The following is a 57,671-nucleotide window of genomic DNA, read 5'->3' as shown; positions in this document are numbered from 1 at the left end:
TTCTATCTAAATCAAATTGATCAACAGGATCTTCTTTATTTCATTTTAAATAAGTTTGTTTAAAACTGTCTTTTATAGTTTCTCTATTATTTACTCTTTTATAAAGTCTTCTACTTTCGTTTGTTGCTTCTAAGTTTTTATCTTGATATGTGTCTGTAAAATATAAAATTGCTCTAGCAACATCACCTTTAAATAAATCAGCTGGTTCTGTTACTAAACCATTATCTTCTTCACCATTACCCACTTTAGTTCCATTTTTTGAAACAAAGTTATCAGCCTTTACAATTCCATAAGGATAATTGCTGTGTTCTTTATTTACAAAAATATCTGTTGGTCAAACATGATGAGCGTCGTCTATCATTGGAGATTGTCTATCAAATCATGATTGAGGAATAATATGTTCACGGTTTATTCCATCGCCTTCGCCTTTTGCACTACTTCCTCTACTTTTTCAAGTATAAGTTTGAGGGTCTTTTCCTATTTTTTCAGAATAAATATCTAAAACTGAACCATCTTTTTCATAATATTTATCAACAAATGCATCTCTATAAGTAGTATATAAATAATTGTAATCAGGAATACTACCTGTAGAATTTTTTTGTAAAGTAAATAATTGATTTCTTAATTGATCTCCTTTTAGACCTTCTAAAGATGCATAATAAGAATCTTGATTATTGTAAACTAAATTTTCTGAAGAGCTTGCTTTAGGTAATAAATTAGTTGCTTCACTATTGTTTGCATCGGTTGTATTTGTAGAACCAGGGTTTGTTCCTTGTGTATTATTTGAATTATTATTTGTTTTTGTTGAGTCATTATTTTTATTGCATGACATTGCAATTGCAGCTGGTGCTATAACTGCTGAGGCTGATAAAAATAATGATGTTATTCATAGCTTATTTTTTTCATACTTTAAATTGTAGCACACTTTTATTTTAGAAAAATAAAAAGAAGCCTATGCTTCTTTGAATTATTTTGCTTCGCTAGCTGCTAATCTCGCTGCTCTTCTTTGAGCACGAGCTTTTTCTAAAGCTAACTTGTGAGCTCTTTTTTCCGCTTTAACTTTGTTAGCTAATCTTACGTCTTTTCTCATTATATTCTCCTTGAATTTCCAAATCTAGCAATATTTATTATATTATATCTATTTTTTTCTAATTTGTTTAACTTTTGTTAAAAGACCATCAATATCTAAATTATCTAAAGCCTCTAATTGCTTTTTAACGTCTTTTTCTTTAGCTTCTAAATCAACAAAATCTTCATCAAATAGTTGACCTTGTTCACCTTTATTATAATTATTTTCTTCTGCATTATCAAACTTAATTGGAGTTTGATAATATCTTTTCATTAAAGTTGTTTCCATTGTTAAATCAAGATTTTGTTCATTAGCTAATTTCTTTTCATATTCATCTTTAATTTCATTTTGTTTTTCAATAGAAGGATCAACTAATTCATCTATTTTTAAATGTTCAATTAATGATGAAGCATTTAAAAATTGATAGTTTAATTTAATTAATTTATCAATACTACTTTTATCTTTTAAAATTTCTGCTAAATCAAATTTTTGAATAGTATTATTTTGATCAGTATAAAACATTTCAAGACTTTGTGTTTTTATTTCTAAGCTTTGAGCTTGGTGATTTTGATTTTTTAAACTAATAAATAATTTAGAGCCTCTATTTGTTCTTGAAGTTGATGAAATATTTTGCATTTTTCAAGCTTTAGCATATCCGCCTTCTGTTATCATAATTGCAATATTTAATTTGTTAGTCATACAAAATGCTTTAACAAATATTTTTTCATTCACTTGCAATTTTGGTAATAATTTTATACCTTGTGCTTTTAAAGCTAATGGAGTTGAAAATACATTTTCATTAATTAAATAATACATTCCATTATTTAAAATAATAAACATGTCTTTTTCATTGTTTCCTATTCTTGCATCAATTAATTCATCGTCATCATTTTTAAATGAAATACAAATTCTTGTTTTAGCTAATGTTTTTGAATCAAATTCAGAAATTTTTACTTTTTTAGCATATCCCATTTTAGTTAATAAAATTACATCTACATAACTATTAAATGAAATAACTTCCATTACTCTTATAACTCTTTCATTTGTTTCTAAAGATGTATAAGAAGAAATATGAATTCCTAAATCTTTTCATTGACTATCTTTTAAATTATGAGCATCTAAAACAAAGAAATTTCCTAAATTAGTAAAGAACACTAATTTAGATAAAGAGTTTATTTTATCAAAATATAAAAGCCCATCATCCTCTTTGATTTTGTAACTGTTTCATTCATTTGACAAAAAGATTTTTGAAGAAATTTTTTTGTGTAACCTTGTTTTGAAACAATGAAATAAAAATCTTCATTTTTAGCTAATAATTTTTGATTTACTTCAGTTACTAGTTTTTCATCTGAAATAACAGTTTTTCTAGCTACGTCATACTCTTTTTTAATTTCTAAAAGTTGTTTAATTAAGTAATTATCAAATTCATAAGCATTGTTTAAAAGTTTATTGCATTGTGCAATATTTTTTTCTAATTCAACTTTTTCTGCTTGGAATTCAATTTGATCCATTCTTGAAAGTTTATATAATCTAAGTTCGGCTATAGCAGTTGCTTGAATTTCTGAAAAACCAAAATGTTGCATTAAGGCTAAAACAACACCTTTTTTAGAATTATCTGAGTTTTTAATTATTCTAATAACTTCATCTGATATTTCAGCTACTTTAATAAAACCTTTAACTATTTCTAATCTAAGTTCATATTTTTTTAAATCATATTCAATACCATTTCTATTAACTTCTTTTAAATGTTTAATATATGAATATAAAGCTGTTTGTAAATTTAAAAGTGTTGGCGCATTATTATCAATTGCTACCATATTATAGTTATATGAAATTCTTAAATCAGTTTTATTCATTAAATAAGTAATAATTGCTTCAGCATTAGCATTTTCTTCTAATTCAATATAAATAGAAATCCCGTTTCTATCTGATTCATCTCTTACTTCTTTAATACCACTTATTTCTTTATCAATGCAAATTGTGTCAATGTCGGCTACTAATTTTGATTTTATAACTCCAAAAGGAATTTCTTTTATTTCTATTGCAATAATTTTATTTGAATCTTTAGGACTATAAATAAATTCATATTTTGAAGCAATTGAAATTTTTCCTTGACCAGTTTCTAAAGCATCTTTTATTCCGCTTAAACCATAAACTATTCCACCTGTTGGAAAATCTGGTCCTTTTACTATTTTTAAAAGTTCTTCAAAAGATATTGCTGGATTATCTATAAAAGCAACAGTTGCATCAATTATTTCACCTAAATTATGTGGTGGAATTTCAGTTGCAAAACCAGCAGCGATACCTTTAGATCCATTTACTAATAAATTAGGAAATAAAGCAGGTAAAACAATTGGTTCATATTCTGAATCGTCAAAGTTAGGTGCCATTTTAACAACTCTTCTATCAAGGTCTTTTAGCATTAACTCTGTTATTTTTTCTAATCTTGATTCAGTATAACGCATAGCAGCAGCAGGGTCATCATCAATTGACCCTTTATTTCCATGCATTTCAATTAATGGAAAATTACTTTTTCATTCTTGACACATTCTAATTAAAGCTTCATAAATAGAAGAATCACCATGTGGATGGTATCTACCTATAACATCTCCAACTATTCTTGCAGATTTTTTAAAAGGTTCTTTATTTTTAAGTTTCAAATTTCACATTGAATATAAAATTCTTCTTTGAACAGGTTTTAAACCATCTCTTGAATCAGGAATTGCTCTTTGTTGAATAATGTATTTTGAATAACGTCCAAAACGATCTGACATTATTTCAACCATGTTTTTTTCAATAATATTTTCAGTAACTATATCAATTTCATCTCTTCTACTTTTTTTCATGTATACCTACTTTTTATTATCTATTTTAAAATCATCTTCATTTGAAAAGTCAACATGGCTATTTATTCATACTTTTCTAGCATTAACATCATCACTCATTAATGTAGAAACATTTCTTTCAGTTAATCCATCATCTTCACTGTGAACTTGAATAATTGATCTAGTCTCTGGATTCATTGTTGTTTCTCAAAGCTGATCTGCATTCATTTCTCCAAGTCCTTTATATCTTTGAATTTCATAATTTGTGTATTTTGAAGTTATGTCTTTTAATTCACCTTCATCTCATGCATAAAATTGTTTTGAATTAGAACCTTTAATTGAAATTTTATATAAAGGAGGTAAAGCAATATAAACCATACCTGCTTCAATAAGTTTTTTCATATATCTTCAGAAAAATGTTAATAGTAAAACTTGAATATGAGCTCCATCAGTATCGGCATCGGTCATAATTATAATTTTGTTATATTGAGCATTTTTTATATTAAAATCTTCACCGATTCCAGCACCTATTGTATTAATTATGGTTGCAATTTCTTCATTATTTAAAACATCAGTTAGTTTAGCTTTATCAGTATTTATAACTTTACCTCTTAAAGGCAAGATTGCTTGAGTAACTCTATTTCTTCCTAACTTAGCAGAACCACCAGCAGAATCACCTTCGACTAAAAATAATTCTTTAACTGCTGGATTTTTTGACTGTGCAGGTGTTAATTTACCTGATAAAATCTTTTTATTTTCTAATTTACTTTTAGCTTTTCTTATTTCACTTTTTGCATTTCTTGCAGCTATTTTTGCATCATACGCTTTTTTAATTTTTGAAATTATTTTTTCAGCTTCTTGTTTATTTTCATTTAAATAAAAATTAAACTTTTCAGAAAAGAAATTTTCAACTACTTCTCTTGCTTCAGGAGTCCCTAATTTATCTTTTGTTTGTCCCACAAACTCAAGAATTTTTTCAGGCACTTTTAAAGAAATAACTGCTATTATTCCTTCTCTTACATCAGATCCTTCAAAAGTTATTTTTTTTAATAAATTATTTTTAGTAACATATTCATTAATAGTTTTTGTTAAAGCTGTTTTAAAAGCAGTTTCATGAGTTCCACCATCTCTTGTTTTAACATTATTAACAAAACTGTAAATTGTTTCACTATAGTTATCAGTGTAAACTAGTGCTATATCAATATCTATATCATATCCGCCTGATCCGCTTACATAAAAAATATTACTTAACAATTTTTTATTTTCAGAAACAAATTTAATATATTCTTTAATTCCTTCTTGAGTTTCAAAAACTACATTGTCATTATTATTTTCATTAATAAAATGAATTTTTAAATTAGGAATTAAAAAACTTGATTCACGTAATTTTTCTTTAACAATTTCACCTGAAAATTTTGCTTTTTTAAAAAGTTCATAGTCAGGTCAAAATTGAACTCTTGTTCCTTTTTTTGTTGAAGGTCCTATTATTTTTGTTTTTTGAATTATTTCATCTTGTTTAAAAGCAGTGAAGTATTCTTTATTATCTCTTCATATTGTTACTTCTAGTTTTTCAGATAAAGCATTTACTACAGAAGATCCAACACCGTGAAGCCCACCACTTGTTTTATAAACACCTTCTGAAAACTTACCTCCAGCATGAAGTTCTGTAAAAACAAGCTCAACTCCACTTTTTCCTGATTCATGTTTATTAACTGGAATTCCTCTTCCGTTATCTTCAATTACTACTGAACCATCAACTTTTAAAACTACTTTAATTTGAGTTGCAAAGCCAGCTAAAGCTTCATCGATTGAATTATCTACTATTTCTCAAATTAAGTGATGTAGTCCATTACTATCAGTTGAACCAATATACATTCCAGGTCTTTTTCTAACTGCATCTAAACCTTTTAAGACTTTTAAGTCACTTGCATCATAATTATTTGTTGTACTCATATTAGTAATTATAATAAAAACATTGATATTTAAAAATAAAATGAATTTTAAAAAACAAAAAAATTAGGCATAAACCTAATTTAATCGTCTAATAAAACGTCATTAATAAATGTGATATTATCTTTTTCTTTTGGTTTAGAATCTGAAAATAAAACAGTTGGTAAAATAACTACATTTCTTCTTTTTGATTTATAAAAAAATGATTCTAATCTATCAATAATTAATTGTTTTAATTGAGGAACTGATCAATCATTATTATTTTTAATTGTATATAAAATTGCTCCGTGAACTAATCTTTTAGCTTCTTCAATTAATTTTAAAGAGTTTTTAACATAAAAAGCTCCACGTGAAACAATTCTAGGTTTTCCTAAAATTAAGTTTTTTGCTCTATTAATTGCAACAATAACGTGCATAAATCCGTTTTGAGCTAATTCCATTCTTTGTTTTAAAACTTCTGTATTTGATTTTGATAAAACAGTTCCATCAATAAATACAGGTCCAAAATAAACTCTTTCATCAGATAATCTAAGCTCATGATTTTCTAAATAATAAACTTCACCTAATTTAGCAATTACAACATTTTCTTTTTTAACACCTGCTTCAGTTGCTGTTCAACCATGAACAACACTCATTCTATATTCACCATGATATGGCATAAAATATTTAGGTTTAGTTAATTCAAAAATCTTTAAATGTTCATCTTTATAAGCATGACCTGAAGTATGTAAATATCCATCTACTCCATTTTCTCTTATTATAGCCCCTAGTTTATAAAGTCTATTAACTAAAAGTTCAATTTTAGATCTATTTCCAGGAATTGGACTTGAAGAAAAGATTATTGTGTCTTTGTGTTTAATTGTGATTTGAGGATGTTTTCCATAAGACATTTTAGCAAGACCTGCTAATTCTTCTCCTTGAGATCCTGTTGTTAAAATTAATAATTCATTATCATTAAATTTTGAAACACTTTTTTTATCAATAAAGACTTCATCAGGTACTTGAATATAGCCTAAACGACGACCTATATCAATATTATCAACCATTGATCTACCAAATGCTACAACTTTTTTATTCATTTCAGCAGCAAGTTCAATAATGGCTTTAATTCTAGTTAAATTAGATGCAAAAGCTGTTACTATAATTTTTTTCTCAGCTTGTTCCATATATTTTCTAATATCTTTTAAAATATCACTTTCAGATGGTGAATGGTTTGGACGCATTGCATTAGTTGAATCTGAAAAAAGAACATCAAGGCCTTCATCACCTATTTTTTTAAGTTTATTAAAATCAGTTAAATTTCCAATAGGAGTATAATCAAATCTAAAATCTCCAGTCATCATTAATGAACCATTTGGAGTCTTAATTCTAATTCCAAAAGCATCAGGTATTGAATGTTGTGCAGTTCAACAATCAACTTGACATTCTCCAAATTCTAAAAGCATGTCTTTATCAATTTCTATAAATTCTACTTTTCTTTTAATTTTTAAATCATTAAATTTAAGCTTTAAATATTGAATAGCAATTTTAGGAGCAATAATTTTTTTAACATTAACTTGACTTACTAAATATGTAACACCACCAATATGATCTTCATGTCCATGTGTTATAAAAAGACCTTCTATTTCATCTTGATGTTCTTGTAAATAACTAAAATCTGGAATAGATCCATTAATTCCAGTAACAAATGTATCAGCAAATTTAATACCTGTATCTATAATAAAAATACTTTTGTCATAATGAATTATTAAAGTACTTTTACCAATTTCTTGCATTCCACCTAAGCCAAAGATTTTCGTTGGTTTCATTTAGTTTTTCTCCTTATATATAATTATTAATAAAATAAATTTCAGGTTTTAATTATTATTATTTTACATAAAAATAATTAAATTTTTAAATAATCAACAAACTTAATTTTTATTTTATAATTAAGGTATGACACAAAAAGAATTAGACAAAAAAAGAAAGTATGTTAGAAATGCTTTTGATGAAGCTAAAAAAGTAGTTGCAAGAGGAAACATGTTTATGTTAGCTATTGGGCTATTATTAGGAGCTTCATTTGGAGCTTTAGTTTCTTCATTAGCAAACGACGTTATTATGTCAGCTATTACAAGAGCGATGAATTTAAAAGTAGACGATTTTGTTGTTTGACCTAAATTCGACGCAAGTGGAAAAGTAGTTGGTGGAATTTATATAGGTAAGTTTTTAGCTGCTTTAATTCAATTTAGTATTGTTTCAGCATTTATTTTTGTTGGTTTATTTACTGTTTATTTAATTAGAAATGCTTCACTTTACTTTAAAGCAAAAAGTGAACCAATTGAAGAAGAAAAAGTAGAACAACCAACTTTAACAACTGAAGAACTAATTCTAGCAGAATTAAAAAAACTAAATGAAAATTTAAACCAAAATCAACCTAAAAAATAACAAAATGAACTAGATTTTCAAAAATCTAGTTTTTTATTTTAAAAAAATGAAAATAAAACTTAAATTAAGAATAATTTTTCAATTTAAAAGTGCGTAATTATATACAAAAGTTTTTATTTATTTTATTTTTTTATAAAAACTAAAAGAAAAATCTTTTTTAAAAAAATAGATGATTTTTATAAGTCAAATTTTTTCTCTAAGTTAAAAATATTAATAAAAAATGTATAATTTAGATATGTGTTTATTTTAGAAACACTATAAATATAAATAATTTAATATTACAGATTTTAGTTAAGGAGAAAAATATGCCTATGAATCTTAAAGGTCGTAGTTTAGATTCAGCTCTAAACTTCACCACAGATGAAATTAACTATGTTTTAGACTTATCTTTAGATTTAAAAAGAGCTAAAGCAATGGGACTACACACAAACAACCGTCCTTTAGTAGGAAAAAACATTGTTATCATGTTTCAAAAAGACTCAACAAGAACACGTTGTGCTTTTGAAGTAGCAGCAGCTGATTTAGGAGCAAGCTGTACATACATTGGCCCAGCCGGATCAAACTTTGGTAAAAAAGAATCAATCGAAGATACAGCTATGGTTTTAGGACAAATGTACGATGGTATTGAATTCCGTGGATTTAAACAATCAGATGTTGAAGCATTAGCAAAATACTCAGGTGTTGCAGTATGAAACGGTTTAACAGACGCAGAACACCCAACACAAATGTTTGCTGACTATTTAACAATGAAAGAATTTGTTGGAGATTTAAAAGGTAAAAAATTAGTTTTTGCTGGAGATATCAAAAACAACGTTGCTCGTTCATTATTAATTGGTGCTGCATTCTTTGGTGTTAACATTGTTTTATGTGGACCTAAAGCACAATGAGAAATCGTTAAAAATGGACCAGACCACAAAGAAGTATTCCAAAAATGTCAAGAATTATTTAAACGTAATGGTGGTTCAGTAGAATTTTCTGACAATAAATTAGAAGCTGCTAAAAACGCAGATGCAATTTACACAGACGTTTGAGTATCATTAGGAGAAGACTTCTCATTATTTGAACCTCGTATTCAAGAATTAGGTGCTTTCCAAGTTGATATGGCTATGATTAAAGCTGCTAAAGAAAGTGTTATTTTCTTACACTGTTTACCAGCATTCCACGATGACCATACTTTATTCTCATCAGAAATTAAAGAAAAATTTGGAGCTAAATACCCAGTTGTAGCAACAGGTGCTATGGAAGTTACTGACGAAGTATTCCAATCAAAATACAACAAATCAATTCAACAAGCTGGAAACCGTATGCACACAATTAAAGCTATTATTTTAGCTACATTAGGATACTAATTATGAGTAGAATTGTTATTGCCCTAGGTGGTAATGCTTTAGGAAACAATCCTGAAGAACAAAAAGAATTAGTAAAATTACCAGCAAAAAAAATCGCTGAATTAGTTAAAGCAGGACACGAAGTTATTGTTGGTCACGGAAATGGACCTCAAGTTGGAATGATTTTCAACGGCTTTGTTAGTGCACATTCAGTAAATGAAAAATCTCCTTTAGTTCCTTTACCAGAAGCAGGAGCAATGAGCCAAGGATACATTGGATATCACATGGTTAACGCTATTACAAATGCGTTTACAACAGAAGGTTTAAGCGAAAAAGAAGTTCTATACATCTTAACACAAACATTAGTAGATGAAAAAGACCCAGCTTTCCAAAAACCAACTAAACCTATTGGTCCTTTCTTTGCTTCACGTGAAGAAGCTGAAGCTGCAAACCCAAACAGTGTTATTGTAGAAGATGCAGGTCGTGGCTACAGAAAAGTTGTTGCTTCACCTAAACCAATTAACTTCGTTGGAATTAACCAAATTAAAAATGCTATTAAATCAGGAGCTACTGTTATCGTTGGTGGTGGTGGAGGTATCCCTACTATTAAAGATGAAAATGGCTTTATTCACGGAGTTGACGGAGTTATTGATAAAGACTTTGCATTAGCAAAAATGGCTGTTTTAGCAAAAGCTGATTATTTCATTGTTTTAACAGCAGTTGACTTTGTTAAAGTAAACTACGGAAAACCAGATCAAAAAGATCTAAAACATGTTACAAAATCTGATCTATTAAAATACATCGATGAAAACCAATTTGCGCCAGGAAGTATGTTACCAAAAGTACAAGCTGCAATCAAATTCGTTGAAGAAGGTGGAAAAGCTGCCTTTATCGGTGATCTAAAAGACCTAGAAGACATCATTGCAGAAAAAATTGGTACAAAAGTTACTTTGGACTAATATATAATTAAAGCTAAAAAATAGTCAAGGATTTACTCCCTGACTATTTTTTTGTTAATTCATATAATAAAATTCCTGTTGCAACAGATACATTTAATGATTGAACACTGTTTTCATCTTGTTCAATATAAACAATTTGATCACTATGTTTTAATAAAGTGTTTGAAACACCATTTGCTTCATTTCCCATTATTAATAAACAAGGATTATTAAATGTTGTTTTATGTAATTTTGATGCATTTTTATTTAAAGCAGTTGCATAAACTCAAAAACCATTTTCTTTAAGTTTTTTTAAAGCATCAAATAAACTAGCAACTTTAATAACTTTAATATCTCTAAATCCACCTGACGAAGTTTTTAAAACAGTTGCAGTTACATCACATGCTCTATCTTTTGGAATAATAATATGCTTAATATTAAAAACAGAACATGAACGCATGATTGCACCAAAATTTTGTGGATCTTGAATATGATCTAACATTAAAACATTTTGAGCTTTATCTTTTAAAATAACGCCTAAATCATCATATTTAAATTCATCAATTTCAGCAACATAACCTTGATGATTTCCTTTAACTAATTTATTTAATTTTTCTAAAGGTAAATATTCAATGTTTTTAAATTTTAAATTTGTATTTTTTAATCCATTTAATAAATATATTTTTTTAATTGGATAATTAGCTTCTAAAGCTTCAAGGACTGAATTTTTTCCAAAAATATAGTTTTTCATTATAAAAGTCCTTTTTTAATTAACATTTCTCTTAATTTATCAGCTTCTGAATAATCTTTTTTAGCTATTAATTCATTTCAGTTTTTATATAAATTAATATCTTCTTCACTTACAACTTCATAAACAAAATTAAAACCTAAGATTCTAAATACTTCTTTTAAAGTTCCTCAGTTATCTTGTTTTTTTATTAAAGCAATTAAGTCTCTATAACCATTTGCAAAATCTAATTTTGCAAATTTGTTTATTAATTCATTAACTAAATTTTTATCAATATCTAAATTTAAATTTAATAATTGGATTTTTTTAACTATAGTTTTTAGCTTATTAATTTGATTTTGATTTACTTCTAAAAGTTCTTCTGTTACATTAATTGGTTTTGAATAATTAGTTGTCAGCATTAAAAGTTTATAGCTATCAGCGTCATAATCTTCTAAAAAGTTATGAGGATAAATAATATTACCAATTGATTTAGACATCTTTTCGTTTTTATAATTTAAAGTTCCAAAATGAATTCAGTCTTTAGCTATATTTTGTTCTGTTAAAGCATAATGTTGAATATTTTCATTTTCATGATGAGGAAAAATTAAATCTATTCCTCCACCATGAATATCTAATTGTTCTTTATTAAAATATTTATAAATAAAACAACTACATTCAGTATGTCAACCAGGACGTCCTAAACCTCATGGACTTGAAAATTTAATTCCATCAGTTGTATCTTTTCATAATGTAAAATCAAAACTATTTTTTTTGCCTAAAGCTCCATCATCTTCAACATGTTTTAATGCTTCTAATTTCTGATTGCTTATAGTTCCATAAATGTCTTTATATTTAGCAACATCAAAAAAGATGTTGCCTCCTATTCTATAAGCTGCCTCTACTTTTATAAGTTCATTAATATATTCATACATGTCATTTAATGAATCAGTAACTCTTATTATTTTAGTTGGCATTTCTAAATTAAAAGTTTTAAATAAATTTAAATAATAAGCTTCATAATAACTTGAAATTTCTTTTTCAGTTTTGTTTTCTTGTTTGGCTTTTAAAATTATCTTGTCATCAATATCAGTAATGTTATGTAAAAAATAAACCTCTTCGCCTAAGTATCTTTGTGATCTAATCATTAAATCAAAAGTTACAATAGGGCGCATATTACCAATATGAGGATAATTATAAACAGTTGGGCCACATAAATAATATCTTTTCATATTAAAGATTATAACCATTAAACTGGATTTTTAAAAAAAGTTGTATAATTACTAATATGAACGCAACAAAAGATATTATTATTGCTTCTCTACAAGAAGCACTTGACAAAATGAATGTAAGTAAATTAATTATTTTAACAGAATCTAAAACCCATGGTGATTATGCAACTAATCTAGCTTTAACTTTAGCTAAAGATTTAAACAAAAAACCAATGGATATAGCAAATGAAATTGTTAAAAATATTGATTTAAAAAAATATTCAGAAATTTCAAATATAGAAGTGGCAGCGCCTGGATTTATTAATTTCTGAATTTCAAACTCTGTGTTAGCTGATATTGTAAATACAATTATAAAATTAGGTGATCACTATGGTGATTTATCTAAAGAAGGAAAAGGAGCAATTAACGTTGAATGAGTGTCAGCTAATCCTACTGGATATTTACACATAGGACATGCAAGAAATGCTGCTGTTGGAGCAACATTATGTTCTATTTTAGAAAAAGCTGGACACCGAGTTGTGCGTGAATACTTAGTAAACGATTATGGAAATCAAATGAATAATCTAGCAGCATCTTTATTTGCTAGATATCAACAAATTTGAAACAAAGACTTCCCTATGCCAGAAGATGGTTATAATGGTGGAGATATTGTAGAATTTGCCCAAGAATATTATGAAGAAATAAAAGACAAATATAAAGATGTCGAATATACAGATGAAATAAGACAAATCTTTAGACAAAAAGGTCGTGACATTGCTTTAAAAAACATTAATAAAGATTTAGCACGTTTTGGTATTTCTTTTGATTTATATACTTCAGAAACTGAACAATACCAAAAAGATTTAGTTTGACCTGCAATAAGAAGATTAAAAAATGTTTATGTTCAAGATGTAGCAACTTGATTAAAAACCACTGAAGGTGGATATGATGATAAAGATCGTGTAATCATTAAATCAAATGGTGACTCAACTTATTTCTGTGCAGACATTGCATATCATGATCAAAAAATGGCTAATTTAAATGATCCAGTTAATGGGAAAATTATTGACGTTTGAGGAGCTGATCACTCTGGATATATTGAAAGAGTTAAATACTCATTTGTTGACTTAGGTTGAAGACGTGATCAACTTGAAATCATTGCTTTACAATTAATTAGAGTAATAAAAGATGGTAAAGAAATGAAAATGTCTAAACGTTTAGGAACTTCATTAACAATGCGTGAAATGCTAGATTTAGTAGGAAAAGATGCAATGAGATTTTTCTTAATTGATCGTTCTTATAATTCAAAAATTGATTTTGACGTTAAAAAAGTTTTATCTGCAGATGAATCTAACCCAATGTACATTATTAAATATGCTCATGCGCGTTGTGCACAACTACTTAAAAAAGTAAATGAGGAAAATTTATTAGCAGAAGAATACACTGATGAATTTGCTCAAAAACTTGTTAACGATTTAAAAGAATATCCTGATTTAATTGCAACAATGGCTAAAACATATAAAGTTAATTTATTGGCACCTTATTTATTAAAATTAGCCCGTTCATTTAACTCATTTTATTCAAACACAAGAATTTTAAATACAGATAAAGAAAAAAATTATGCTGCTTTAGTTAAAGCAACAAAAATTGTTTTAGCAAACGGTCTAGGATTAATGGGAATTGAAAGCCCTGAAAAAATGTAAGAGAGTCATCAACTCTCTTATTTTTTTATATATGCTTTAATATTTTTATAAGATAATCTATGTTCTTTACACAAACCTAATTTTTCTATTCCTAATTTATGTTTTTTAGTAAAATAACCTTTATTATTTTCAAAATCATACCCTGGATATTTTTTAGCTATTTCAAGCATTTCTTTATCTCTTGAAACTTTAGCTAAAATAGATGCACATGCTACTGAAAAAGCTTGTTCATCACCTTTTATTAAATTAATTTGATTAATATCTAAATCTATTTTTTCATAATCACTAATAACTAAATCAGGTTTTATTTTTAAAGCTAAAATAGCTTCTTTCATTGCTATTTTAGAACTTGCTTTAGGATTATATTTATCAACAAATAAAGCATCTTTTTTTATAATAAAATAATCTAAAGCATTTTTAATAATTTCATTATATAAATGTTCTCTTTTTTTAATAGAAAGTTTTTTTGAATCATTAATATCATGATTAATATAATCTTTAGACATAATAACACAAGCGGCATATAATGGGCCTGCAGAAGGTCCTCTGCCAGCTTCATCACAGCCGCAAATGTATTCAAGATTTTTATAGTTTTTCAACTTTTTTTCAAAATTTAGCATATAAATATTATAACATTTTAGTTTTGTGGTATAATAATATGGTTTGTTTATTTAACAAAAAAAAATAGACGCATTTTTTTAGTAAATTTGTACAAAATTTACATTTTTATTTTATAATTTCAATTGTGAAAAACACAGAATATTTAAAAACTTTCACATTGCATGCAACCAAAAAATAGCTTTGGCCTATTTTTGGTTGTTTTATTTTTTCTAAACTTGAAAGGGAAATTTTTAAAAAGTATGAAAAAATTACACAAAATAATTTTAGCTGTTTCATCATTAGCAGCAACCGCTTCAATTAGTGCCGTTGCAGCATCATGTGGTGGTACAAAAAGCCAATTTGGTTTTGATCAAAAATATGATGGCAAAATAAAATTAGCAGCAGGATTCTCTGCAAACGGACCTCAAGGTACAGCTTTAAATGCTATCGTTGAAAAATATAATGATTGAATCCAAGCTAACAATAAAGCAGCTGAAGGATATTTACCAGTTGACATTGAATGATTAGCTGGTGGTTATAACACAAATACATTAACAACAAAATTAACATCAAAAGACAATGCTACTTTCTGAAACTTAATTACTAACTACCCAGCAGCAGCATCTGCAATTTTACAAAACCGTATGGGATTACCAGTTAGTGATGAAGAATATTCACAATTTGGTATTGCAAAATCTTTTGGAGGTGTTAACGACACAATTGCCGGAAACACAGCAAAACAAAAAATCGTTGTTCCTATGTCACGTTCATCAGAAATGATCGCAGTGGCAAAACCTTTATTAGGTAAATTATTAGATGCAGTTATTAAAAAAGGTTTTCCAAAAGCAGACCAAAATAACACTCTAGTTACAAAATACGTTGGCTTTTATAATGCTACAGAAAATGCAGCAGAAAAGAAAGCTATTGATGCTAAATGGGGAAATGAAAGTCAAACTGTTACAAAAGAACAACTTTCTAAATACATAACATTCCCAATTGATGACTCAATTTTTGATTCATATGAAAAATTAATTAACTTTGCTATTGCAGCAAAAATGTTATTCCCAACTGATTCAAATAATTACGTAATTGGTTTTGACTCATTACCTAATGCAATCAACATTATGTCTGCATCTATTTCAGGCGGCGATGTAACAAAAGGTTATATTACACCTAACCCTGAAAAATTAACAACAGGTGGATGAGATTACAGCAAATTCTTAAATGATCCATCATCTAACGAATACAAAACATTTAAGAAAATTACTGAATTAGTTCTAAAAGGAATTGAAAATAAAGCTGTTTGAATTGGTGGAGCTGGAGCATATGGTTCAAGTAATTTAGTTAACTACCAATTAGCAATGAGTATGGGTTCAACAGCAGGTTTCTCACATACCTACATCAAAGATGGTGAAGTTTCATATACATATAATAACACTAATGATGTAATAGACAAAAATGGAATTTTCAAAATTACAGTTAAAGATGGAGATACATCAAAACTATTTGGTTTATGAAAAGCATCAGTAGATAAAACTGACAATTATGTTGCTCCTGGTCAAGTAAACAATAGAAAATATACATATGAAATTGATCCAACATTAGCAAATCAAATAAAAGGTTTTAAAGATCACTATGTAGTTTCTAGTTTAGTGGCTGAAACTATACCTGGAGATGCAACTCATGTTAATTTAAAAACTGGCAACAATGGTGCAACCAAACAAAAAGTGGAAATTGAAAGTGTTGAATTAAACGGCGCATTTAAAAAATCAGTTAGAGGTGCACAAGATGACATTAAGTTTTACATTTTAAAATCTACAAATTTAATTACCAAAAAAACTTTAGGTGCACAACCAGGAAGTGTTAACTTCTCTGATGCAGACTGAATTGGTGTTCCAAGTCAATACAGTAGTGAAGATCCAAAACACGCAGTTTTTGAACAAGGACCATCACTAATCGGTATTCACGCTAACGAACAAGAAGATAAAGCAACAAAATTATTCATTGGTTGAATTATGAAAGAACAATTACCTTCAATTAACATTTCAGGTAAGGAATTTACAAACGTTACTCCATTAGACGCATTTAACTTATATGGTGGTTATATTTCACCTACAGAAGCATTCTTTAAACATCAAGTAACAGATCCTGAAATTACAAAATTAACTTTAGGTAATCAAGTGGCTTATAAAGCATTTAAGAAAACCGTTGAAAATCCAGAATGAATAGTAGCTTCTGACGTTGCCTCAACAAACTCAGATCCTTTAAGACAAGCTATTACATCTGCTGGTAAATCAGCTATGTCTGATGCTGCTGCTGGAACTGTTAAATCATTTAACGATTTCTTAGCTGCAATTAAACGTGTATTTACCGCTTAATTTATAATAAAAATAATATTAACAATTAACCAATTCATTTTGGTTATTGTTTTTATGAAATACAAAGGACAAAGATGAAAAAAATAACTAAATTTTTAGTTTCTTCTTCTTTGCTATCCGCAACTACATTAGTTCCTATAGCAGCAATTTCATGTGCTAAAAAAGACGAAGGAACATCAGCTTTAACAAAAAATGACATTAAATTAGAAGCAAAAAGCGAAAATGTCAAAAATTTAATTAAAGCATCATACCCTGTTGATTTCAGTGATTACAAACACGTTGGAAAAGTTTTTGACCAAGAAGTAAAACAAAGAATTAGAAACGACAGTGGTGAAATTGTTTCAAGACAAATAAAATTATGAGATTTATTTAATTATGCAGAAGGTGAAATCACTAGAATAGCAGATGGTGACACTGTGAGGGTTAGAATTACAAAACAACCTAAAGCAGTAGCTTCAGGCAGAATAGAAATTCCAGATGAAATTTCAATAAGAATTCCAATGATAGATACACTTGAAGAAAATACTCCTTCAGCAACTCCAAGAGAAAGAGGCTTGGCAAAAATGGATAGTGATTATGCAAAAAGCATGCTTCCATTAGGCACAAGAGTAAGAGTAGTTGCTGAAAATTGAGCTTCAAAATCATACAATCGTTTTGTTGCTTACGTTTTCTTTGGAGATAACTTTGAAAGAAACTTTGGAATAGAAATGTTGGCCGCAGGTTATACACTAGCAAGATTAGATGGTAATGAAGCATTTGCATTTTCAAATGATTTAGATTTACCACAAGAAAACGCTAAACCAATTAGAAGTTATTTATTACCATATGCAGCTTATGCATTTAATGAAGGTATTTTAGAAAAAAGAGGATTTTATGGTGCTCCAACATCATTTGCAAATCCATATGTGTTTTCTAAAGAATACAAAGATCATGGTGTATCAATTGTAAATAGTTCATTACCTATATTGCATCCAAAACTATGAGAAAAACCTTCATTAGCAAATGAAAAAAACAATATTTATAAAGTATTAGAATTAAAAAAATAGATTTATACATTATTTAAGGAATAACTATGAAAAAAGTAAAAAGTACAGAAGAATTAACTCAAAAAGATATTCATAGTTTCTCTAAACAACGTTATGAAATGAAAAAAAATATTCCTGCTATCGAAATTCGTAATCTAGTTATAGATTTCGGAGAATCTCTAGCAGTAGATAACGCTTCATTTTCAATAGAAAGAGGAGAGTTAGTTACATTACTTGGGCCTTCAGGTTCTGGTAAAACTACAACTCTTAATGCTATTGCAGGTCTACTAAGACCAACAAGTGGTAAAATCTTTTTCTCAGGAATTGACGTTACTAAATATTCACCACAACAAAGAGAGTTAGGTTTAGTTTTCCAAAACTATGCTTTATATCCTCATATGTCGGTTTATGAAAATATTGCTTTTCCTCTATCAAACGATAAACACTGAAGAGAAGAAACAATTGAAAAAACAAAATTAGCTAAAAACAAAATTTTTGAATTAATTTTAAGAAATGCAGGCGTTTCAGAAGATATTATTAAAGATATTGAAACAAAATGCTACTACTCAATTGATAATCCAAAAGAAACTAGAAAATACTTGACGGAACTTGAATCAGAATTTAATGACATAATTGATGACGAAGTAAACAAAGTAAATTTCTTAGAAACAAAAAACGTTGCTGAATTAACTAATTTGACTAAAAAAGTTTTAAAAGATATTAAAAACAATCGTTTAGAAACAGAATCACAAATACAAACTGAAAGATCTGAATACAACGTTAAATCTTTTGAACTTAAAAAATTAATTGAACAAGCTCAATTAAAAAACAATGACGAATTGGTTAAACAATACAAAGATGAGTTAAAAGAATTATCATCTGCATTTTCAAATAAACGTTCAGGATTAATCAAAGAAAGAAAACAAAAAGAAGCTTCACTAAAATTAGAATATTCAACCAAATATAAAGAAGCAAAACAAAATAATAAACTTGCTATTAAATTAGCTAAAAAAGAATTAGATGACAAAAAATTAGTTCAAAAACAATCAGAATTAAAAGAAAAAATTCAAGAAATTAAACAAAGATATATAGCAGTTTCAAAATCTACAGAATTAGAATATAAAGAAGCTGTTTATCAAGCTTTAGGTCCTGTTTTAGAAAAATTAGGAATTAAAATTAAAAGCTTTGATAATAATATTTCTGGAAGTATCGCTTTATTACCTGAAGAACTACAAAAAGAAGTTGAAATATTATCAAAAGATGTTTTAACAGTAGAAGAAGCTAAAGTTAAAGATGTTCTAGAAGTAGCAAAAAGAGTTGACATTACTAAAAACTTAGCAAAACGTCCAACTCAATTATCAGGTGGTCAACAACAACGTGTTGCTATTGCACGTGCTATTGTTAAAAAACCTAAAATTCTATTATTAGATGAACCTTTATCTAACTTAGATGCTAAATTACGTATTTCAACAAGAAAATGAATACGTTCAATTCAACAAGAATTAGGTATCACAACAGTTTTCGTTACTCACGATCAAGAAGAAGCTATGTCAATTAGTGACAAGATTGTATGTATGTCAACTGCTCAAGTTCAACAAATTGGTTCACCAATGGAATTATATTTAAAACCTAAAAATGAATTTGTTGCCAGATTCTTAGGTATGCCTGAAATGACAATCGTTGAAACAGATGTCAAATCTGGAAACGTTTTATACGAAGGCAAAAAAGTTGCTAAAGCTCCTGCTAACTATGCAAAATCAAGAATTGATTTAGGATTTAGAGGAGAAAACTTAATAGAAGATCAAAATGGTGTAATTGAAGGCAAAATTAAAGTTGTTGAATATCTTGGAAAAGAAATTCAAGCTCAAATTTATATTGAAAAATTAGACAAAATTGCTAACGTATTTTTAGGTGCTAAAGACCGTTATGAAGTTGGCGAACTTGTTAAATTAAATATTAAACATGAGTCATTGTTCCACTTATTTGATGTAAATACTAAGGAACGTGTATAAAAAATGCGTACTTATTTTTGAAAAAAATACAGGGTTAAAAATCCTGGTTTAGCATTAAGCGTTTTAAACACAAAGGTACCTTTCTGAAAACCTTTTATGCTTATGTTGCCTTCTTTAATTACAATGGGTTTATTTACAATTTTCCCATTTATAATAGTAATTATTACAGCACTTAAAACACAAGTTGGTTTTACGACTGCTGACACAGCAATTGGATTAGGAAACTTTAAGTTTATTTTTTCAACAAACAAAGCTGTATTTGATGTAGCTGTTAGAACATCATTACTATACTCAATATTATCATTGCCTATTAGTTTAATGATTTCTCTTTTAATATCAGCTGCTATTTCTCAAGTTATTAAAACCTGAGCTAGAAGCTTTTGACAAACTGTGTTTTTCTTACCATATGTAACATCAGGTATTGCTGTTTCTCTAGCATTTGCCTACATCTTTAAATCAGATGGTGGTTTGATTAACATAATATTACAAAAACTAAATTTAATTCAAAAGCCTATCCAATTTTTAGACAGTTCTAATAATCAATTTGCACCTTTCATGGTTATTTTAGTTAGAGGTATTTGAGGAAGTTTAGCTTTCCAAATTCTTATCTTAACAACAGCCATGTTATCAGTAAACCCAGACTTATACAAATCAGCCTCAATTGATGGTGCTTCAAGTACAAAACAATTTTTCAAAATTACATTACCATCAATTAATAAAACAATCTCATTCTTATTCACAATGGGTATTATCGGTGGAATTAAAACTTTCCCATTAGCATTGTTTGATAACAGTTCTCAAAATGCAATTACATTTAACGGGGCTTCATTAATGCTTTATGTTTACCACTGAACAGTTTCAGCACAATATGGTCGTGCAGCAGCGGCATCTATTGTTCTATTCTTAATCGGACTAATCATTTCATTTGGTTTAAGAAGATTAGTATTCTTAACATTTAAACTATCAAATAATTTAGGAGAAAGACGTGTCTTTAGAAAAATTGAAAGCGCGACATTGAAAGGAACAACAGTTTTTAAAAGCTAAGCAAGAAGTAATGAGCAAGCCATACTCTTCAACAAGTGCGGCTGCAAAATTAGCTGGTTGAGCATTTAAAATATTTGTTTTAGTATTTTTCGCATTAATAATTATTTTTCCATTCTATTTCATGATTAGTCAATCATTAACAAACCGTGAGCTAACTATTTTAGCTTCAAACACTCCTGCTGTATTATTCCCAAGAGCTACTGCAACTGATCCTACAGTATTTCACTTTGATAACTATAGAGCTGCCTTAGTTAGTGGATATCTACAATCTGTAGTATTTACAATTGGTGTAACCTCATTATCAATTCTAGTCAGATTATTTTTCTCTTTAACATTAGGTTACGCTTTATCATTAAATAATTGAAAAGGAAAAGCTGGATTCTTTGCTTTCTTCTTATCATTAATGATCCTTCCAGAAATTGCTTTATTGGTAGGTCAATATATCGTTGTTGTTCGTATGGGATGACAACAAAAAGAATGGTTATGATTTGCTTTAATAGCACCATTCACCGCTTCAATTTTCTTTGCATATATGTATAAAAATGCATTTGAAGCAATTCGAAATTCAGTTAAAGAATCATCAATGTTAGATGGAGCAAATGGATTTAAATATTTTGTTAAAATTGCTTTACCAATGGTAAGTTCAACAACATGAACAGTTGCAATTCTAACTGCTTTTGCTTCATGAAACTCATATACATGACCAGCATTATTGATGTCTGGTTCTGCTAAAGAAGTATGAAAACCAATGAACTTGTGAGTATTTGACACAGGTAAAGATTTAAATGAAGAAGTACCTAGAGTTTACGGTTCTATACGTATGGCTGGTACAATTCTAGCAATTCTACCTATGTTCATTATTTACTTTGTATTAAGAAAAAGAATTATGAATGCTATTTCAAGAAATGGAAATGCAACAAAAGGATAGAATATGGATCACAATTTATCAATTTCAGTTATAAAACTACGTAAACAACAAAAAAAGAAAATGATTCTTAGATCTATAGGCTTAATATTCATTTTCTTAGCAATTATCATTGGTATAGTATTCGTAGCATTGTGTTTATTCGGGCTAATAAATGTGCCTATTCAAATCCACAGAATCGGTGGACTATAAAACATTTAATATATTCTGTGTTAGTGAAAATTTCTTGCCTTTAGGCAGGAAATTTTTTGATATAATTTTAACATATGGTAGAACATAAATTTAAACTTAAAAAAGCAGCTTTGGCAGCATTGTTTATGTTTGGTTTTATTCCTTTTGTATTTACATCATGTGAAATTTTCAATAAAAAAGTATTGCTTAAATTTCAAATACCATATGCAGTAAACTCTTCTACATTTAAAAGAGTTTCGACGGTTATTGATAAATTTAACCGTGAAAACAAAAAAACTAAAATTGAACTTATTCCTGCACAAAGTCGTAGAGAATTATATAATCATATTACATTGGGCATTGAAGCTAAAAATAAAGATTTACCTAACTTAGTAATTCATTATCCTAGCCTAGCATATTACGCAGCTTCACAAAATAAAGCTTTAGATTTTTCTTCAGCTTTAACATTATCTTCATTATCATCTGATTTTTTAAAACAATATAATCGTTTTAATTCAGATAAAATAACCAATTTACCATTAGCCATAAGTTCTGAAGCGTTAGTTATAAATAAACCTTTATTAGGCTACTTTCTTTTAGAGCTTGAAAAATATGCAACTAAAAATGGTATCAGTTTAAACTTGGAACGTGTTCCAATTTTTAAACTTGCAAAAGATTACTTTACAAATCTAAAAACATCGACAAAAGTTGAAGATCTTGAACTTTGAAAACTTAAATTTAATTTTAATAAAACTTTAATTTTAGATAATAAAAATCTTTTTGAAGATCTTGACTTAAATAGCTATGAAAACTTGTTCCGTTTTACTTCGGTAATTCACGCTTCAACTGAAAAAGGAAATGTAGATTATCTATATTCACAGTCAGTTGTTAACACAACTTATTCAATTATGTTTAATGATGCAAATCAAGATTATAATCATTATTTTTTAAAATATAATTCTTCACAAACATTAGATATAAGAAATATTTTAGAAAATCCAGATAGACAAAACGAACTGAAAAAAATTTACTTTTTATATAAAACGATGTTTGAAGATAAAGAATTAAATATAGCCTTTGGAAATGAAAACACAAGTGAAATAAACTCTAAGTTTTTTTCACTTGTGTCTAATAGAATATATGACACAATTAAAAGAAGGCTGCCTAATTTAGACGATTTTCTTTTCTTAAATGCACCTATTAAAAATGCAAATAGCAAAGAAAATGGATCTTATTTTTTACAAGGTCTTAACTTAATTGGAATAAAAAAATCAACAAAAGAAAACCAAGCTTTATTAGATTTTGTTAAATGAATGTATAATAAAGATAACTTTTCTAAATATACAATTAATAATAAACAATATTTTTTAACACCTGTAGAATATTTAAATCTATCTTTAGGTTATTATTACCCTTCTGATAATTTTGATTCTATAATAGAAAATTCACAAGAAAATGTAACTTTAAAAAATATTAAAAACTTATTTGATTCACAAAATGTGAAATTCTTAGAACCAGTAGATTTTGAAAGTGAAAGATTTAGAAGAGGTTTATTGTTATCTATTCAAACTTTAAAAAGAGGTATTGATTTAGGAAACCCAATAGATTTTGAAACATTTATTAACACAATAAAAAGAGGTATATAATGCTTGATTTTGAAGATTATAAAAGATATTATCATTTAGATGCTAAAAAACTAAGTTATTTAAAAAATCTAGAAAGCTTAGAAATAAAAAAATTTATGCAATCTTTTAATTACATAAATAATAAATTTTTAGCCCCTATTGCTTTTGATAATCACTCATTTAATGAACTTAGTGTCCTTTTTTTAAGCCAGGCAATTGCTAAAGAAGCATTTTTAAAAAATTATAAAACTATTCTAATAGCAACAGATAAAAGCCATCCATTTTTATTAAAAGCAATAAAAATAATTGAAAACGTTTTAGCAGCTAATGATATAAAAGTTATTAATTATTCAGAATATGAAGCAGTTAATGAATCTTTTTTAATTTACACTGTTAAAAAAATTAAAAACTTTGATTTAGCTATTTATTTAAATCAATATTCATTTGAAGGCATTTTTGCTTTAAATATTTTTAATTCAAAAGGAAAAAATATAGAAAACGAATTTATAAAAAATGTTTTAAATAATTTAGAAAATTTAAACTATGGGGATATAAAAGAATTTCAAAATGATAATGACAAAATAGATTTTGAAAAATTAATAAATGAATATACTGATGATTGTTTAGAAAATACTTTTTTAAAAAAGGCAAATAAACAACTTTCAATAGGCTTTGTATCTTCACAATACAACATGAGTTTTATTAAAAAAATCATTGGAAGAAGTGATATTGAATATCAAATTTTCAATAAAAAAATAAAAGAAGATAAGCCTGAAAAAATCACTTTTTCATTGATTTTTACTAAAAAATTAGCAAAAATCAATTATTTTGTTAAATTTTCATTTGATTCTAAGAGATTTTTTATTTACTATAAACTTAAAAAAAATCGCTTTAATATTACATATAAATTAATAGATATAAATGACTTGATTTTATTATACATTTTATTTTCAAATCATATTTCTTCAATTAATTATGAAAATAAAAAATTAAATAGTGTTATAGGAACACTAGCAACTAAAAAAGAGGCTATATATAATATTTCAACAAAATTCAATTTATTATATAAAAATGAATTTTATGAAAATTTAGATTTAAGTAATTTAAACAATTATTTATATTATGATGAAAACTTTAATATAAGTTTTTATGAAGAAAAGTTTGCTGACTTTGATTTATTTTCAAACTTAATAAAAATAATTGATATGTTTAATTACTATCAAACTCAATCAATGGACTTTAATAGATTGTATGAACAAAACATTTCAGTTTATACAAAAAACTTAATTAATTATGCTTCTTTTGATTGCACATTAGATAATTTAAGTAACTTTTTAACTAAATTATCAGCTCAAAAAGATATTGCCGCTTTACCTTTTAGTGCGCTTGAAAATCTTGAAAATTATCAAAGTGAAAAAGAACAATATATAGCTAAATATTACTTTCAAGAAAATGAAAATTTAGTAATAAAATATAGCTATGATCTTCAAAAAGTAATAATAATATGTCAAGAAAGTTTTGAAACACAAGGTAATTTATTTAGAACATTTAAACACTATTTTAAATATTTTTTAAAAAACTTTTCAAGAGATTTTACTCTTAATGAAAAAATAAATCAATTTGAAAAATAACTATTGAAAAATAGTATTAAATCTTTAAGATTTAATATACAATAGTTATTTTTTTTAATATAATTTTTAAAAATATAAGGAGTCTATATGAAAAAGTCTAAAAAATTATTATTAAAATCATCTACATTATTTTTAATGACAGCTACTGGTTTTTTAACTCTAGCTTGCAATAAAAACCAACCAAAACCCGAACTTAAAAAAGTAAATTTAGGTTCTTCTTTTTCAGCTATTGAAGAATTTAAAGCAGAAGATACTTATCCTGAAATAACTGCTTTATTTTCAAATTCATTAGTTGATAATTACTTAAATTCTTCTACTTCAAATGCTGATGCTGAAAAGAAAATAATTAATATTAAAACAACCTATTTATTAGCTAAAAAAATAAAAGAAAGTCATAATTCTTTACTTTCAATTAGTTCAGATAGTGAAATAGCTTCATCTCCACTTAAAAAGAATATTGATTCAATCATTGCTGATTATAATGCAAAATTTGCTGATAATAAATTAAATATTGATGCAATAGTAAACAATCAACATATTTCAGATCAATCAGCTTTTGATTTTATTTTTGATTCTTTAAGTAAATTAAACAAAGCAATAGATGATTTAAAAATAGAACTTGCAAAAGCTTCAAAAAATACTGAAGATGCTTTTAATAGTTTAAAAAGTCAAATTTTTGATCAAATCTCTTTACCAATAAATCAAAAAATAAATGAAGCATTTAAGAACAATTTAAAAGGCTTATTTGTTAGAACCTTAAATTCTTATGCTGATCCTAATGCTGAAAATGTTTTAACTTCACTTCAAGCTTTAGCTAACAAATATAATGATTATTTATTAATAGTTAAAGAATTTTTAACTTTTAAAGAACTATATATGATGCTTTTTCAAGGTAAAGATTTTAATAGCTTTAGTTTAGCTATTAAAAACAAATACAATGATTTAAAAGCAAGATTTTTAGATGATGAAAAAATTAAAGATTGAAATTTAGATAATATAGATGAAATAAGAACTAAATTAGATGAATATAAATCTATTTTCAATTTATTTAATCAAGAATCATTAAATCCTAATTTAGACTTTAGCAATTTTGACAGTATTTTAAACTCTTTTGAAGATGATATATTTATAAATAAAATTTTATTTGATGCTAAAAAAACAACTTTAAAAACTCAAGATGCAATTAATGCTTATGCACAAAAATTAAGTACTTTAAAAAATAAAGTTCATAAAGTTTTAAATTTATATAATGAAAAAAATGACGCTTTAATTAATGAAGCTAATAAAAATGATTTAAAAGCTTTATTATCTACTTTATTTACTTCTGATAATAAACTTGATTTTTCTTTAAATAATGAACCTGATACACTTATTTCAAAATTAGATCAAATTAAAAATAATCTTTCAGCATTTAGTCCAAGACATAGTGAAAGAGATCCAGAATTAACTAAAAAAATAGATGCTTTAAGTTCTTTAATTGATTCATTAGATAGTTATTTAAGAAATTTAGGAGCCTTAAAACAAACTGTTTTAGCAAATATAAACTCTTTAGCTTTAGCTGATCAAGCTACTTTAGATATTAATAATTTAAAAACTAAATTACAAGCTATAACTGAAAAAATTAAAAGCCTACAAGCTAAAAAATTAGATTCAGGTAAACAACAAAAATTAGATGAGATTTTAAATAACTTTTATGATTTAAATAAAATTCTATATTCTAATCAAACTTTAAGTTTATTTAATGATGTATTAACTCAAAAACAAAATGCTTTAAATCAATTTGAGCAAACTTATATAATAGCTCCACATGAAAGAGATTTAGCAGCATTTAGCACTAGAGTAAATCAAGAACTAACTTTAAAATTAAATGATAATTTAGAAAGATATGGCTTAACAAATAAATTAACTCCTTTGTCATTTACAGATAATAATTTTGATTTATATACTTCTTTAATAAAACCTAGAGGAACAGAAGTTACAAGAACTTCATATTCAGTAGATATTCATGAACCTCAAAAATTAAAAGTTTCATATACTGTTAGAGCTTTAGATAATCCAAGTTTTAGTACAACAGTTAAAAAAGAATTAACATTTACAAAAGATGTTAATGCTTTATTAAATGCGCTTGACTCAGTTTCAATTGAAAATCTATTTACAGTTGATTATGATTATTTAAATACTTTATCTTATGATCAAGCAAATGACTATTCTTTATTTAATGATTATGTATCAAAAAATAATGATTATATAAATGGATATTTTAAATATCAAATTCATAAAGATGGATTTTTAGTAAAAGATGGAACTGCAACAAAATTAAAAGTTGATTATTTATTTAATAACGGCATTTTAAAAACAGTTGATGTTCCTATGCCTAAATTACATTTTATTGCAAATAGTGATGTGGCTGTAAGATTAGATTTTAAAGATGATTTTAAAACAACAGAGTATTACACTAATCCTACTAAGTTTGGATTTCGTTTAGATAATTATTTTGCACAACAAATGACTCTATATGCAACTGGCATTAGCAAGTTTGTAGTTAATCCTACAGCTAGACGTCTATCGAGTGAAAGCCAATATCAGTTAAATGAACAAGAAAGAATAGCAGGATTTAAAAGTATAATTTCCAATATAACAAAAAATATTACTGAAGAACAACTAATCCCATATTCAGATGATTTATTAATAGATGTTGATACTAACGAAAACATTATTAAATTTAAAATTAATAAGGATGGTACTACTAAAAACGCATATTTACAAGTTAAAAATTTAGGAGATGCCGCTACTGCTACAAATAGAGAAGATGAAAAAAGAATTTTAAGATTATTAGGATATACTGAATTTAAAACTGTTGACGAAGCAAATAAAAAATATAGCGATCATGTTTTAGAAAAAGTAGAAGTAAAAAATAAACTTGAAACTCATTCTCAATTAGTAGCATGAGACGCTGCTAGAGTAAAGAGCGATCTTGAAAGATTGTATACATTTCCTTCTTTTGGTCAATATCAAGTTTACATAAAATCTGTTAAAAATGTAGATACAAAAAATGGGGCAGTAGATTTAGTTCTTTGATATAAACATAATGGACAAGAAGTAGAAATACCAAGAGGTTTAACAGAAGATTCTATGAGAAAAGTTCATTTAAAATACTTTAAGCCTTTAATGTTCGAAGATATTAACCCAAGAAATAATAGCGTATTTAGTTCTCAAGATTTTACTGGAAATGGATATCAAAATATAGATTCTAGCGATATTACGAAAATTCAAAATATTAACTCAACGAACTTTACATATAGAAGAACAAAAGCATACATTAATTCTAAAAATCAAAAACTAGGCTATGCTTTAGTAGATCCTGAAGATATTGTTCAACAAAAAGCCTATACTAAATTAAATTATTTAATTGGTTTTAAAGGACAAGTCGCTAGAAGTGAAGATGAAAATAAAGATGCAGAAAATGCAAGTAAATTTGATAATTTACCAGATTCAAAAGAGGCGACGCCAAAAAATACAGTTGTTCAAAATTCTACAATTACAATTTCAACTGATGAAATCAAGCATAATGGAGATTTAACAAATCAAACTAATTTAAATGAATTATCAAATAAGTATTTTATTTACTTTATTGATGTTAGAGCTTCAAAAGGTAAGAATAACAAAAACGCTAAAACAATGACATTTAAATTAGGTTTTATTGATAAAAATGATGTCAATAAAAGATACTTATTGAATAAAGATATAACCTTAGATAATCTACAAAATGACTATAAAAATAATTTATATCCAGAAGTTATTTTAAATAATATAACTTTTGAAAACTTAAATTTAGTTAGCCTTAGCCAAATAACTGCTGAAAATTTAAAAAGTCAAATAGGACAAAGTTTGTTACAATCTGCAAATATTAAATATAAAGAAACTGGCAAGTCAAATCCTCAAGAAATTGAATATAATAACTTTACTTTAAACTTAAACACTATAAAAATAGCTGATGTTAAAATAAAAGACGCAAGACAAGGCAAAGCATACATTAGATTGAAATATCAGCCAGCAAATAATGGACCTGCAATTCTAGGTAATAGATGATATTTAATTGAGGGTTTAAAAGCTTCAAGTTCTACTGAAACAGCAAGCGAAAATAATTTAACATGAAAAAACAATGCATTGCATGAAATATATTCAAGCAGCTCAGTAAAAAGACAAAGAGAAATTGAAGCTTATTATAAAGATTTATATTGAAGCTATGATGAAACAACAAATACTGCTTCATGAACTTTAAAACGTAAATATATTGAAAAAACACTATTAGATTCAACAAATACATCAGCTGAGTTAGATATGAGTTTATTTGGTAATGTATTATTCCAAGATGAAAGACGTTTCTTACGTTTTGGGGATCCTTTTAAATTCACTTTTAATGTAAAAGAATTGCAAAATCACGCTATTACTAAAGAATTTTCAACTAATGCTTTAGATTATGTTAATGGTTTGACAAGAAAAAATGCTCCAGCAATTAAATTAATTTTAAAAGCAGAATTAAATGGCGAAGGAATTGTCTTTAGTTTAAAACCAGAAAAAGTTGAATATAAAATTTTTATTTCACACCCTGAAGATGAAGTTATTAGATCCTTAGATTTAACTGGTCCAAGAGGCGGAGAATTTAAATCTGATAAAGCATTTTTATTAAGAAAAGCAGCTGCTAAAATAACTATTAGATACGAAAACAATAAACAAAAAGAAGATTTTGGTTTTGAAACTAATAAATTTGATTATAAAAAACTAAGCTATACTCAAGAAAATATGCCAATTTTATTCAGTAATGATTATTCAAAATTATGAACTGAATATTCACCAAATCAAAATGTTTCATATAAATTCCACGAAGGTTATTTATTAAGTAATGAATATTTAAACTTTGATCAAAATAATACTCCATTATTTAAAAACTTAAGAGAAAGAACAATGGCTTATAATTATGGTTCAGCTACTGTAATTGGAAAAGCTTCAAATTCTGAAGATAATACAAAATTCTTTTTATTAACTAATAACCACGTTGAAAAATATGAAAATATTAAAGCATTAAAAGAAAACAGTCATCAAGTTGCTTGAAGATATTTAACTCGTTATGGTAAATACTTTAGCAACAATATAAATGCGGGTCATAGTTATTGAGGTGGTTTATATACTGTTGGTGTATATCCAAAAGTTGTTTGAACTGGAAAAGATCAATTAAATAATCAAGGTTTAAATCCTGTTAGAACAGATTTAACTATTATTGAAGTTGACATTAAAGACATAATTAAACAAGCTAAAAGCGATGGACGATATGAAACCGCTTTATGATTTGAAAATTGAAAAAATATTACAGATTTCAATTTAAATTATGTTGGTGATAAAGTAAATGATATTGATAATATACCTTATGCATATCATGGCGGAAATAACGGTTTTCCTTTTGCAAAACAAGCAGGATATATTATAAATAGAGCTAAAATTTCTTCAGCTGGAATTAGATTAGATTATCAAAATGGATATGTTCCTGCATTCTTTAATCAAGGTAACTCAGGAAGTGGTGTTTTTGGTGAAGAAGGATTGAATACTGTAGTTAACTCAGGAACTCCTTTAAAAGTTTTAAACTCTTGAAATTATGCTTCAAAAGGTCACAACTTTATGGGAATAAATAATCAAAATGAAGACCCACTTTCATTAAAAAACACAAATTCATTTGCTTCAATTTTATATAATCTAAATATAAAAGATCCACATAATTATGACATTCCATGATTTTTAAAGAAATAGGTTTATAACCTATTTTTTTATACTTTTAAAAAAACTTTTAGTTTATTTATAAACTTTATAAAAGTTTTTAACTTTTTTAGTGTAAAATAGTATATGCATTGGAACAGCAAAATAATATTTTTAAATTGTTTTTTATTTTGTTATAAATTTGATAGTAGGTAAGCTGTATTCTGAAATCATTAGAATAAAAAACTTTAAAAAGAATTATTTTCCTTTGCTTTTTAGAAAGGAAATATTATGTCAAGATTTACAGGCTCAATGTTTAAAAGATCAAGAAGATATGGAACTTCTTTATTAGAAAATAACAAAGAATTTTCTAAAGGTAAAAAACGTACAACAGCACCTGGACAACACGGTGCTAAAAGAGCTAAACCATCAGATTACCAATTACACATGTACGAAAAACAAAAAGTTAGATACATGTACGGTTTAAATGAACGTCAATTCAAAACCCTATTCTTAGCAGCATCTAAAAAACACGGTGTTACTGGGGTTAACTTATTACAAATGGTTGAATCAAGATTAGACAACTTAGTATTCAGAGCTGGTTGAGCAAGAACAAGAGCTCAAGCAAGACAATTCGTAAACCACGGTCACTTCACAGTTGACGGTCACAAAGCAAACATTCCTTCAATGTTAATTAAACCTGGATCAGTTATTGAAATGAAAGCTTCACTTCAAAATAATGCTGAAATGAAAGCTGCAATGGAAGTTATGACTGTTTCTCCATGATTAACAAAAGAAAACTTTAAATTAACATTTACAAGAGTTCCTGAAAGAAATGAATTTGCACACGAAATAAACGAAGCTTTAATCGTTGAATACTACAACCGTTTAGTTTAATTAAAACAAGTTACATCGCAAGATGTGGCTTTTTATTTTGAAAAAAAAAAAATACACACTTTTTTGCAAATTTGAGAATTAACTAGGTTAAATAATAAAAATAATTATTTTTATTTAAAGTAAATTAAAAAATATGTTTTAATTTTATAGTAATAAAAAAGAAGATGAATATGAGTAAAAAAAGACTTATTAATTGAAGATATAAATTATTTAAAAAATATATTAGAAAAAATAAATTATGTTTAATTTCGATCGAAATGGATCGTATTTTCTATCCTCATATTCACTACTATTTTTGAACTCCATATGTTTTAGAAGACAGCAAATTCATTTTTAGAAAACTAACTAAAGAAAAGCAAATGCAAAAATATATAAACTATAATCTTGATTTAACAGCTGAACAAAAACAAGATTTAATAGACATAATGAATATGGAAAAAGAAGAAGCTCTTTTTGAAGAAAAAAATAGCGATAATAACGAAAATAAAAATAATAATGTAAGTATAAGCCCAACTCAAACAATTACAAGTGAAATAAAAGTCAAAAAAGAAAAAGCAAAAATAGAAGATAAAAAACCAGTTGAAGATTTAAATTCTATTTTATTTTCAGAACCTGAAATTCCAAATAAAGAATAAAAAAAGTAAAGAGATTAAACTCTTTACTTTTAATTTAAAACGGTTTTTTGTTCAATTTTTTCAAGTGCTGATTCAACCATTACAGCCATTTTAGAACTTAGATATTCAGCTATAGGATTTTGTCTATCTAAAAAGATTTGATTAGCTTTAGGTAAAAGCTTGCTGTAGTTTTCATATGCTTCAACTATAATTAAATCTTTTGGGGCCATTTCAATATCTTTAGTCATCTCAGTGATTTCTTTATCAACAAAACTTGGATTTGCAAAAATATAATATGGTTGAACAAATAACTGAAAGCCTTTTGGTGCATTTTCCATTTCAGCTATCAAAATAAAAACAATGTCTTCGGATTTGCGATTTAAAAATAAAACTAAATTATTTAAAGCTTCTTTTAAAACATTGCTATTTACAAAATTATTATCTGGATTTCTATCATCTCAAATATTTATAGTTTCTAAAGAAAAAGTTAAGGTATTTGGAATTATAAATATTTCTTTTAGATCACCATATAAATTTTTAAAAGTTTCTAAATCATATTGACTTGGATTTGTAATTTGATTTAATATTAACTGTGAATTTAAAATAGGTTTTTCTGAAAGTTTTATATAAACAGTAAACTCAATTGTTTTAAATAATATATAACCTTTAAAATCATCTTGATTTAAAGGAATTAAAGATTTTGAATAATACATTTTTTCTCCTATTTTAATTATATATAAAAGCAACTAAATTTACTAGTTATTAAGATAATAAAAAAAAGACCACAGAACACAATACTTCTCGACGTGGCTGCTATATTTCTATCCTGACCAGATTACAAGGTTATCATTCCCGTGGCATAATTATTATACAACAAAAATAAAAACAATTATAATATTAATATGGTAAAAGAAGAAAACAAAATATTATTGTTTAGTTATGGAACAATACAAGATGAATTATTTTATAAAAATTTATTTAATGAAAATACAAAAAAATTTAAAGCTTCTTTAAATGGATATGCTAAATGTGTAGACGATACATTATATTTTTTATTAAAAAAAGATAAAGCATCTCAAGTTAAAGGAACAGTTTTTGAAATAACAAAAGAAGAGCTATTTTTAGTAGATAGATGAGAGTTATTCCCTGAATATCAACGTTTTTTTGTTAATGTTTTAAATGAAGAAACAAATGAAATTGTTGAGAATGTTTATGTATATACTAAATTAGAAGTTGGTCGTGTTTTTTTAGCACCAGAAGATATGCCTTTTTCTAAAAATCCTTCAGCAACTGAAGAAAATTTAAAAGCTTTTATTGAAATTGAAAAAGCAACAAGTCATTTTCCTATTTCAGATTTTTTATTTTTATATAAAATTACAAAAGAAGAACATGACAGCATGCAAAATATAACTCATCCATATTTTTCAATGATAATAGAAGATCATAAATCAAAACAAATTATTCATGAACCTTGCGCAATGTTTAGCTTAGCTGAAAAAAATGAATATTATGCAGTAGTATGTCAATTTGGAAGAAAAAACAATTTAAATAGTTTGTTTTATTATAGAACGTTTCATAACTTAATTAAAGATTTTAATCCATCAATTAATTTTAAAAGTCATTATGACAATTTTGATATTCCATTTATAAAAACAAAAAAACCTGATTATTGTTTACAAATGACTCAAAAACCTGAGCTAAAAGAAGATTTAGTAGGTTGAGCTGAAGATCGTGCTTTTCAATATGCTGTACGTGATTTTAATATAGATCCTTTTAAACGTTATAATATTTTATTACAAGGCTTTTTTGAAGGTAAACCTAAAAATGATAAATAAAGAAGCAAAACAAAATAATAAACTTGCTATTAAATTAGCTAAAAAAGAATTAGATGACAAAAAATTAGTTCAAAAACAATCAGAATTAAAAGAAAAAATTCAAGAAATTAAACAAAGATATATAGCAGTTTCAAAATCTACAGAATTAGAATATAAAGAAGCTGTTTATCAAGCTTTAGGTCCTGTTTTAGAAAAATTAGGAATTAAAATTAAAAGCTTTGATAATAATATTTCTGGAAGTATCGCTTTATTACCTGAAGAACTACAAAAAGAAGTTGAAATATTATCAAAAGATGTTTTAACAGTAGAAGAAGCTAAAGTTAAAGATGTTCTAGAAGTAGCAAAAAGAGTTGACATTACTAAAAACTTAGCAAAACGTCCAACTCAATTATCAGGTGGTCAACAACAACGTGTTGCTATTGCACGTGCTATTGTTAAAAAACCTAAAATTCTATTATTAGATGAACCTTTATCTAACTTAGATGCTAAATTACGTATTTCAACAAGAAAATGAATACGTTCAATTCAACAAGAATTAGGTATCACAACAGTTTTCGTTACTCACGATCAAGAAGAAGCTATGTCAATTAGTGACAAGATTGTATGTATGTCAACTGCTCAAGTTCAACAAATTGGTTCACCAATGGAATTATATTTAAAACCTAAAAATGAATTTGTTGCCAGATTCTTAGGTATGCCTGAAATGACAATCGTTGAAACAGATGTCAAATCTGGAAACGTTTTATACGAAGGCAAAAAAGTTGCTAAAGCTCCTGCTAACTATGCAAAATCAAGAATTGATTTAGGATTTAGAGGAGAAAACTTAATAGAAGATCAAAATGGTGTAATTGAAGGCAAAATTAAAGTTGTTGAATATCTTGGAAAAGAAATTCAAGCTCAAATTTATATTGAAAAATTAGACAAAATTGCTAACGTATTTTTAGGTGCTAAAGACCGTTATGAAGTTGGCGAACTTGTTAAATTAAATATTAAACATGAGTCATTGTTCCACTTATTTGATGTAAATACTAAGGAACATGTATAAAAAATGCGTACTTATTTTTGAAAAAAATACAGGGTTAAAAATCCTGGTTTAGCATTAAGCGTTTTAAACACAAAGGTACCTTTCTGAAAACCTTTTATGCTTATGTTGCCTTCTTTAATTACAATGGGTTTATTTACAATTTTCCCATTTATAATAGTAATTATTACAGCACTTAAAACACAAGTTGGTTTTACGACTGCTGACACAGCAATTGGATTAGGAAACTTTAAGTTTATTTTTTCAACAAACAAAGCTGTATTTGATGTAGCTGTTAGAACATCATTACTATACTCAATATTATCATTGCCTATTAGTTTAATGATTTCTCTTTTAATATCAGCTGCTATTTCTCAAGTTATTAAAACCTGAGCTAGAAGCTTTTGACAAACTGTGTTTTTCTTACCATATGTAACATCAGGTATTGCTGTTTCTCTAGCATTTGCCTACATCTTTAAATCAGATGGTGGTTTGATTAACATAATATTACAAAAACTAAATTTAATTCAAAAGCCTATCCAATTTTTAGACAGTTCTAATAATCAATTTGCACCTTTCATGGTTATTTTAGTTAGAGGTATTTGAGGAAGTTTAGCTTTCCAAATTCTTATCTTAACAACAGCCATGTTATCAGTAAACCCAGACTTATACAAATCAGCCTCAATTGATGGTGCTTCAAGTACAAAACAATTTTTCAAAATTACATTACCATCAATTAATAAAACAATCTCATTCTTATTCACAATGGGTATTATCGGTGGAATTAAAACTTTCCCATTAGCATTGTTTGATAACAGTTCTCAAAATGCAATTACATTTAACGGGGCTTCATTAATGCTTTATGTTTACCACTGAACAGTTTCAGCACAATATGGTCGTGCAGCAGCGGCATCTATTGTTCTATTCTTAATCGGACTAATCATTTCATTTGGTTTAAGAAGATTAGTATTCTTAACATTTAAACTATCAAATAATTTAGGAGAAAGACGTGTCTTTAGAAAAATTGAAAGCGCGACATTGAAAGGAACAACAGTTTTTAAAAGCTAAGCAAGAAGTAATGAGCAAGCCATACTCTTCAACAAGTGCGGCTGCAAAATTAGCTGGTTGAGCATTTAAAATATTTGTTTTAGTATTTTTCGCATTAATAATTATTTTTCCATTCTATTTCATGATTAGTCAATCATTAACAAACCGTGAGCTAACTATTTTAGCTTCAAACACTCCTGCTGTATTATTCCCAAGAGCTACTGCAACTGATCCTACAGTATTTCACTTTGATAACTATAGAGCTGCCTTAGTTAGTGGATATCTACAATCTGTAGTATTTACAATTGGTGTAACCTCATTATCAATTCTAGTCAGATTATTTTTCTCTTTAACATTAGGTTACGCTTTATCATTAAATAATTGAAAAGGAAAAGCTGGATTCTTTGCTTTCTTCTTATCATTAATGATCCTTCCAGAAATTGCTTTATTGGTAGGTCAATATATCGTTGTTGTTCGTATGGGATGACAACAAAAAGAATGGTTATGATTTGCTTTAATAGCACCATTCACCGCTTCAATTTTCTTTGCATATATGTATAAAAATGCATTTGAAGCAATTCCAAATTCAGTTAAAGAATCATCAATGTTAGATGGAGCAAATGGATTTAAATATTTTGTTAAAATTGCTTTACCAATGGTAAGTTCAACAACATGAACAGTTGCAATTCTAACTGCTTTTGCTTCATGAAACTCATATACATGACCAGCATTATTGATGTCTGGTTCTGCTAAAGAAGTATGAAAACCAATGAACTTGTGAGTATTTGACACAGGCAAAGATTTAAATGAAGAAGTACCTAGAGTTTACGGTTCTATACGTATGGCTGGTACAATTCTAGCAATTCTACCTATGTTCATTATTTACTTTGTATTAAGAAAAAGAATTATGAATGCTATTTCAAGAAATGGAAATGCAACAAAAGGATAGAATATGGATCACAATTTATCAATTTCAGTTATAAAACTACGTAAACAACAAAAAAAGAAAATGATTCTTAGATCTATAGGCTTAATATTCATTTTCTTAGCAATTATCATTGGTATAGTATTCGTAGCATTGTGTTTATTCGGGCTAATAAATGTGCCTATTCAAATCCACAGAATCGGTGGACTATAAAACATTTAATATATTCTGTGTTAGTGAAAATTTCTTGCCTTTAGGCAGGAAATTTTTTGATATAATTTTAACATATGGTAGAACATAAATTTAAACTTAAAAAAGCAGCTTTGGCAGCATTGTTTATGTTTGGTTTTATTCCTTTTGTATTTACATCATGTGAAATTTTCAATAAAAAAGTATTGCTTAAATTTCAAATACCATATGCAGTAAACTCTTCTACATTTAAAAGAGTTTCGACGGTTATTGATAAATTTAACCGTGAAAACAAAAAAACTAAAATTGAACTTATTCCTGCACAAAGTCGTAGAGAATTATATAATCATATTACATTGGGCATTGAAGCTAAAAATAAAGATTTACCTAACTTAGTAATTCATTATCCTAGCCTAGCATATTACGCAGCTTCACAAAATAAAGCTTTAGATTTTTCTTCAGCTTTAACATTATCTTCATTATCATCTGATTTTTTAAAACAATATAATCGTTTTAATTCAGATAAAATAACCAATTTACCATTAGCCATAAGTTCTGAAGCGTTAGTTATAAATAAACCTTTATTAGGCTACTTTCTTTTAGAGCTTGAAAAATATGCAACTAAAAATGGTATCAGTTTAAACTTGGAACGTGTTCCAATTTTTAAACTTGCAAAAGATTACTTTACAAATCTAAAAACATCGACAAAAGTTGAAGATCTTGAACTTTGAAAACTTAAATTTAATTTTAATAAAACTTTAATTTTAGATAATAAAAATCTTTTTGAAGATCTTGACTTAAATAGCTATGAAAACTTGTTCCGTTTTACTTCGGTAATTCACGCTTCAACTGAAAAAGGAAATGTAGATTATCTATATTCACAGTCAGTTGTTAACACAACTTATTCAATTATGTTTAATGATGCAAATCAAGATTATAATCATTATTTTTTAAAATATAATTCTTCACAAACATTAGATATAAGAAATATTTTAGAAAATCCAGATAGACAAAACGAACTGAAAAAAATTTACTTTTTATATAAAACGATGTTTGAAGATAAAGAATTAAATATAGCCTTTGGAAATGAAAACACAAGTGAAATAAACTCTAAGTTTTTTTCACTTGTGTCTAATAGAATATATGACACAATTAAAAGAAGGCTGCCTAATTTAGACGATTTTCTTTTCTTAAATGCACCTATTAAAAATGCAAATAGCAAAGAAAATGGATCTTATTTTTTACAAGGTCTTAACTTAATTGGAATAAAAAAATCAACAAAAGAAAACCAAGCTTTATTAGATTTTGTTAAATGAATGTATAATAAAGATAACTTTTCTAAATATACAATTAATAATAAACAATATTTTTTAACACCTGTAGAATATTTAAATCTATCTTTAGGTTATTATTACCCTTCTGATAATTTTGATTCTATAATAGAAAATTCACAAGAAAATGTAACTTTAAAAAATATTAAAAACTTATTTGATTCACAAAATGTGAAATTCTTAGAACCAGTAGATTTTGAAAGTGAAAGATTTAGAAGAGGTTTATTGTTATCTATTCAAACTTTAAAAAGAGGTATTGATTTAGGAAACCCAATAGATTTTGAAACATTTATTAACACAATAAAAAGAGGTATATAATGCTTGATTTTGAAGATTATAAAAGATATTATCATTTAGATGCTAAAAAACTAAGTTATTTAAAAAATCTAGAAAGCTTAGAAATAAAAAAATTTATGCAATCTTTTAATTACATAAATAATAAATTTTTAGCCCCTATTGCTTTTGATAATCACTCATTTAATGAACTTAGTGTCCTTTTTTTAAGCCAGGCAATTGCTAAAGAAGCATTTTTAAAAAATTATAAAACTATTCTAATAGCAACAGATAAAAGCCATCCATTTTTATTAAAAGCAATAAAAATAATTGAAAACGTTTTAGCAGCTAATGATATAAAAGTTATTAATTATTCAGAATATGAAGCAGTTAATGAATCTTTTTTAATTTACACTGTTAAAAAAATTAAAAACTTTGATTTAGCTATTTATTTAAATCAATATTCATTTGAAGGCATTTTTGCTTTAAATATTTTTAATTCAAAAGGAAAAAATATAGAAAACGAATTTATAAAAAATGTTTTAAATAATTTAGAAAATTTAAACTATGGGGATATAAAAGAATTTCAAAATGATAATGACAAAATAGATTTTGAAAAATTAATAAATGAATATACTGATGATTGTTTAGAAAATACTTTTTTAAAAAAGGCAAATAAACAACTTTCAATAGGCTTTGTATCTTCACAATACAACATGAGTTTTATTAAAAAAATCATTGGAAGAAGTGATATTGAATATCAAATTTTCAATAAAAAAATAAAAGAAGATAAGCCTGAAAAAATCACTTTTTCATTGATTTTTACTAAAAAATTAGCAAAAATCAATTATTTTGTTAAATTTTCATTTGATTCTAAGAGATTTTTTATTTACTATAAACTTAAAAAAAATCGCTTTAATATTACATATAAATTAATAGATATAAATGACTTGATTTTATTATACATTTTATTTTCAAATCATATTTCTTCAATTAATTATGAAAATAAAAAATTAAATAGTGTTATAGGAACACTAGCAACTAAAAAAGAGGCTATATATAATATTTCAACAAAATTCAATTTATTATATAAAAATGAATTTTATGAAAATTTAGATTTAAGTAATTTAAACAATTATTTATATTATGATGAAAACTTTAATATAAGTTTTTATGAAGAAAAGTTTGCTGACTTTGATTTATTTTCAAACTTAATAAAAATAATTGATATGTTTAATTACTATCAAACTCAATCAATGGACTTTAATAGATTGTATGAACAAAACATTTCAGTTTATACAAAAAACTTAATTAATTATGCTTCTTTTGATTGCACATTAGATAATTTAAGTAACTTTTTAACTAAATTATCAGCTCAAAAAGATATTGCCGCTTTACCTTTTAGTGCGCTTGAAAATCTTGAAAATTATCAAAGTGAAAAAGAACAATATATAGCTAAATATTACTTTCAAGAAAATGAAAATTTAGTAATAAAATATAGCTATGATCTTCAAAAAGTAATAATAATATGTCAAGAAAGTTTTGAAACACAAGGTAATTTATTTAGAACATTTAAACACTATTTTAAATATTTTTTAAAAAACTTTTCAAGAGATTTTACTCTTAATGAAAAAATAAATCAATTTGAAAAATAACTATTGAAAAATAGTATTAAATCTTTAAGATTTAATATACAATAGTTATTTTTTTTAATATAATTTTTAAAAATATAAGGAGTCTATATGAAAAAGTCTAAAAAATTATTATTAAAATCATCTACATTATTTTTAATGACAGCTACTGGTTTTTTAACTCTAGCTTGCAATAAAAACCAACCAAAACCCGAACTTAAAAAAGTAAATTTAGGTTCTTCTTTTTCAGCTATTGAAGAATTTAAAGCAGAAGATACTTATCCTGAAATAACTGCTTTATTTTCAAATTCATTAGTTGATAATTACTTAAATTCTTCTACTTCAAATGCTGATGCTGAAAAGAAAATAATTAATATTAAAACAACCTATTTATTAGCTAAAAAAATAAAAGAAAGTCATAATTCTTTACTTTCAATTAGTTCAGATAGTGAAATAGCTTCATCTCCACTTAAAAAGAATATTGATTCAATCATTGCTGATTATAATGCAAAATTTGCTGATAATAAATTAAATATTGATGCAATAGTAAACAATCAACATATTTCAGATCAATCAGCTTTTGATTTTATTTTTGATTCTTTAAGTAAATTAAACAAAGCAATAGATGATTTAAAAATAGAACTTGCAAAAGCTTCAAAAAATACTGAAGATGCTTTTAATAGTTTAAAAAGTCAAATTTTTGATCAAATCTCTTTACCAATAAATCAAAAAATAAATGAAGCATTTAAGAACAATTTAAAAGGCTTATTTGTTAGAACCTTAAATTCTTATGCTGATCCTAATGCTGAAAATGTTTTAACTTCACTTCAAGCTTTAGCTAACAAATATAATGATTATTTATTAATAGTTAAAGAATTTTTAACTTTTAAAGAACTATATATGATGCTTTTTCAAGGTAAAGATTTTAATAGCTTTAGTTTAGCTATTAAAAACAAATACAATGATTTAAAAGCAAGATTTTTAGATGATGAAAAAATTAAAGATTGAAATTTAGATAATATAGATGAAATAAGAACTAAATTAGATGAATATAAATCTATTTTCAATTTATTTAATCAAGAATCATTAAATCCTAATTTAGACTTTAGCAATTTTGACAGTATTTTAAACTCTTTTGAAGATGATATATTTATAAATAAAATTTTATTTGATGCTAAAAAAACAACTTTAAAAACTCAAGATGCAATTAATGCTTATGCACAAAAATTAAGTACTTTAAAAAATAAAGTTCATAAAGTTTTAAATTTATATAATGAAAAAAATGACGCTTTAATTAATGAAGCTAATAAAAATGATTTAAAAGCTTTATTATCTACTTTATTTACTTCTGATAATAAACTTGATTTTTCTTTAAATAATGAACCTGATACACTTATTTCAAAATTAGATCAAATTAAAAATAATCTTTCAGCATTTAGTCCAAGACATAGTGAAAGAGATCCAGAATTAACTAAAAAAATAGATGCTTTAAGTTCTTTAATTGATTCATTAGATAGTTATTTAAGAAATTTAGGAGCCTTAAAACAAACTGTTTTAGCAAATATAAACTCTTTAGCTTTAGCTGATCAAGCTACTTTAGATATTAATAATTTAAAAACTAAATTACAAGCTATAACTGAAAAAATTAAAAGCCTACAAGCTAAAAAATTAGATTCAGATAAACAACAAAAATTAGATGAGATTTTAAATAACTTTTATGATTTAAATAAAATTCTATATTCTAATCAAACTTTAAGTTTATTTAATGATGTATTAACTCAAAAACAAAATGCTTTAAATCAATTTGAGCAAACTTATATAATAGCTCCACATGAAAGAGATTTAGCAGCATTTAGCACTAGAGTAAATCAAGAACTAACTTTAAAATTAAATGATAATTTAGAAAGATATGGCTTAACAAATAAATTAACTCCTTTGTCATTTACAGATAATAATTTTGATTTATATACTTCTTTAATAAAACCTAGAGGAACAGAAGTTACAAGAACTTCATATTCAGTAGATATTCATGAACCTCAAAAATTAAAAGTTTCATATACTGTTAGAGCTTTAGATAATCCAAGTTTTAGTACAACAGTTAAAAAAGAATTAACATTTACAAAAGATGTTAATGCTTTATTAAATGCGCTTGACTCAGTTTCAATTGAAAATCTATTTACAGTTGATTATGATTATTTAAATACTTTATCTTATGATCAAGCAAATGACTATTCTTTATTTAATGATTATGTATCAAAAAATAATGATTATATAAATGGATATTTTAAATATCAAATTCATAAAGATGGATTTTTAGTAAAAGATGGAACTGCAACAAAATTAAAAGTTGATTATTTATTTAATAACGGCATTTTAAAAACAGTTGATGTTCCTATGCCTAAATTACATTTTATTGCAAATAGTGATGTGGCTGTAAGATTAGATTTTAAAGATGATTTTAAAACAACAGAGTATTACACTAATCCTACTAAGTTTGGATTTCGTTTAGATAATTATTTTGCACAACAAATGACTCTATATGCAACTGGCATTAGCAAGTTTGTAGTTAATCCTACAGCTAGACGTCTATCGAGTGAAAGCCAATATCAGTTAAATGAACAAGAAAGAATAGCAGGATTTAAAAGTATAATTTCCAATATAACAAAAAATATTACTGAAGAACAACTAATCCCATATTCAGATGATTTATTAATAGATGTTGATACTAACGAAAACATTATTAAATTTAAAATTAATAAGGATGGTACTACTAAAAACGCATATTTACAAGTTAAAAATTTAGGAGATGCCGCTACTGCTACAAATAGAGAAGATGAAAAAAGAATTTTAAGATTATTAGGATATACTGAATTTAAAACTGTTGACGAAGCAAATAAAAAATATAGCGATCATGTTTTAGAAAAAGTAGAAGTAAAAAATAAACTTGAAACTCATTCTCAATTAGTAGCATGAGACGCTGCTAGAGTAAAGAGCGATCTTGAAAGATTGTATACATTTCCTTCTTTTGGTCAATATCAAGTTTACATAAAATCTGTTAAAAATGTAGATACAAAAAATGGGGCAGTAGATTTAGTTCTTTGATATAAACATAATGGACAAGAAGTAGAAATACCAAGAGGTTTAACAGAAGATTCTATGAGAAAAGTTCATTTAAAATACTTTAAGCCTTTAATGTTCGAAGATATTAACCCAAGAAATAATAGCGTATTTAGTTCTCAAGATTTTACTGGAAATGGATATCAAAATATAGATTCTAGCGATATTACGAAAATTCAAAATATTAACTCAACGAACTTTACATATAGAAGAACAAAAGCATACATTAATTCTAAAAATCAAAAACTAGGCTATGCTTTAGTAGATCCTGAAGATATTGTTCAACAAAAAGCCTATACTAAATTAAATTATTTAATTGGTTTTAAAGGACAAGTCGCTAGAAGTGAAGATGAAAATAAAGATGCAGAAAATGCAAGTAAATTTGATAATTTACCAGATTCAAAAGAGGCGACGCCAAAAAATACAGTTGTTCAAAATTCTACAATTACAATTTCAACTGATGAAATCAAGCATAATGGAGATTTAACAAATCAAACTAATTTAAATGAATTATCAAATAAGTATTTTATTTACTTTATTGATGTTAGAGCTTCAAAAGGTAAGAATAACAAAAACGCTAAAACAATGACATTTAAATTAGGTTTTATTGATAAAAATGATGTCAATAAAAGATACTTATTGAATAAAGATATAACCTTAGATAATCTACAAAATGACTATAAAAATAATTTATATCCAGAAGTTATTTTAAATAATATAACTTTTGAAAACTTAAATTTAGTTAGCCTTAGCCAAATAACTGCTGAAAATTTAAAAAGTCAAATAGGACAAAGTTTGTTACAATCTGCAAATATTAAATATAAAGAAACTGGCAAGTCAAATCCTCAAGAAATTGAATATAATAACTTTACTTTAAACTTAAACACTATAAAAATAGCTGATGTTAAAATAAAAGACGCAAGACAAGGCAAAGCATACATTAGATTGAAATATCAGCCAGCAAATAATGGACCTGCAATTCTAGGTAATAGATGATATTTAATTGAGGGTTTAAAAGCTTCAAGTTCTACTGAAACAGCAAGCGAAAATAATTTAACATGAAAAAACAATGCATTGCATGAAATATATTCAAGCAGCTCAGTAAAAAGACAAAGAGAAATTGAAGCTTATTATAAAGATTTATATTGAAGCTATGATGAAACAACAAATACTGCTTCATGAACTTTAAAACGTAAATATATTGAAAAAACACTATTAGATTCAACAAATACATCAGCTGAGTTAGATATGAGTTTATTTGGTAATGTATTATTCCAAGATGAAAGACGTTTCTTACGTTTTGGGGATCCTTTTAAATTCACTTTTAATGTAAAAGAATTGCAAAATCACGCTATTACTAAAGAATTTTCAACTAATGCTTTAGATTATGTTAATGGTTTGACAAGAAAAAATGCTCCAGGAATTAAATTAATTTTAAAAGCAGAATTAAATGGCGAAGGAATTGTCTTTAGTTTAAAACCAGAAAAAGTTGAATATAAAATTTTTATTTCACACCCTGAAGATGAAGTTATTAGATCCTTAGATTTAACTGGTCCAAGAGGCGGAGAATTTAAATCTGATAAAGCATTTTTATTAAGAAAAGCAGCTGCTAAAATAACTATTAGATACGAAAACAATAAACAAAAAGAAGATTTTGGTTTTGAAACTAATAAATTTGATTATAAAAAACTAAGCTATACTCAAGAAAATATGCCAATTTTATTCAGTAATGATTATTCAAAATTATGAACTGAATATTCACCAAATCAAAATGTTTCATATAAATTCCACGAAGGTTATTTATTAAGTAATGAATATTTAAACTTTGATCAAAATAATACTCCATTATTTAAAAACTTAAGAGAAAGAACAATGGCTTATAATTATGGTTCAGCTACTGTAATTGGAAAAGCTTCAAATTCTGAAGATAATACAAAATTCTTTTTATTAACTAATAACCACGTTGAAAAATATGAAAATATTCAAGCATTAAAAGAAAACAGTCATCAAGTTGCTTGAAGATATTTAACTCGTTATGGTAAATACTTTAGCAACAATATAAATGCGGGTCATAGTTATTGAGGTGGTTTATATACTGTTGGTGTATATCCAAAAGTTGTTTGAACTGGAAAAGATCAATTAAATAATCAAGGTTTAAATCCTGTTAGAACAGATTTAACTATTATTGAAGTTGACATTAAAGACATAATTAAACAAGCTAAAAGCGATGGACGATATGAAACCGCTTTATGATTTGAAAATTGAAAAAATATTACAGATTTCAATTTAAATTATGTTGGTGATAAAGTAAATGATATTGATAATATACCTTATGCATATCATGGCGGAAATAACGGTTTTCCTTTTGCAAAACAAGCAGGATATATTATAAATAGAGCTAAAATTTCTTCAGCTGGAATTAGATTAGATTATCAAAATGGATATGTTCCTGCATTCTTTAATCAAGGTAACTCAGGAAGTGGTGTTTTTGGTGAAGAAGGATTGAATACTGTAGTTAACTCAGGAACTCCTTTAAAAGTTTTAAACTCTTGAAATTATGCTTCAAAAAGTCACAACTTTATGGGAATAAATAATCAAAATGAAGACCCACTTTCATTAAAAAACACAAATTCATTTGCTTCAATTTTATATAATCTAAATATAAAAGATCCACATAATTATGACATTCCATGATTTTTAAAGAAATAGGTTTATAACCTATTTTTTTATACTTTTAAAAAAACTTTTAGTTTATTTATAAACTTTATAAAAGTTTTTAACTTTTTTAGTGTAAAATAGTATATGCATTGGAACAGCAAAATAATATTTTTAAATTGTTTTTTATTTTGTTATAAATTTGATAGTAGGTAAGCTGTATTCTGAAATCATTAGAATAAAAAACTTTAAAAAGAATTATTTTCCTTTGCTTTTTAGAAAGGAAATATTATGTCAAGATTTACAGGCTCAATGTTTAAAAGATCAAGAAGATATGGAACTTCTTTATTAGAAAATAACAAAGAATTTTCTAAAGGTAAAAAACGTACAACAGCACCTGGACAACACGGTGCTAAAAGAGCTAAACCATCAGATTACCAATTACACATGTACGAAAAACAAAAAGTTAGATACATGTACGGTTTAAATGAACGTCAATTCAAAACCCTATTCTTAGCAGCATCTAAAAAACACGGTGTTACTGGGGTTAACTTATTACAAATGGTTGAATCAAGATTAGACAACTTAGTATTCAGAGCTGGTTGAGCAAGAACAAGAGCTCAAGCAAGACAATTCGTAAACCACGGTCACTTCACAGTTGACGGTCACAAAGTAAACATTCCTTCAATGTTAATTAAACCTGGATCAGTTATTGAAATGAAAGCTTCACTTCAAAATAATGCTGAAATGAAAGCTGCAATGGAAGTTATGACTGTTTCTCCATGATTAACAAAAGAAAACTTTAAATTAACATTTACAAGAGTTCCTGAAAGAAATGAATTTGCACACGAAATAAACGAAGCTTTAATCGTTGAATACTACAACCGTTTAGTTTAATTAAAACAAGTTACATCGCAAGATGTGGCTTTTTATTTTGAAAAAAAAAAAAAATACACACTTTTTTGCAAATTTGAGAATTAACTAGGTTAAATAATAAAAATAATTATTTTTATTTAAAGTAAATTAAAAAATATGTTTTAATTTTATAGTAATAAAAAGAAGATGAATATGAGTAAAAAAAGACTTATTAATTGAAGATATAAATTATTTAAAAAATATATTAGAAAAAATAAATTATGTTTAATTTCGATCGAAATGGATCGTATTTTCTATCCTCATATTCACTACTATTTTTGAACTCCATATGTTTTAGAAGACAGCAAATTCATTTTTAGAAAACTAACTAAAGAAAAGCAAATGCAAAAATATATAAACTATAATCTTGATTTAACAGCTGAACAAAAACAAGATTTAATAGACATAATGAATATGGAAAAAGAAGAAGCTCTTTTTGAAGAAAAAAATAGCGATAATAACGAAAATAAAAATAATAATGTAAGTATAAGCCCAACTCAAACAATTACAAGTGAAATAAAAGTCAAAAAAGAAAAAGCAAAAATAGAAGATAAAAAACCAGTTGAAGATTTAAATTCTATTTTATTTTCAGAACCTGAAATTCCAAATAAAGAATAAAAAAAGTAAAGAGATTAAACTCTTTACTTTTAATTTAAAACGGTTTTTTGTTCAATTTTTTCAAGTGCTGATTCAACCATTACAGCCATTTTAGAACTTAGATATTCAGCTATAGGATTTTGTCTATCTAAAAAGATTTGATTAGCTTTAGGTAAAAGCTTGCTGTAGTTTTCATATGCTTCAACTATAATTAAATCTTTTGGGGCCATTTCAATATCTTTAGTCATCTCAGTGATTTCTTTATCAACAAAACTTGGATTTGCAAAAATATAATATGGTTGAACAAATAACTGAAAGCCTTTTGGTGCATTTTCCATTTCAGCTATCAAAATAAAAACAATGTCTTCGGATTTGCGATTTAAAAATAAAACTAAATTATTTAAAGCTTCTTTTAAAACATTGCTATTTACAAAATTATTATCTGGATTTCTATCATCTCAAATATTTATAGTTTCTAAAGAAAAAGTTAAGGTATTTGGAATTATAAATATTTCTTTTAGATCACCATATAAATTTTTAAAAGTTTCTAAATCATATTGACTTGGATTTGTAATTTGATTTAATATTAACTGTGAATTTAAAATAGGTTTTTCTGAAAGTTTTATATAAACAGTAAACTCAATTGTTTTAAATAATATATAACCTTTAAAATCATCTTGATTTAAAGGAATTAAAGATTTTGAATAATACATTTTTTCTCCTATTTTAATTATATATAAAAGCAACTAAATTTACTAGTTATTAAGATAATAAAAAAAAGACCACAGAACACAATACTTCTCGACGTGGCTGCTATATTTCTATCCTGACCAGATTACAAGGTTATCATTCCCGTGGCATAATTATTATACAACAAAAATAAAAACAATTATAATATTAATATGGTAAAAGAAGAAAACAAAATATTATTGTTTAGTTATGGAACAATACAAGATGAATTATTTTATAAAAATTTATTTAATGAAAATACAAAAAAATTTAAAGCTTCTTTAAATGGATATGCTAAATGTGTAGACGATACATTATATTTTTTATTAAAAAAAGATAAAGCATCTCAAGTTAAAGGAACAGTTTTTGAAATAACAAAAGAAGAGCTATTTTTAGTAGATAGATGAGAGTTATTCCCTGAATATCAACGTTTTTTTGTTAATGTTTTAAATGAAGAAACAAATGAAATTGTTGAGAATGTTTATGTATATACTAAATTAGAAGTTGGTCGTGTTTTTTTAGCACCAGAAGATATGCCTTTTTCTAAAAATCCTTCAGCAACTGAAGAAAATTTAAAAGCTTTTATTGAAATTGAAAAAGCAACAAGTCATTTTCCTATTTCAGATTTTTTATTTTTATATAAAATTACAAAAGAAGAACATGACAGCATGCAAAATATAACTCATCCATATTTTTCAATGATAATAGAAGATCATAAATCAAAACAAATTATTCATGAACCTTGCGCAATGTTTAGCTTAGCTGAAAAAAATGAATATTATGCAGTAGTATGTCAATTTGGAAGAAAAAACAATTTAAATAGTTTGTTTTATTATAGAACGTTTCATAACTTAATTAAAGATTTTAATCCATCAATTAATTTTAAAAGTCATTATGACAATTTTGATATTCCATTTATAAAAACAAAAAAACCTGATTATTGTTTACAAATGACTCAAAAACCTGAGCTAAAAGAAGATTTAGTAGGTTGAGCTGAAGATCGTGCTTTTCAATATGCTGTACGTGATTTTAATATAGATCCTTTTAAACGTTATAATATTTTATTACAAGGCTTTTTTGAAGGTAAACCTAAAAATGATAAATAAAGAAGCAAAACAAAATAATAAACTTGCTATTAAATTAGCTAAAAAAGAATTAGATGACAAAAAATTAGTTCAAAAACAATCAGAATTAAAAGAAAAAATTCAAGAAATTAAACAAAGATATATAGCAGTTTCAAAATCTACAGAATTAGAATATAAAGAAGCTGTTTATCAAGCTTTAGGTCCTGTTTTAGAAAAATTAGGAATTAAAATTAAAAGCTTTGATAATAATATTTCTGGAAGTATCGCTTTATTACCTGAAGAACTACAAAAAGAAGTTGAAATATTATCAAAAGATGTTTTAACAGTAGAAGAAGCTAAAGTTAAAGATGTTCTAGAAGTAGCAAAAAGAGTTGACATTACTAAAAACTTAGCAAAACGTCCAACTCAATTATCAGGTGGTCAACAACAACGTGTTGCTATTGCACGTGCTATTGTTAAAAAACCTAAAATTCTATTATTAGATGAACCTTTATCTAACTTAGATGCTAAATTACGTATTTCAACAAGAAAATGAATACGTTCAATTCAACAAGAATTAGGTATCACAACAGTTTTCGTTACTCACGATCAAGAAGAAGCTATGTCAATTAGTGACAAGATTGTATGTATGTCAACTGCTCAAGTTCAACAAATTGGTTCACCAATGGAATTATATTTAAAACCTAAAAATGAATTTGTTGCCAGATTCTTAGGTATGCCTGAAATGACAATCGTTGAAACAGATGTCAAATCTGGAAACGTTTTATACGAAGGCAAAAAAGTTGCTAAAGCTCCTGCTAACTATGCAAAATCAAGAATTGATTTAGGATTTAGAGGAGAAAACTTAATAGAAGATCAAAATGGTGTAATTGAAGGCAAAATTAAAGTTGTTGAATATCTTGGAAAAGAAATTCAAGCTCAAATTTATATTGAAAAATTAGACAAAATTGCTAACGTATTTTTAGGTGCTAAAGACCGTTATGAAGTTGGCGAACTTGTTAAATTAAATATTAAACATGAGTCATTGTTCCACTTATTTGATGTAAATACTAAGGAACATGTATAAAAAATGCGTACTTATTTTTGAAAAAAATACAGGGTTAAAAATCCTGGTTTAGCATTAAGCGTTTTAAACACAAAGGTACCTTTCTGAAAACCTTTTATGCTTATGTTGCCTTCTTTAATTACAATGGGTTTATTTACAATTTTCCCATTTATAATAGTAATTATTACAGCACTTAAAACACAAGTTGGTTTTACGACTGCTGACACAGCAATTGGATTAGGAAACTTTAAGTTTATTTTTTCAACAAACAAAGCTGTATTTGATGTAGCTGTTAGAACATCATTACTATACTCAATATTATCATTGCCTATTAGTTTAATGATTTCTCTTTTAATATCAGCTGCTATTTCTCAAGTTATTAAAACCTGAGCTAGAAGCTTTTGACAAACTGTGTTTTTCTTACCATATGTAACATCAGGTATTGCTGTTTCTCTAGCATTTGCCTACATCTTTAAATCAGATGGTGGTTTGATTAACATAATATTACAAAAACTAAATTTAATTCAAAAGCCTATCCAATTTTTAGACAGTTCTAATAATCAATTTGCACCTTTCATGGTTATTTTAGTTAGAGGTATTTGAGGAAGTTTAGCTTTCCAAATTCTTATCTTAACAACAGCCATGTTATCAGTAAACCCAGACTTATACAAATCAGCCTCAATTGATGGTGCTTCAAGTACAAAACAATTTTTCAAAATTACATTACCATCAATTAATAAAACAATCTCATTCTTATTCACAATGGGTATTATCGGTGGAATTAAAACTTTCCCATTAGCATTGTTTGATAACAGTTCTCAAAATGCAATTACATTTAACGGGGCTTCATTAATGCTTTATGTTTACCACTGAACAGTTTCAGCACAATATGGTCGTGCAGCAGCGGCATCTATTGTTCTATTCTTAATCGGACTAATCATTTCATTTGGTTTAAGAAGATTAGTATTCTTAACATTTAAACTATCAAATAATTTAGGAGAAAGACGTGTCTTTAGAAAAATTGAAAGCGCGACATTGAAAGGAACAACAGTTTTTAAAAGCTAAGCAAGAAGTAATGAGCAAGCCATACTCTTCAACAAGTGCGGCTGCAAAATTAGCTGGTTGAGCATTTAAAATATTTGTTTTAGTATTTTTCGCATTAATAATTATTTTTCCATTCTATTTCATGATTAGTCAATCATTAACAAACCGTGAGCTAACTATTTTAGCTTCAAACACTCCTGCTGTATTATTCCCAAGAGCTACTGCAACTGATCCTACAGTATTTCACTTTGATAACTATAGAGCTGCCTTAGTTAGTGGATATCTACAATCTGTAGTATTTACAATTGGTGTAACCTCATTATCAATTCTAGTCAGATTATTTTTCTCTTTAACATTAGGTTACGCTTTATCATTAAATAATTGAAAAGGAAAAGCTGGATTCTTTGCTTTCTTCTTATCATTAATGATCCTTCCAGAAATTGCTTTATTGGTAGGTCAATATATCGTTGTTGTTCGTATGGGATGACAACAAAAAGAATGGTTATGATTTGCTTTAATAGCACCATTCACCGCTTCAATTTTCTTTGCATATATGTATAAAAATGCATTTGAAGCAATTCCAAATTCAGTTAAAGAATCATCAATGTTAGATGGAGCAAATGGATTTAAATATTTTGTTAAAATTGCTTTACCAATGGTAAGTTCAACAACATGAACAGTTGCAATTCTAACTGCTTTTGCTTCATGAAACTCATATACATGACCAGCATTATTGATGTCTGGTTCTGCTAAAGAAGTATGAAAACCAATGAACTTGTGAGTATTTGACACAGGCAAAGATTTAAATGAAGAAGTACCTAGAGTTTACGGTTCTATACGTATGGCTGGTACAATTCTAGCAATTCTACCTATGTTCATTATTTACTTTGTATTAAGAAAAAGAATTATGAATGCTATTTCAAGAAATGGAAATGCAACAAAAGGATAGAATATGGATCACAATTTATCAATTTCAGTTATAAAACTACGTAAACAACAAAAAAAGAAAATGATTCTTAGATCTATAGGCTTAATATTCATTTTCTTAGCAATTATCATTGGTATAGTATTCGTAGCATTGTGTTTATTCGGGCTAATAAATGTGCCTATTCAAATCCACAGAATCGGTGGACTATAAAACATTTAATATATTCTGTGTTAGTGAAAATTTCTTGCCTTTAGGCAGGAAATTTTTTGATATAATTTTAACATATGGTAGAACATAAATTTAAACTTAAAAAAGCAGCTTTGGCAGCATTGTTTATGTTTGGTTTTATTCCTTTTGTATTTACATCATGTGAAATTTTCAATAAAAAAGTATTGCTTAAATTTCAAATACCATATGCAGTAAACTCTTCTACATTTAAAAGAGTTTCGACGGTTATTGATAAATTTAACCGTGAAAACAAAAAAACTAAAATTGAACTTATTCCTGCACAAAGTCGTAGAGAATTATATAATCATATTACATTGGGCATTGAAGCTAAAAATAAAGATTTACCTAACTTAGTAATTCATTATCCTAGCCTAGCATATTACGCAGCTTCACAAAATAAAGCTTTAGATTTTTCTTCAGCTTTAACATTATCTTCATTATCATCTGATTTTTTAAAACAATATAATCGTTTTAATTCAGATAAAATAACCAATTTACCATTAGCCATAAGTTCTGAAGCGTTAGTTATAAATAAACCTTTATTAGGCTACTTTCTTTTAGAGCTTGAAAAATATGCAACTAAAAATGGTATCAGTTTAAACTTGGAACGTGTTCCAATTTTTAAACTTGCAAAAGATTACTTTACAAATCTAAAAACATTGACAAAAGTTGAAGATCTTGAACTTTGAAAACTTAAATTTAATTTTAATAAAACTTTAATTTTAGATAATAAAAATCTTTTTGAAGATCTTGACTTAAATAGCTATGAAAACTTGTTCCGTTTTACTTCGGTAATTCACGCTTCAACTGAAAAAGGAAATGTAGATTATCTATATTCACAGTCAGTTGTTAACACAACTTATTCAATTATGTTTAATGATGCAAATCAAGATTATAATCATTATTTTTAAAATATAATTCTTCACAAACATTAGATATAAGAAATATTTTAGAAAATCCAGATAGACAAAACGAACTGAAAAAAATTTACTTTTTATATAAAACGATGTTTGAAGATAAAGAATTAAATATAGCCTTTGGAAATGAAAACACAAGTGAAATAAACTCTAAGTTTTTTTCACTTGTGTCTAATAGAATATATGACACAATTAAAAGAAGGCTGCCTAATTTAGACGATTTTCTTTTCTTAAATGCACCTATTAAAAATGCAAATAGCAAAGAAAATGGATCTTATTTTTTACAAGGTCTTAACTTAATTGGAATAAAAAAATCAACAAAAGAAAACCAAGCTTTATTAGATTTTGTTAAATGAATGTATAATAAAGATAACTTTTCTAAATATACAATTAATAATAAACAATATTTTTTAACACCTGTAGAATATTTAAATCTATCTTTAGGTTATTATTACCCTTCTGATAATTTTGATTCTATAATAGAAAATTCACAAGAAAATGTAACTTTAAAAATATTAAAAACTTATTTGATTCACAAAATGTGAAATTCTTAGAACCAGTAGATTTTGAAAGTGAAAGATTTAGAAGAGGTTTATTGTTATCTATTCAAACTTTAAAAAGAGGTATTGATTTAGGAAACCCAATAGATTTTGAAACATTTATTAACACAATAAAAAGAGGTATATAATGCTTGATTTTGAAGATTATAAAAGATATTATCATTTAGATGCTAAAAAACTAAGTTATTTAAAAAATCTAGAAAGCTTAGAAATAAAAAAATTTATGCAATCTTTTAATTACATAAATAATAAATTTTTAGCCCCTATTGCTTTTGATAATCACTCATTTAATGAACTTAGTGTCCTTTTTTTAAGCCAGGCAATTGCTAAAGAAGCATTTTTAAAAAATTATAAAACTATTCTAATAGCAACAGATAAAAGCCATCCATTTTTATTAAAAGCAATAAAAATAATTGAAAACGTTTTAGCAGCTAATGATATAAAAGTTATTAATTATTCAGAATATGAAGCAGTTAATGAATCTTTTTTAATTTACACTGTTAAAAAAATTAAAAACTTTGATTTAGCTATTTATTTAAATCAATATTCATTTGAAGGCATTTTGCTTTAAATATTTTTAATTCAAAAGGAAAAAATATAGAAAACGAATTTATAAAAAATGTTTTAAATAATTTAGAAAATTTAAACTATGGGGATATAAAAGAATTTCAAAATGATAATGACAAAATAGATTTTGAAAAATTAATAAATGAATATACTGATGATTGTTTAGAAAATACTTTTTTAAAAAAGGCAAATAAACAACTTTCAATAGGCTTTGTATCTTCACAATACAACATGAGTTTTATTAAAAAATCATTGGAAGAAGTGATATTGAATATCAAATTTTCAATAAAAAAATAAAAGAAGATAAGCCTGAAAAAATCACTTTTTCATTGATTTTTACTAAAAAATTAGCAAAAATCAATTATTTTGTTAAATTTTCATTTGATTCTAAGAGATTTTTTATTTACTATAAACTTAAAAAAATCGCTTTAATATTACATATAAATTAATAGATATAAATGACTTGATTTTATTATACATTTATTTTCAAATCATATTTCTTCAATTAATTATGAAAATAAAAATTAAATAGTGTTATAGGAACACTAGCAACTAAAAAAGAGGCTATATATAATATTTCAACAAAATTCAATTTATTATATAAAAATGAATTTTATGAAAATTTAGATTTAAGTAATTTAAACAATTATTTATATTATGATGAAAACTTTAATATAAGTTTTTATGAAGAAAAGTTTGCTGACTTTGATTTATTTCAAACTTAATAAAAATAATTGATATGTTTAATTACTATCAAACTCAATCAATGGACTTTAATAGATTGTATGAACAAAACATTTCAGTTTATACAAAAACTTAATTAATTATGCTTCTTTTGATTGCACATTAGATAATTTAAGTAACTTTTTAACTAAATTATCAGCTCAAAAAGATATTGCCGCTTTACCTTTTAGTGCGCTTGAAAATCTTGAAAATTATCAAAGTGAAAAAGAACAATATATAGCTAAATATTACTTTCAAGAAAATGAAAATTTAGTAATAAAATATAGCTATGATCTTCAAAAAGTAATAATAATATGTCAAGAAAGTTTTGAAACACAAGGTAATTTATTTAGAACATTTAAACACTATTTTAAATATTTTTTAAAAACTTTTCAAGAGATTTTACTCTTAATGAAAAAATAAATCAATTTGAAAAATAACTATTGAAAAATAGTATTAAATCTTTAAGATTTAATATACAATAGTTATTTTTTTAATATAATTTTTAAAAATATAAGGAGTCTATATGAAAAAGTCTAAAAAATTATTATTAAAATCATCTACATTATTTTTAATGACAGCTACTGGTTTTTTAACTCTAGCTTGCAATAAAAACCAACCAAAACCCGAACTTAAAAAAGTAAATTTAGGTTCTTCTTTTTCAGCTATTGAAGAATTTAAAGCAGAAGATACTTATCCTGAAATAACTGCTTTATTTTCAAATTCATTAGTTGATAATTACTTAAATTCTTCTACTTCAAATGCTGATGCTGAAAAGAAAATAATTAATATTAAAACAACCTATTTATTAGCTAAAAAAATAAAAGAAAGTCATAATTCTTTACTTTCAATTAGTTCAGATAGTGAAATAGCTTCATCTCCACTTAAAAAGAATATTGATTCAATCATTGCTGATTATAATGCAAATTGCTGATAATAAATTAAATATGATGCAATAGTAAACAATCAACATATTTCAGATCAATCAGCTTTTGATTTATTTTTGATTCTTTAAGTAAATTAAACAAAGCAATAGATGATTTAAAAATAGAACTTGCAAAAGCTTCAAAAAATACTGAAGATGCTTTTAATAGTTTAAAAAGTCAAATTTTTGATCAAATCTCTTTACCAATAAATCAAAAAATAAATGAAGCATTTAAGAACAATTTAAAAGGCTTATTTGTTAGAACCTTAAATTCTATGCTGATCCTAATGCTGAAAATGTTTTAACTTCACTTCAAGCTTTAGCTAACAAATATAATGATATTTATTAATAGTAAAGAATTTTTAACATTTAAAGAACTATAATGATGCTTTTCAAGGTAAAGATTTAATAGCTTTAGTTTAGCTATTAAAAACAAATACAATGATTTAAAAGCAAGATTTTAGATGATGAAAAAATAAAGATTGAAATTTAGATAATATAGATGAAATAAGAACTAAATTAGATGAATATAAATCTAT

At 25.9% G+C, this 57,671-nt stretch carries 46 protein-coding genes and 2 other RNA genes (1 of these 48 running past the window's edge); 35 read left to right on the top strand and 13 right to left on the bottom strand.

Annotated features, from left to right (window positions below; translation table 4 throughout):
• The 6 genes from EGN60_RS00225 to EGN60_RS00210 form a co-directional block, all read right to left on the bottom strand.
• Positions 1-925, bottom strand: the 5' portion of a protein-coding gene (locus EGN60_RS00225) for an endonuclease (protein WP_124724104.1). The gene continues 134 nt to the left of window position 1, outside the view; only the first 925 of its 1,059 coding nucleotides appear in the window; it begins with the start codon at positions 923-925; the stop codon falls past the left edge of the window.
• Between the two features lie 42 nt (positions 926-967).
• Positions 968-1,090 (bottom strand): hypothetical protein, encoded by a 123-nt coding sequence (locus EGN60_RS03565; protein ID WP_261368919.1) that lies wholly within the window; start codon positions 1,088-1,090, stop codon positions 968-970.
• A gap of 48 nt (positions 1,091-1,138) precedes the next feature.
• Positions 1,139-2,308: a DNA gyrase C-terminal beta-propeller domain-containing protein gene (locus tag EGN60_RS03455; RefSeq protein WP_245979663.1), complete on the bottom strand. Its 1,170-nt coding sequence runs from the start codon at positions 2,306-2,308 to the stop codon at positions 1,139-1,141.
• A complete protein-coding gene (locus EGN60_RS03450; protein ID WP_245979662.1) occupies positions 2,242-3,915 on the bottom strand; it encodes a DNA topoisomerase (ATP-hydrolyzing) in 1,674 nt (557 codons plus the stop codon). The genes EGN60_RS03455 and EGN60_RS03450 overlap by 67 nt, the downstream gene beginning before the upstream one ends.
• Before the next feature lie 6 nt (positions 3,916-3,921).
• The gene (locus tag EGN60_RS00215) at positions 3,922-5,847 is read right to left on the bottom strand and encodes a DNA gyrase/topoisomerase IV subunit B (protein WP_124724103.1); all 1,926 of its coding nucleotides are present in this window, start codon (positions 5,845-5,847) and stop codon (positions 3,922-3,924) included.
• A gap of 80 nt (positions 5,848-5,927) precedes the next feature.
• Entirely contained in the window at positions 5,928-7,652 is a 1,725-nt protein-coding gene (locus tag EGN60_RS00210) for a ribonuclease J (protein ID WP_124724102.1), read from the bottom strand.
• A 127-nt stretch (positions 7,653-7,779) separates the two neighbouring features.
• On the opposite strand from EGN60_RS00210, the gene EGN60_RS00205 reads away from it, so the two are divergent.
• From EGN60_RS00205 to arcC, 3 genes are all read left to right on the top strand, one after another.
• Positions 7,780-8,268 carry a large conductance mechanosensitive channel protein MscL gene (locus EGN60_RS00205; protein WP_124724101.1) on the top strand — a complete coding sequence of 163 codons (489 nt, stop codon included), beginning with the start codon at positions 7,780-7,782 and terminating at the stop codon, positions 8,266-8,268.
• 305 nt (positions 8,269-8,573) lie between these two features.
• On the top strand, positions 8,574-9,617 hold the full coding sequence (gene argF / locus EGN60_RS00200) for an ornithine carbamoyltransferase (protein ID WP_124724100.1): 1,044 nt from the start codon (positions 8,574-8,576) through the stop codon (positions 9,615-9,617).
• A 2-nt stretch (positions 9,618-9,619) separates the two neighbouring features.
• A complete protein-coding gene (gene arcC, locus EGN60_RS00195; protein WP_124724099.1) occupies positions 9,620-10,555 on the top strand; it encodes a carbamate kinase in 936 nt (311 codons plus the stop codon).
• Positions 10,556-10,598: 43 nt separating this feature from the next.
• Here arcC and rlmB read toward each other — a convergent pair whose 3' ends face one another.
• Both rlmB and cysS read right to left on the bottom strand, forming a co-directional pair.
• Positions 10,599-11,285, bottom strand: coding sequence for a 23S rRNA (guanosine(2251)-2'-O)-methyltransferase RlmB (gene rlmB / locus EGN60_RS00190; RefSeq protein ID WP_124724098.1), 687 nt, complete (start codon positions 11,283-11,285; stop codon positions 10,599-10,601).
• Entirely contained in the window at positions 11,285-12,493 is a 1,209-nt protein-coding gene (gene cysS, locus EGN60_RS00185; RefSeq protein ID WP_124724097.1) for a cysteine--tRNA ligase, read from the bottom strand. Before cysS ends, rlmB begins: the two co-directional genes overlap by 1 nt.
• A gap of 56 nt (positions 12,494-12,549) precedes the next feature.
• Between cysS and argS the strand changes: the two genes are divergently transcribed.
• Positions 12,550-14,175 carry an arginine--tRNA ligase gene (gene argS / locus EGN60_RS00180; protein WP_124724096.1) on the top strand — a complete coding sequence of 542 codons (1,626 nt, stop codon included), beginning with the start codon at positions 12,550-12,552 and terminating at the stop codon, positions 14,173-14,175.
• 17 nt (positions 14,176-14,192) lie between these two features.
• On the opposite strand, the gene EGN60_RS00175 is transcribed toward argS, so the two are convergent.
• Positions 14,193-14,795, bottom strand: a complete 603-nt coding sequence (locus EGN60_RS00175; RefSeq protein WP_124724095.1) for a ribonuclease HII — start codon at positions 14,793-14,795, stop codon at positions 14,193-14,195.
• A 240-nt stretch (positions 14,796-15,035) separates the two neighbouring features.
• Here EGN60_RS00175 and EGN60_RS00170 point away from each other — a divergent pair, with 240 nt between their 5' ends.
• The 11 genes from EGN60_RS00170 (at position 15,036) to EGN60_RS00120 (ending at position 32,866) form a co-directional block, all read left to right on the top strand.
• Entirely contained in the window at positions 15,036-17,153 is a 2,118-nt protein-coding gene (locus tag EGN60_RS00170) for a P68 family surface lipoprotein (protein ID WP_170149950.1), read from the top strand.
• Positions 17,154-17,227: 74 nt separating this feature from the next.
• Positions 17,228-18,199 carry a hypothetical protein gene (locus EGN60_RS00165; protein WP_124724093.1) on the top strand — a complete coding sequence of 324 codons (972 nt, stop codon included), beginning with the start codon at positions 17,228-17,230 and terminating at the stop codon, positions 18,197-18,199.
• A gap of 26 nt (positions 18,200-18,225) precedes the next feature.
• Entirely contained in the window at positions 18,226-20,190 is a 1,965-nt protein-coding gene (locus tag EGN60_RS00160) for an ATP-binding cassette domain-containing protein (RefSeq protein ID WP_124724092.1), read from the top strand.
• A 3-nt stretch (positions 20,191-20,193) separates the two neighbouring features.
• A complete protein-coding gene (locus tag EGN60_RS00155) occupies positions 20,194-21,234 on the top strand; it encodes a carbohydrate ABC transporter permease (protein WP_124724080.1) in 1,041 nt (346 codons plus the stop codon).
• The gene (locus EGN60_RS00150) at positions 21,176-22,162 is read left to right on the top strand and encodes a carbohydrate ABC transporter permease (protein ID WP_124724091.1); all 987 of its coding nucleotides are present in this window, start codon (positions 21,176-21,178) and stop codon (positions 22,160-22,162) included. The genes EGN60_RS00155 and EGN60_RS00150 overlap by 59 nt, the downstream gene beginning before the upstream one ends.
• A 3-nt stretch (positions 22,163-22,165) precedes the next feature.
• Positions 22,166-22,351, top strand: coding sequence for a hypothetical protein (locus EGN60_RS00145; RefSeq protein WP_124724078.1), 186 nt, complete (start codon positions 22,166-22,168; stop codon positions 22,349-22,351).
• Between the two features lie 74 nt (positions 22,352-22,425).
• Positions 22,426-23,976: an extracellular solute-binding protein gene (locus tag EGN60_RS00140; RefSeq protein ID WP_124724088.1), complete on the top strand. Its 1,551-nt coding sequence runs from the start codon at positions 22,426-22,428 to the stop codon at positions 23,974-23,976.
• Positions 23,976-25,586, top strand: a complete 1,611-nt coding sequence (locus EGN60_RS00135) for a hypothetical protein (RefSeq protein WP_124724087.1) — start codon at positions 23,976-23,978, stop codon at positions 25,584-25,586. Before EGN60_RS00140 ends, EGN60_RS00135 begins: the two co-directional genes overlap by 1 nt.
• An 87-nt stretch (positions 25,587-25,673) precedes the next feature.
• Positions 25,674-31,388 (top strand): MGA_1079 family surface serine endopeptidase, encoded by a 5,715-nt coding sequence (locus tag EGN60_RS00130; protein WP_124724090.1) that lies wholly within the window; start codon positions 25,674-25,676, stop codon positions 31,386-31,388.
• A gap of 237 nt (positions 31,389-31,625) precedes the next feature.
• Complete coding sequence (rpsD, locus tag EGN60_RS00125) at positions 31,626-32,231, top strand: 30S ribosomal protein S4 (RefSeq protein WP_124724089.1); 606 nt, start codon at positions 31,626-31,628, stop codon at positions 32,229-32,231.
• Positions 32,232-32,395: 164 nt separating this feature from the next.
• On the top strand, positions 32,396-32,866 hold the full coding sequence (locus EGN60_RS00120; RefSeq protein WP_124724084.1) for a hypothetical protein: 471 nt from the start codon (positions 32,396-32,398) through the stop codon (positions 32,864-32,866).
• Between the two features lie 29 nt (positions 32,867-32,895).
• On the opposite strand, the gene EGN60_RS00115 is transcribed toward EGN60_RS00120, so the two are convergent.
• Both EGN60_RS00115 and ffs (EGN60_RS00110) read right to left on the bottom strand, forming a co-directional pair.
• Positions 32,896-33,558: a hypothetical protein gene (locus tag EGN60_RS00115; protein ID WP_124724083.1), complete on the bottom strand. Its 663-nt coding sequence runs from the start codon at positions 33,556-33,558 to the stop codon at positions 32,896-32,898.
• 56 nt (positions 33,559-33,614) lie between these two features.
• Positions 33,615-33,711, bottom strand: an RNA gene (gene ffs / locus EGN60_RS00110) — signal recognition particle sRNA small type.
• A gap of 36 nt (positions 33,712-33,747) precedes the next feature.
• Here ffs (EGN60_RS00110) and EGN60_RS00105 point away from each other — a divergent pair.
• The 10 genes from EGN60_RS00105 (at position 33,748) to EGN60_RS00060 (ending at position 48,402) form a co-directional block, all read left to right on the top strand.
• Positions 33,748-34,680: a gamma-glutamylcyclotransferase family protein gene (locus EGN60_RS00105; protein WP_124724082.1), complete on the top strand. Its 933-nt coding sequence runs from the start codon at positions 33,748-33,750 to the stop codon at positions 34,678-34,680.
• Complete coding sequence (locus EGN60_RS00100) at positions 34,670-35,725, top strand: ABC transporter ATP-binding protein (protein WP_124724081.1); 1,056 nt, start codon at positions 34,670-34,672, stop codon at positions 35,723-35,725. Before EGN60_RS00105 ends, EGN60_RS00100 begins: the two co-directional genes overlap by 11 nt.
• Before the next feature lie 3 nt (positions 35,726-35,728).
• Positions 35,729-36,769: a carbohydrate ABC transporter permease gene (locus tag EGN60_RS00095; RefSeq protein WP_124724080.1), complete on the top strand. Its 1,041-nt coding sequence runs from the start codon at positions 35,729-35,731 to the stop codon at positions 36,767-36,769.
• Positions 36,711-37,697: a carbohydrate ABC transporter permease gene (locus EGN60_RS00090; RefSeq protein WP_124724079.1), complete on the top strand. Its 987-nt coding sequence runs from the start codon at positions 36,711-36,713 to the stop codon at positions 37,695-37,697. Before EGN60_RS00095 ends, EGN60_RS00090 begins: the two co-directional genes overlap by 59 nt.
• A gap of 3 nt (positions 37,698-37,700) precedes the next feature.
• Positions 37,701-37,886: a hypothetical protein gene (locus tag EGN60_RS00085; RefSeq protein ID WP_124724078.1), complete on the top strand. Its 186-nt coding sequence runs from the start codon at positions 37,701-37,703 to the stop codon at positions 37,884-37,886.
• 74 nt (positions 37,887-37,960) lie between these two features.
• Positions 37,961-39,511, top strand: coding sequence for an extracellular solute-binding protein (locus EGN60_RS00080; RefSeq protein WP_124724088.1), 1,551 nt, complete (start codon positions 37,961-37,963; stop codon positions 39,509-39,511).
• A complete protein-coding gene (locus EGN60_RS00075) occupies positions 39,511-41,121 on the top strand; it encodes a hypothetical protein (protein WP_124724087.1) in 1,611 nt (536 codons plus the stop codon). Before EGN60_RS00080 ends, EGN60_RS00075 begins: the two co-directional genes overlap by 1 nt.
• Before the next feature lie 87 nt (positions 41,122-41,208).
• Positions 41,209-46,923, top strand: coding sequence for an MGA_1079 family surface serine endopeptidase (locus tag EGN60_RS00070; protein ID WP_124724086.1), 5,715 nt, complete (start codon positions 41,209-41,211; stop codon positions 46,921-46,923).
• Between the two features lie 237 nt (positions 46,924-47,160).
• On the top strand, positions 47,161-47,766 hold the full coding sequence (rpsD, locus tag EGN60_RS00065) for a 30S ribosomal protein S4 (RefSeq protein WP_124724085.1): 606 nt from the start codon (positions 47,161-47,163) through the stop codon (positions 47,764-47,766).
• Positions 47,767-47,931: 165 nt separating this feature from the next.
• Positions 47,932-48,402, top strand: a complete 471-nt coding sequence (locus EGN60_RS00060) for a hypothetical protein (RefSeq protein WP_124724084.1) — start codon at positions 47,932-47,934, stop codon at positions 48,400-48,402.
• Between the two features lie 29 nt (positions 48,403-48,431).
• On the opposite strand, the gene EGN60_RS00055 is transcribed toward EGN60_RS00060, so the two are convergent.
• Positions 48,432-49,094 (bottom strand): hypothetical protein, encoded by a 663-nt coding sequence (locus tag EGN60_RS00055; RefSeq protein WP_124724083.1) that lies wholly within the window; start codon positions 49,092-49,094, stop codon positions 48,432-48,434.
• Positions 49,095-49,150: 56 nt separating this feature from the next.
• An RNA gene (gene ffs, locus EGN60_RS00050) (signal recognition particle sRNA small type) lies at positions 49,151-49,247 on the bottom strand.
• A 36-nt stretch (positions 49,248-49,283) separates the two neighbouring features.
• On the opposite strand from ffs (EGN60_RS00050), the gene EGN60_RS00045 reads away from it, so the two are divergent.
• From EGN60_RS00045 to EGN60_RS00005, 10 genes are all read left to right on the top strand, one after another.
• The gene (locus tag EGN60_RS00045) at positions 49,284-50,216 is read left to right on the top strand and encodes a gamma-glutamylcyclotransferase family protein (RefSeq protein WP_124724082.1); all 933 of its coding nucleotides are present in this window, start codon (positions 49,284-49,286) and stop codon (positions 50,214-50,216) included.
• On the top strand, positions 50,206-51,261 hold the full coding sequence (locus EGN60_RS00040; protein ID WP_124724081.1) for an ABC transporter ATP-binding protein: 1,056 nt from the start codon (positions 50,206-50,208) through the stop codon (positions 51,259-51,261). The genes EGN60_RS00045 and EGN60_RS00040 overlap by 11 nt, the downstream gene beginning before the upstream one ends.
• A 3-nt stretch (positions 51,262-51,264) precedes the next feature.
• Positions 51,265-52,305, top strand: a complete 1,041-nt coding sequence (locus EGN60_RS00035) for a carbohydrate ABC transporter permease (RefSeq protein WP_124724080.1) — start codon at positions 51,265-51,267, stop codon at positions 52,303-52,305.
• Positions 52,247-53,233, top strand: coding sequence for a carbohydrate ABC transporter permease (locus EGN60_RS00030; RefSeq protein ID WP_124724079.1), 987 nt, complete (start codon positions 52,247-52,249; stop codon positions 53,231-53,233). The genes EGN60_RS00035 and EGN60_RS00030 overlap by 59 nt, the downstream gene beginning before the upstream one ends.
• 3 nt (positions 53,234-53,236) lie before the next feature.
• On the top strand, positions 53,237-53,422 hold the full coding sequence (locus EGN60_RS00025; RefSeq protein ID WP_124724078.1) for a hypothetical protein: 186 nt from the start codon (positions 53,237-53,239) through the stop codon (positions 53,420-53,422).
• A gap of 74 nt (positions 53,423-53,496) precedes the next feature.
• Positions 53,497-54,351, top strand: coding sequence for a hypothetical protein (locus EGN60_RS00020; RefSeq protein ID WP_124724077.1), 855 nt, complete (start codon positions 53,497-53,499; stop codon positions 54,349-54,351).
• A gap of 95 nt (positions 54,352-54,446) precedes the next feature.
• On the top strand, positions 54,447-54,911 hold the full coding sequence (locus tag EGN60_RS00015) for a hypothetical protein (protein WP_124724076.1): 465 nt from the start codon (positions 54,447-54,449) through the stop codon (positions 54,909-54,911).
• Positions 54,899-55,045: a hypothetical protein gene (locus EGN60_RS03410; protein WP_157977601.1), complete on the top strand. Its 147-nt coding sequence runs from the start codon at positions 54,899-54,901 to the stop codon at positions 55,043-55,045. Before EGN60_RS00015 ends, EGN60_RS03410 begins: the two co-directional genes overlap by 13 nt.
• On the top strand, positions 55,045-55,488 hold the full coding sequence (locus EGN60_RS00010) for a hypothetical protein (protein WP_124724075.1): 444 nt from the start codon (positions 55,045-55,047) through the stop codon (positions 55,486-55,488). Before EGN60_RS03410 ends, EGN60_RS00010 begins: the two co-directional genes overlap by 1 nt.
• Before the next feature lie 1,245 nt (positions 55,489-56,733).
• Positions 56,734-57,144, top strand: coding sequence for a hypothetical protein (locus EGN60_RS00005; RefSeq protein WP_124724074.1), 411 nt, complete (start codon positions 56,734-56,736; stop codon positions 57,142-57,144).
• The last annotated feature ends 527 nt before the right edge of the window (positions 57,145-57,671 follow it).

Origin of the sequence: Mycoplasma struthionis (genome assembly GCF_003855455.1) — a bacterium.
Taxonomy (GTDB): Bacteria; Bacillota_I; Bacilli_A; order Mycoplasmatales; family Metamycoplasmataceae; genus Metamycoplasma; species Metamycoplasma struthionis.
Note: the sequence above shows the minus strand (reverse complement) of the source record. Positions and strands in the feature narration are given on the sequence as shown.